The following is a 53180-nucleotide window of genomic DNA, read 5'->3' as shown; positions in this document are numbered from 1 at the left end:
TGGGAATAGACCCGAAACCGGGCGATCTATCCATGGGCAGGTTGAAGGTTGGGTAACACTAACTGGAGGACCGAACCGACTACCGTTGAAAAGTTAGCGGATGACCTGTGGATCGGAGTGAAAGGCTAATCAAGCTCGGAGATAGCTGGTTCTCCTCGAAAGCTATTTAGGTAGCGCCTCATGTATCACTGTAGGGGGTAGAGCACTGTTTCGGCTAGGGGGTCATCCCGACTTACCAAACCGATGCAAACTCCGAATACCTACAAGTGCCGAGCATGGGAGACACACGGCGGGTGCTAACGTCCGTCGTGAAAAGGGAAACAACCCAGACCGTCAGCTAAGGTCCCAAAGTTATGGTTAAGTGGGAAACGATGTGGGAAGGCTTAGACAGCTAGGAGGTTGGCTTAGAAGCAGCCACCCTTTAAAGAAAGCGTAATAGCTCACTAGTCGAGTCGGCCTGCGCGGAAGATGTAACGGGGCTCAAACCATACACCGAAGCTACGGGTATCATCTTCGGATGATGCGGTAGAGGAGCGTTCTGTAAGCCTGTGAAGGTGAGTTGAGAAGCTTGCTGGAGGTATCAGAAGTGCGAATGCTGACATGAGTAACGACAATGGGTGTGAAAAACACCCACGCCGAAAGACCAAGGTTTCCTGCGCAACGTTAATCGACGCAGGGTTAGTCGGTCCCTAAGGCGAGGCTGAAAAGCGTAGTCGATGGAAAACAGGTTAATATTCCTGTACTTCTGGTTATTGCGATGGAGGGACGGAGAAGGCTAGGCCAGCTTGGCGTTGGTTGTCCAAGTTTAAGGTGGTAGGCTGAGATCTTAGGTAAATCCGGGATCTTAAGGCCGAGAGCTGATGACGAGTGTTCTTTTAGAACACGAAGTGGTTGATGCCATGCTTCCAAGAAAAGCTTCTAAGCTTCAGGTAACCAGGAACCGTACCCCAAACCGACACAGGTGGTTGGGTAGAGAATACCAAGGCGCTTGAGAGAACTCGGGTGAAGGAACTAGGCAAAATGGCACCGTAACTTCGGGAGAAGGTGCGCCGGTGAGGGTGAAGGACTTGCTCCGTAAGCTCATGCCGGTCGAAGATACCAGGCCGCTGCGACTGTTTATTAAAAACACAGCACTCTGCAAACACGAAAGTGGACGTATAGGGTGTGACGCCTGCCCGGTGCCGGAAGGTTAATTGATGGGGTTAGCTAACGCGAAGCTCTTGATCGAAGCCCCGGTAAACGGCGGCCGTAACTATAACGGTCCTAAGGTAGCGAAATTCCTTGTCGGGTAAGTTCCGACCTGCACGAATGGCGTAACGATGGCGGCGCTGTCTCCACCCGAGACTCAGTGAAATTGAAATCGCTGTGAAGATGCAGTGTATCCGCGGCTAGACGGAAAGACCCCGTGAACCTTTACTATAGCTTTGCACTGGACTTTGAATTTGCTTGTGTAGGATAGGTGGGAGGCTTTGAAGCGTGGACGCCAGTTCGCGTGGAGCCATCCTTGAAATACCACCCTGGCAACTTTGAGGTTCTAACTCAGGTCCGTTATCCGGATCGAGGACAGTGTATGGTGGGTAGTTTGACTGGGGCGGTCTCCTCCTAAAGAGTAACGGAGGAGTACGAAGGTGCGCTCAGACCGGTCGGAAATCGGTCGTAGAGTATAAAGGCAAAAGCGCGCTTGACTGCGAGACAGACACGTCGAGCAGGTACGAAAGTAGGTCTTAGTGATCCGGTGGTTCTGTATGGAAGGGCCATCGCTCAACGGATAAAAGGTACTCCGGGGATAACAGGCTGATACCGCCCAAGAGTTCATATCGACGGCGGTGTTTGGCACCTCGATGTCGGCTCATCACATCCTGGGGCTGAAGCCGGTCCCAAGGGTATGGCTGTTCGCCATTTAAAGTGGTACGCGAGCTGGGTTTAGAACGTCGTGAGACAGTTCGGTCCCTATCTGCCGTGGACGTTTGAGATTTGAGAGGGGCTGCTCCTAGTACGAGAGGACCGGAGTGGACGAACCTCTGGTGTTCCGGTTGTCACGCCAGTGGCATTGCCGGGTAGCTATGTTCGGGAAAGATAACCGCTGAAAGCATCTAAGCGGGAAACTTGCCTCAAGATGAGATCTCACTGGAACCTTGAGTTCCCTGAAGGGCCGTCGAAGACTACGACGTTGATAGGTTGGGTGTGTAAGCGCTGTGAGGCGTTGAGCTAACCAATACTAATTGCCCGTGAGGCTTGACCATATAACACCCAAGCAATTTGCATGCTTCAAGCTGAAAAGCGAGAGAGCACCAGATTGCGGTGTGTGAAGACGAAATGAACCGAAAGTTCGAAAGACTCACAAAACACCAGCTATCACATACCCAATTTGCTGAAGCGAGGCCATCTGGCCACGACTCGGTACCCGAATTTCTTGACGACCATAGAGCGTTGGAACCACCTGATCCCATCCCGAACTCAGCAGTGAAACGATGCATCGCCGATGGTAGTGTGGGGTTTCCCCATGTGAGAGTAGGTCATCGTCAAGATTAAATTCCGAAACCCCAATTGCGAAAGCAATTGGGGTTTTGTTTTGCCCGCAGGAAAAGCATCTGCTTGATTTCTATGCAACGGCCCGGAGCATGGCTATTATTCGGGCCTCATTGTGAGGCGAAACCTGCATGTTGACGTTGTTGAACCTTCTGAAAGATGGTCGATTCCATTCTGGTCAGGATCTCGGTGCCGCCCTGGGAATTAGTCGAAGTGCGGTGTGGAAGCAACTTCAGCATCTTGAGGCTGAACTTGGCTTGCGCATCCATAAAGTTCGGGGGCGGGGTTATCAATTGGCTGCGCCATTGACGCTGCTCGACTCTCGGGCAATATCGGAAATGGTGCCGGGTTGGCCTGTGACCGTTCTAGATTCAGTCGACTCGACGAACGCTGAGGCCTTGCGCGCGATTGGTCGCGGTAGTTTGGCGCCCTTCTTGGTGCTCGCGGAACGGCAAGCTTCTGGGCGAGGACGAAGAGGTCGCAAATGGGTGAGTCCGTTTGCTGAAAATCTCTATTACAGCCTTGTTCTACGTATCGACGGCGGAATGCGCCAGCTCGAGGGCTTGAGTCTTGTTGTGGGGTTGGCTGTCTTGCAAGCTCTGCGAAATTTCGGGGTGCTGGGCGCAGGGTTGAAATGGCCGAATGATGTCTTGGTAGGTCATAAGAAAATCGCTGGAATTCTCCTTGAGCTCGTCGGAGATCCGGCAGATGTTTGTCACGTAGTGTTGGGTATAGGTGTCAACGTGAACATGCAGGTGGCTGATGAGGTCGGTCAACAATGGACTTCGATTCGGCTTGAGACAGGTAAAAGCAGTGATCGTAATGTCTTTGTGGTTGAACTGAGTAAGCAATTAAACGCCTACATCCAGCGCCATCAGGTCGATGGTTTTTCAGTTCTCCAGGCGGAATGGGAAGCGAATCATTTGTGGCAAGATCGTTCGGTTTCATTGATTGCCGGTTCCAGCCAGATAGATGGTGTGGTGCTAGGAATAGACAGTCAGGGTGCACTGCGCCTGAAGGTAGATGGCGTGGAAAAAGTCTTTAGCGGTGGTGAGCTCAGTCTGAGGTTGCGTGATGATTCTTGAGCTCGACTGTGGGAACAGCTTTATTAAGTGGCGAGTGCTGAAGGCTGCGTCCGGAGGTCTTTTTTCTGAAGGGGTTGTGGACTCTGATCTTGCTTTGCTTGACGGTTTGAGATCCCTTGATGGACTTGTTCTGTGCAAGTGTCGCTTGGTCAGTGTCAGGACCGCAGAGGAAACTGATGCATTAACCGACGCTATCAAGCGGGAATTTGGTGTTTCGGTGGCGTGTGCGAAGTCCTCTCGTGAAATGTCTGGTGTCAAAAATGGTTATGAAGACTACGAGCGCCTAGGGCTTGATCGATGGTTGGCCATGCTCGGCGGGTTTCATCTCGCAGCAGGTGGTGCTTGCCTGGTGCTCGATTTTGGTACGGCGGTGACTGCTGATTTTATTGCTGCCGATGGTGTGCATCTGGGCGGTTTTATTTGCCCCGGGATGCCATTGATGCGGAATCAGTTACGCACTCATACCCGCAAGATTCGCTATGGGGATCAGGCGGCTGAGCGTGCGCTGTCCAGCATTGCGCCTGGGCGGACTACCGTTGAGGCGGTAGAACGCGGGTGTGCATTGATGTTGCGAGGTTTCGTCTTGTCGCAGTTGGAGTTGGCGCGTTCTTACTGGAGAGAAGACTTCACAGTCTTTATAACTGGCGGTGATGCTGAGTTGGTTGCGGATGTCGCGCCTGAGGCCCGAGTTGTTCCCGACCTGGTCTTTGTGGGGTTGGCTATGGCGTGTCCTTTTTCCTGAGGTTTGTATGCGTTGGTTGTTCCTCCTGCTTCTTGTTCTTAATGTTTTCTACTATGTCTGGCATCAGCAGGAGGCGCCCTTGCGGGCGAAAGATGTAACGCCCCTTAGTTTGTATCGGGGTTCCCAGCAGGACATACGCTTGCTCAGCGAAACGACGGGTGATGCTCGGGAAGGGCGGGGTGGGCGGCGGCAAGAGTGTCTGTTGCTTGGTGGCTTTTCCCGGCAGGAGTCGCTTTCAGCTCTTCAGCGGCGCCTGGTTGAAATGGGGGTCGATGTGCAATCTTCTTCGAAGGATGCTTCCGGGGCTGGTTATTGGTTGTCTGTCGCGCCTCAGAGTCAGCGTTTGTTGGGTGATTCCCAGCTTCAAAACCTTTCCAACGAATTCAATGAGTTAAAACATAAAATAATGCTGTGCGAGGGGGTTGCACCTGCTGAATAGTTTGCATAGAATGGCGCCCGCTCCACAGCGAAGACCTAAAAAGGAAATCAAAGTTGAGCGATGTCAACGCAGCTAACCTCAGGTTTTTAAATGAGAAAATGCTTGACAGAGGTTTGGCATAGTATAGAATGCCGGCCTGATTAGGAGGGGTTCCCGAGCGGCCAAAGGGATCAGACTGTAAATCTGACGTCTACGACTTCGAAGGTTCGAATCCTTCTCCCTCCACCAGATTTAAGCGTGAGCTGCAGGCTCCGCGGGTATAGTTTAGTGGTAGAACCTCAGCCTTCCAAGCTGATGATGCGGGTTCGATTCCCGCTACCCGCTCCAGGTTTGCAGGTTGTGCAAAGTGTTTCGCTCTTGTAGCTCAGTTGGTAGAGCACACCCTTGGTAAGGGTGAGGTCAGCGGTTCAAATCCGCTCAAGAGCTCCATATAACAAGGCAGATATGAAAATATCTGCCTTTGTTTTAATGGTTGATATTGTTTGTCTAATTTCTTCTGTTGAGGGTGATATCGATGGCTAAGGAAAAATTTGATCGTTCCCTGCCCCACGTCAACGTTGGGACCATTGGTCACGTTGACCACGGTAAAACCACTCTGACTGCTGCTCTGACTCGCGTTTGCTCCGAAGTTTTCGGTTCTGCAATCGTTGACTTCGACAAGATCGACAGTGCGCCAGAAGAAAAGGCTCGCGGCATCACCATCAACACCGCACACGTTGAGTACAACTCGAAGATCCGTCACTACGCTCACGTTGACTGCCCAGGTCACGCTGACTATGTGAAGAACATGATCACCGGTGCTGCTCAAATGGACGGCGCTATTCTGGTTTGCTCGGCCGCTGATGGTCCGATGCCGCAAACCCGCGAGCACATCCTGCTGTCCCGTCAGGTTGGCGTTCCGTACATCGTGGTTTTCCTGAACAAGGCTGACCTGGTAGACGACGCTGAGCTGCTGGAACTGGTTGAGATGGAAGTTCGCGACCTGCTGTCCACCTATGACTTCCCAGGTGACGACACTCCGATCATCATCGGTTCGGCTCGTATGGCGCTGGAAGGCAAGGACGACAACGAAATGGGCACTACCGCTGTCAAGAAGCTGGTAGAGACTCTGGATGCCTACATCCCAGAACCAGTTCGTATGATCGACAAGCCGTTCCTGATGCCAATCGAAGACGTATTTTCGATCTCGGGTCGCGGTACTGTTGTGACTGGTCGTATCGAGCGCGGTATCGTTCGCGTTCAGGATCCGCTGGAAATCGTTGGTCTGCGTGACACTACCGTTTCCACCTGCACTGGTGTTGAAATGTTCCGCAAACTGCTCGACGAAGGTCGTGCTGGCGAGAACTGCGGCGTTCTGCTGCGTGGCACCAAGCGTGACGACGTTGAGCGTGGTCAGGTACTGGTTAAGCCGGGTTCGGTTAAGCCGCACACCAAGTTCACTGCAGAGGTTTACGTTCTGAGCAAGGAAGAAGGCGGTCGTCACACTCCGTTCTTCAAAGGCTACCGTCCACAGTTCTACTTCCGTACTACTGACGTGACTGGTAACTGCGAGCTGCCAGAAGGCGTTGAAATGGTAATGCCGGGTGACAACATTCAGATGACTGTTACCCTGATCAAAACCATCGCGATGGAAGACGGTCTGCGTTTCGCTATCCGTGAAGGCGGTCGTACCGTCGGCGCTGGCGTCGTAGCCAAAATCATCGAGTAAGTAGTTGTAATGTATTTTTCGGGCCGGCATAATGGTCGGCCTGATTTTGTTTTAGGTCAGTAGCTCAATTGGCAGAGCGACGGTCTCCAAAACCGTAGGTTGGGGGTTCGATTCCCTCCTGACCTGCCAGATTCACTCGGTGTGTCTGGCTTTCTTTTCACAGGATCTTCATAGATGACTCCTAAAGCTGAAGCTCAAGGCTCTCGCTTCGATCTGCTCAAGTGGCTTGTAGTTGTCGCTTTGGTGGTTGTTGGCGTTGTTGGCAATCAGTATTACTCTGCTTCGCCGATCCTGTACCGTGTACTCGCATTGCTTGCCATTGCTGCTGTAGCTGCCTTTGTAGGCCTGCAGACTGCGAAGGGCAAGTCTTTCTTTGTACTGGTTAAGGAAGCTCGCACCGAGATTCGTAAAGTCGTGTGGCCAACTCGCCAAGAAACCACGCAGACCACCCTGATTGTGGTGGCTGTTGTTCTGGTTATGGCGTTGCTGTTGTGGGGTCTTGATTCCCTGCTCGGTTGGCTTGTTTCCTTGATTGTCGGCTAAGGGTGTCCCGTGGCTAAGCGTTGGTATGTTGTGCATGCTTACTCGGGTTACGAGAAGCATGTGATGCGCTCGCTGGTCGAGCGCGTAAAGCTGGCTGGCATGGAAGATGGCTTCGGCGAGATTCTGGTTCCCACTGAAGAAGTGGTTGAAATGCGTAATGGCCAGAAGCGCAAAAGCGAGCGCAAGTTCTTTCCAGGCTATGTGCTGGTTCAGATGGATATGAATGAGGGTACTTGGCACTTGGTCAAGGATACTCCTCGGGTGATGGGTTTTATCGGCGGTACTGCCGATAAGCCAGCGCCAATCACCGATAAAGAGGCAGAGGCAATTCTGCGTCGTGTTGCTGATGGTAGCGACAAGCCTAAGCCGAAGACTCTCTTCGAGCCAGGTGAAACGGTGCGAGTCAACGACGGCCCATTCGCAGATTTCAATGGTGTTGTTGAAGAAGTTAACTACGAAAAGAGCCGGATCCAAGTGGCAGTGCTCATTTTCGGTCGCTCTACCCCGGTAGAGTTGGAGTTCAGTCAGGTCGAAAAGGTCTAATTGAACAAGCATCCCAACCCCGCAGCCATAGGCTGTGGGGTTTTGTCGTCACTGGGATATACGCGCAAGTAACCGGGGAGCCTTTCGAGGCGTTCGAACCCGTAATTGGAGTGCCTCATGGCCAAGAAGATTACCGCTTACATCAAGCTGCAAGTGAAGGCCGCTCAGGCTAACCCAAGTCCACCGGTTGGTCCTGCTCTGGGTCAGCACGGCGTGAACATCATGGAATTCTGCAAGGCTTTCAACGCCCGTACTCAGGGTCTTGAAGCTGGTCTGCCGACTCCAGTGATCATCACTGTCTACAGCGACCGTAGCTTCACTTTCGAAACCAAATCCACCCCTGCTTCGGTTCTGCTGAAGAAGGCGGCCGGTCTGACCAGCGGTTCCGCTCGTCCGAACACCGTTAAGGTTGGCACTGTTACTCGTGCTCAGCTGGAAGAAATCGCGAAAACCAAAAACGCGGATCTGACTGCAGCTGATATGGATGCAGCCGTGCGTACTATCGCCGGTTCTGCTCGTAGCATGGGCCTTAACGTGGAGGGTGTGTAATGGCTAAGCTGACCAAGCGTCAAAAGGCTATCGCCGGCAAAATCGAAGCAGGCAAGGCCTACAACATTGTAGACGCTGCTGCTCTGCTGGCTGAGCTGTCGACTGTCAAGTTCAGCGAGTCTTTCGACGTTGCTGTAAACCTGGGTGTAGACCCGCGTAAATCTGACCAGGTTGTTCGTAGCGCTACTGTGCTGCCGCACGGCACTGGCAAGACTGTTCGCGTTGCTGTGTTCACCCAGGGTCCAGCTGCTGAGGCCGCTCTGGCTGCCGGCGCTGACCGTGTAGGTATGGACGACCTGGCTGCCGAAATGAAAGGCGGCGACCTGAACTATGACGTAGTGATCGCATCCCCGGATGCCATGCGCGTTGTAGGTCAGTTGGGTCAGATCCTCGGTCCACGTGGTCTGATGCCTAACCCTAAGGTTGGTACCGTAACTCCAGACGTAGCTACCGCGGTTAAGAACGCTAAAGCTGGTCAGGTTCGTTATCGCACCGACAAAAACGGCATCATTCACACTTCCGTTGGCAAGATGGGCTTCGACGCCGTCAAGCTGAAGGAAAACGTTGAAGCCCTGATCGCTGATCTGAAGCGTATCAAGCCAGCTTCTTCGAAAGGTATCTACGTCAAGCGCGTTACCCTGAGCACCACTATGGGCCCAGGTCTGGTTATCGACCAGAGCTCGCTGGACGCGTAAGACAAAGGTTGGCGCGATGGTTCGCGCCAATTGAAAGATTGGGGTCCCTGCCTGGCGGGGGCTATCCAAGACCGTAGGCGACGCAAGTCTTAAACCATAAGCCTACGCAGATGGTGCTCCCGGTTCCTTACCGAATCAGACACCAAAACGACATTCGGTTCCGATCGAATGAAACGGTAACAAGCAGGAGTTAAACCCGTGGCAATTAATCTCGAAGACAAGAAGGCCATCGTCGCTGAAGTCAACGAGGCTGCCAAAGTCGCTCTGTCCGCTGTCGTGGTTGATGCACGTGGCGTAACAGTAGGCGCAATGACCGGACTCCGTAAAGAGGCTCGTGAAGCTGGCGTTTACGTACGTGTTGTACGTAACACCCTGCTCAAGCGCGCTGTTGCTGACACTCAATACAGTGTCCTCAACGACGTGTTCACCGGCCCGACCCTGATTGCATTCTCGAACGAACATCCGGGCGCTGCTGCTCGTATTTTCAAAGAGTTTGCCAAGGGTCAGGACAAGTTCGAGATCAAGGCAGCTGCGTTCGAGGGCAAGTTCCTCGCAGCTAATCAGATCGACGTACTGGCAACTCTGCCGACCCGTGACGAAGCAATTTCTCAGCTGATGAGCGTGATTCAAGGCGCTACCAGCAAATTGGCTCGTACTCTGGCGGCAATTCGCGACCAGAAAGAAGCTGCTGCAGCCTAAGGCTCGTCAACTTCTCGCGTTTTTTGTTTATTTCGATGGTCGCGTAGGCCGTCCCCCAATTCAGGAATTGAGTCATGTCTCTGACTAACGAACAAATCATCGAAGCAATCGGCCAGAAATCCGTAGTGGAAATCGTTGAGCTGATCAAAGCGATGGAAGAAACCTTCGGTGTTACCGCTGCTGCTGCTTCGGCTGGTCCAGCTGCTGCTGCCGCTGTTGTTGAAGAGCAAACCGAGTTCAACGTTGTTCTGCTGGAAGCTGGCGAGAAGAAGGTTAACGTGATCAAGGCAGTTCGTGAACTGACCGGTCTGGGCCTGAAAGAAGCCAAAGAGAAAGTAGACGGCGCTCCTCAGGTTGTAGCTGAAGGCGTTTCGAAAGAAGCTGCTGAAGACGCCAAGAAGAAGCTGGAAGAAGCAGGCGCTAAAGTCGAGCTGAAATAAGCATCGACTTTGCTCCTCCAGCCCGAGCGTCAAGCGACAGGCTGATGGCTGGTGGCTCTTGCCACCGGCCTTTTTCCGTTATTGGCAGCCGACTGGGTCGGTGCTGATAAAGGCGCTGTAACCACCCGATGCGGTGGAGCAAACCATGGGGTTTGCACGATTTTCTGGCTGCTCCCGTCGGGAGGGGCCAAACAAGCAGGTGACCAAGCTGGGGAACGCTGATGGCTTACTCATATACTGAGAAAAAACGTATCCGCAAGGACTTTAGCAAGTTGCCGGACGTCATGGATGTGCCTTACCTCCTGGCCATCCAGCTGGATTCGTATCGTGAATTCTTGCAAGCGGGAGCGACTAAAGATCAGTTCCGCGACGTGGGCCTGCATGCGGCCTTCAAATCCGTTTTCCCGATCATCAGCTACTCCGGCAATGCTGCGCTGGAGTACGTCGGTTATCGCCTGGGCGAACCGGCATTTGATGTCAAAGAATGCGTATTGCGCGGTGTAACTTTCGCCGTACCTTTGCGGGTAAAAGTGCGCCTGATCATTTTCGACAAAGAATCGTCGAACAAAGCGATCAAGGACATCAAAGAGCAAGAAGTCTACATGGGTGAAATCCCCCTGATGACTGAGAACGGTACCTTCGTAATCAACGGTACCGAGCGTGTAATCGTTTCCCAGCTGCACCGTTCCCCGGGCGTGTTCTTCGACCACGACCGCGGCAAGACGCATAGCTCCGGCAAACTGCTGTACTCCGCGCGCATCATTCCTTACCGCGGTTCGTGGCTGGACTTCGAGTTCGACCCGAAAGACTGCGTGTTCGTGCGTATCGACCGTCGTCGCAAGCTGCCGGCATCGGTACTGCTGCGCGCGCTCGGCTATACCACTGAAGAAGTGCTGGACGCGTTCTACACCACCAACGTCTTCCACCTGAGCGGCGAAACCCTCAGCCTGGAACTGATTGCTTCGCGTCTGCGTGGTGAAATTGCGGTTCTGGACATTCAGGACGAGAAGGGCAAGGTCATTGTTGAAGCGGGCCGCCGTATTACCGCGCGCCACATCAACCAGATCGAAAAAGCCGGCATCAAGACTCTGGAAGTACCTCTGGACTACGTCCTGGGCCGTACTACTGCCAAGGTCATCGTGCATCCGGCTACCGGCGAAATCCTGGCAGAGTGCAACACCGAGCTGAACACCGAAGTTTTGGCCAAAATTGCCAAGGCCGGCGTTGTTCGCATCGAAACTCTGTACACCAACGATATCGACTGCGGCCCGTTCGTCTCCGACACGCTGAAGATCGACTCCACCAGCAACCAATTGGAAGCGCTGGTCGAGATCTATCGCATGATGCGTCCAGGCGAGCCACCAACCAAAGACGCTGCCGAAACCCTGTTCAACAACCTGTTCTTCAGTCCTGAGCGCTATGACCTGTCTGCGGTCGGCCGGATGAAGTTCAACCGTCGTATCGGTCGTACCGAGATCGAAGGTTCGGGTGTGCTGTGCAAGGAAGACATCGTTGCGGTACTGAAGACTCTGGTCGACATCCGTAACGGTAAAGGCATCGTCGATGACATCGACCACCTGGGTAACCGTCGTGTTCGCTGTGTAGGCGAAATGGCCGAGAACCAGTTCCGCGTTGGCCTGGTACGTGTTGAGCGTGCGGTCAAAGAGCGTCTGTCGATGGCTGAAAGCGAAGGCCTGATGCCGCAAGACCTGATCAACGCCAAGCCAGTGGCTGCAGCGGTGAAAGAGTTCTTCGGTTCCAGCCAGCTCTCGCAGTTCATGGACCAGAACAACCCGCTGTCCGAGATCACCCACAAGCGTCGTGTCTCTGCACTCGGCCCTGGCGGTCTGACTCGTGAGCGCGCAGGCTTTGAAGTCCGTGACGTACATCCGACTCACTACGGTCGTGTATGCCCGATTGAAACGCCGGAAGGTCCGAACATCGGTCTGATCAACTCCCTGGCTGCTTACGCTCGCACTAACCAGTACGGCTTCCTGGAAAGCCCGTACCGCGTGGTAAAAGAGGGTGTGGTCACCGACGAGATCGTGTTCCTGTCCGCTATTGAAGAAGCCGATCACGTGATCGCGCAGGCTTCGGCGACCATGAACGACCAGAAAGTCCTGATCGACGAACTGGTAGCCGTACGTCACCTGAACGAATTCACCGTTAAGGCGCCTGAAGAAGTCACCTTGATGGACGTTTCGCCGAAGCAGGTAGTTTCGGTTGCAGCGTCGCTGATTCCGTTCCTTGAGCACGACGACGCCAACCGTGCGTTGATGGGTTCGAACATGCAGCGTCAAGCTGTACCAACCCTGCGCGCTGACAAGCCGCTGGTAGGTACCGGCATGGAGCGTAACGTAGCCCGTGACTCCGGCGTTTGCGTCGTGGCTCGTCGTGGCGGCGTGATCGACTCCGTCGACGCCAGCCGTATCGTGGTTCGTGTTGCTGATGACGAAGTTGAAACCGGCGAAGCTGGTGTCGACATCTACAACCTGACCAAATACACCCGCTCGAACCAGAACACCTGCATCAACCAGCGCCCGCTGGTGAGCAAGGGTGATCGCGTTCAGCGTAGCGACATCATGGCCGACGGCCCGTCCACCGACATGGGTGAACTGGCACTGGGTCAGAACATGCGCATCGCGTTCATGGCATGGAACGGCTTCAACTTCGAAGACTCCATCTGCCTGTCCGAGCGTGTGGTTCAGGAAGACCGTTTCACCACGATCCACATTCAGGAACTGACCTGTGTGGCCCGTGACACCAAGCTTGGCCCAGAGGAAATCACTGCGGACATCCCGAACGTGGGTGAAGCTGCACTGAACAAGCTGGACGAAGCCGGTATCGTTTACGTAGGTGCTGAAGTTGGCGCAGGCGACATCCTGGTAGGTAAGGTCACTCCGAAAGGCGAGACCCAACTGACTCCGGAAGAGAAGCTGCTGCGTGCAATCTTCGGTGAAAAAGCCAGCGACGTTAAAGACACCTCCCTGCGCGTGCCTACTGGTACCAAAGGTACTGTCATCGACGTTCAGGTCTTCACCCGCGACGGCGTTGAGCGTGATGCTCGTGCACTGTCGATCGAGAAGTCCCAGCTGGACGAGATCCGCAAGGATCTGAACGAAGAGTTCCGTATCGTTGAAGGCGCTACTTTCGAACGTCTGCGTTCCGCTCTGGTAGGCCACAAGGCTGAAGGCGGCGCAGGTCTGAAGAAAGGTCAGGACATCACCGACGAAGTTCTCGACGGTCTTGAGCATGGTCAGTGGTTCAAACTGCGCATGGCTGAAGATGCTCTGAACGAGCAGCTCGAGAAGGCTCAGGCCTACATCGTTGATCGCCGCCGCCTGCTGGACGACAAGTTCGAAGACAAGAAGCGCAAACTGCAGCAGGGCGATGACCTGGCTCCAGGCGTGCTGAAAATCGTCAAGGTTTACCTGGCAATCCGTCGTCGCATCCAGCCGGGCGACAAGATGGCCGGTCGTCACGGTAACAAAGGTGTGGTCTCTGTGATCATGCCGGTTGAAGACATGCCGCACGATGCCAATGGCACCCCGGTCGACGTCGTCCTCAACCCACTGGGCGTACCTTCGCGTATGAACGTTGGTCAGATCCTCGAAACCCACCTGGGCCTCGCGGCCAAAGGTCTGGGCGAGAAGATCAACCGGATGGTCGAAGAGCAGCGTAAAGTCGCTGAACTGCGTACCTTCCTGGACGAGATCTACAACCAGATCGGCGGTCGTAACGAAGATCTGGACAGCTTCTCCGATCAGGAAATCCTGGATCTGGCGAAGAACCTGCGTGGCGGTGTTCCAATGGCCACTCCAGTGTTCGACGGCGCCAAGGAAAGCGAAATCAAGGCCATGCTGAAACTGGCAGACCTGCCGGAAAGCGGCCAGATGCAGCTGACTGACGGCCGTACCGGCAACAAGTTCGAGCGTCCAGTTACCGTTGGCTACATGTACATGCTGAAGCTGAACCACTTGGTAGACGACAAGATGCACGCGCGTTCTACCGGTTCGTACAGCCTGGTTACCCAGCAGCCGCTGGGTGGTAAGGCGCAGTTCGGTGGTCAGCGTTTCGGGGAGATGGAGGTCTGGGCACTGGAAGCATACGGTGCTGCTTACACTCTGCAAGAAATGCTCACAGTGAAGTCGGACGATGTGAACGGCCGTACCAAGATGTACAAAAACATCGTGGATGGCGATCACCGTATGGAGCCGGGCATGCCCGAGTCCTTCAACGTGTTGATCAAGGAAATTCGTTCCCTCGGCATCGATATCGATCTGGAAACCGAATAACACGTGACGCGAATCGAGAGCGGGGCAGGATTGCCCGCTCTCTGCTCCGCCAGGAGGAAAGGCCTTGAAAGACCTACTGAATTTGCTGAAAAACCAGGGTCAAGTCGAAGAGTTCGACGCCATCCGTATCGGATTGGCCTCGCCTGAGATGATCCGCTCATGGTCGTTCGGTGAAGTTAAAAAGCCGGAAACCATCAACTACCGTACGTTCAAACCTGAGCGTGACGGTCTGTTCTGCGCCAAGATCTTTGGCCCGGTAAAGGATTACGAGTGCCTGTGCGGTAAGTACAAGCGCTTGAAGCACCGTGGTGTGATTTGCGAGAAGTGCGGCGTTGAAGTTGCACTGGCCAAGGTTCGTCGTGAGCGCATGGCGCACATCGAACTGGCTTCGCCGGTTGCCCACATCTGGTTCCTGAAATCACTGCCGTCCCGTATCGGCCTGCTGATGGACATGACCCTGCGTGATATCGAACGCGTTCTCTATTTCGAGAGCTATGTTGTTATCGATCCAGGCATGACCACCCTTGAAAAAGGTCAGTTGCTGAACGACGAGCAGTACTTCGAAGCGCTGGAAGAGTTCGGTGACGACTTCGACGCCCGCATGGGTGCTGAAGCGGTCCGTGAACTGCTGCACGCTATCGACCTGGAACACGAGATTGGCCGTCTGCGCGAAGAAATTCCGCAAACCAACTCCGAAACCAAGATCAAGAAGCTGTCCAAGCGTCTGAAGTTGATGGAAGCCTTCCAGGGTTCCGGCAACCTGCCAGAGTGGATGGTGCTGACCGTTCTGCCGGTTCTGCCGCCAGATCTGCGTCCACTGGTCCCACTGGACGGCGGTCGTTTCGCGACTTCCGACCTCAACGATCTGTATCGTCGAGTGATCAACCGTAACAACCGTTTGAAGCGCCTGCTGGATCTGTCCGCTCCGGACATCATCGTGCGCAACGAAAAGCGTATGTTGCAGGAAGCTGTCGATGCTCTGCTCGACAACGGTCGTCGTGGCCGCGCTATCACCGGTTCGAACAAGCGTCCTCTGAAATCCCTGGCTGACATGATCAAGGGTAAGCAGGGTCGTTTCCGTCAGAACTTGCTCGGTAAGCGTGTTGACTACTCCGGTCGTTCGGTAATTACCGTAGGCCCGACCCTGCGTCTGCATCAGTGCGGTCTGCCGAAGAAGATGGCTCTCGAGCTGTTCAAACCGTTCATTTTCGGCAAGCTGGAAATGCGTGGTCTCGCGACCACCATCAAAGCGGCCAAGAAAATGGTCGAACGCGAACTGCCAGAGGTTTGGGACGTTCTCGCTGAAGTGATTCGCGAACACCCGGTTCTTCTCAACCGCGCACCGACCCTTCACCGTCTGGGTATCCAGGCGTTTGAACCGGTACTGATCGAAGGTAAGGCTATTCAGCTGCACCCTCTGGTCTGCGCCGCGTACAACGCCGACTTCGACGGCGACCAAATGGCTGTGCACGTACCGCTGACACTGGAAGCCCAGTTGGAAGCGCGTGCGTTGATGATGTCGACCAACAACATTCTGTCGCCAGCCAACGGTGAGCCAATCATCGTTCCGTCGCAGGACGTTGTATTGGGTCTGTACTACATGACTCGTGAGGCGATCAACGCCAAAGGCGAAGGTCGTGTGTTCGCGGATCTGCAGGAAGTTGACCGTGTGTTCCGTGCCGGCGAAGCCGCACTGCACGCCAAGGTTAAAGTACGTATCAACGAAACCGTCAACGACCGTGACGGCAACAGCGTGAGCGGTACCCGTATCGTCGACACCACTGTCGGCCGTGCGCTGCTGTTCCAGGTTGTGCCAAAAGGTCTGTCGTACGACGTCGTCAACCTGCCGATGAAGAAGAAGGCGATCTCCAAGCTGATCAACCAGTGCTACCGCGTGGTTGGTCTGAAAGAGACCGTGATCTTCGCTGACCAGTTGATGTACACCGGTTTCGCTTACTCGACCATCTCCGGCGTTTCCATCGGTGTTAACGACTTCGTTATCCCTGACGAGAAAGCCCGCATCATCGGTGCTGCCACCGACGAAGTGAAAGAGATCGAGAGCCAGTACGCCTCCGGCCTGGTAACCCAGGGCGAGAAGTACAACAAAGTGATCGACCTTTGGTCGAAAGCGAACGACGAAGTTTCCAAGGCGATGATGGCCAACCTCTCGAAAGAGAAGGTTATCGACCGTCACGGCGTTGAAGTCGATCAAGAGTCTTTCAACTCGATGTACATGATGGCCGACTCGGGTGCGCGGGGTTCCGCAGCACAGATTCGTCAGCTGGCCGGTATGCGTGGTCTGATGGCCAAGCCGGACGGTTCCATCATTGAAACGCCGATTACTGCGAACTTCCGTGAAGGTTTGAGCGTACTTCAGTACTTCATCTCGACTCACGGTGCTCGTAAAGGTCTGGCGGATACCGCGTTGAAAACTGCGAACTCCGGTTACCTTACTCGTCGTCTGGTAGACGTGGCGCAGGATCTGGTTGTAACCGAGATCGATTGCGGCACCGAACACGGTCTGCTGATGACTCCGCACATTGAAGGCGGTGACGTTGTAGAGCCGTTGGGTGAGCGCGTATTGGGTCGTGTTATTGCCCGTGACGTATTCAAGCCAGGCACCGAGGACGTTATCGTTCCGGCCGGTACTCTGGTAGACGAGAAGTGGGTTGAATTCATCGAGCTGAACAGCATCGACGAAGTGATCGTGCGTTCGCCGATCAGCTGCGAAACCCGCTATGGCATTTGCGCCAAGTGCTACGGCCGTGATCTGGCTCGTGGTCACCAGGTGAACATCGGTGAAGCGGTCGGCGTTATCGCTGCCCAGTCCATCGGTGAGCCGGGTACCCAGCTGACGATGCGTACGTTCCACATCGGTGGTGCGGCAAGCCGTACTTCCGCAGCCGACAGCGTTCAGGTGAAGAATGGCGGTACCGTCCGTCTGCACAACCTGAAGCACGTTGAGCGAGTGGATGGTCACCTGGTTGCTGTGTCCCGTTCCGGTGAGCTGGCCATCGCTGATGACTTCGGTCGTGAGCGTGAGCGTTACAAGCTGCCGTACGGTGCTGTGATTTCGGTTAAGGAAGGTGACAAGGTCGACGCTGGCGCAATCGTGGCCAAGTGGGATCCGCACACTCACCCAATCGTTACCGAAATGAAAGGTACCGTGACCTACGTGGGCATGGAAGAAGGCATCACGATCAAGCGTCAGACTGACGAATTGACCGGTATGACCAACATTGAAGTACTTGACGCGAAAGATCGTCCAGCTGCTGGCAAGGAAATCCGTCCAGCAGTGAAGATGGTCGACGACAACGGCAAGGATCTGTTGCTGCCAGGCACTGACGTTATCGCTCAGTACTTCCTGCCAGCCAACGCCCTGGTCGGTGTGGCGGACGGTGCGAAGATCGCGATCGGTGATGTTATCGCGCGTATCCCGCAAGAAACTTCGAAGACCCGTGACATCACCGGTGGTCTGCCGCGTGTTGCCGACTTGTTCGAAGCTCGTCGTCCGAAAGAAGCGTCGATTCTGGCTGAAGTCAGCGGCACCATCGCGTTCGGTAAAGAGACCAAAGGCAAACGCCGTCTGGTTATTACCCCGAACGACGGTAGCGATCCGTATGAAGAGCTGATTCCGAAGTGGCGTCACCTGAACGTGTTCGAAGGCGAACAGGTAAACCGCGGCGAAGTTATCTCCGACGGCCCAAGCGATCCGCACGACATCCTGCGTCTGCTGGGTGTGAGCGCGCTGGCCAAGTACATCGTTAACGAGATTCAGGACGTTTACCGTCTGCAAGGCGTGAAGATCAACGATAAGCACATCGAGACCATCCTGCGTCAGATGCTGCGTAAAGTTGAAATCGCTGAATCCGGCGATTCGAGTTTCATCAAGGGCGACCAGATGGAGCTGACTCACGTACTGGTAGAAAACGAGCGTTTGGGCGGCGAAGACAAGTTCGTCTCCAAGTACACTCGCGTTCTGTTGGGTATCACCAAGGCGTCGTTGTCCACCGAATCGTTCATCTCGGCGGCTTCCTTCCAGGAAACCACCCGCGTACTGACCGAAGCGGCAGTCACCGGCAAGCGCGATTACCTGCGCGGCCTGAAAGAAAACGTAGTCGTGGGTCGTCTGATCCCGGCCGGTACCGGTCTGGCATATCACAGCGAGCGCAAGCGTCGCCGTGATGCTGACAAGCCGTTGCGCGTAAGCGCCAGTGAAGTGGAAGCTGCACTGACCGAAGCGCTGAACTCGAGCGGTAACTGAGTTCTGCGGTAAATGAGCGTAAGGCCCTGATCGCTCCGTTCATCGAATCGAGACATTTTGTCGAGGTTCGAAGGGCGGGGAGGTCGGGGCCTTGCCTTGACTGGGGACAAGATCCTCTTTAGACTCTTGATCCCCTAAATTTGGCGGGAATTCGTTCCTGCCATTTTGCTTTTCTTGCAAGACAATAGCGTCGCAAGACAACAGTGGAGCTAGTAGATGGCAACTATCAACCAGCTGGTACGTCAGCCGCGTAAGCGTATCGTCGAGAAATCCGACGTACCTGCGCTGCAGAACTGCCCGCAACGTCGTGGCGTGTGCACCCGTGTGTACACCACCACGCCGAAAAAACCTAACTCGGCACTGCGTAAAGTATGCCGTGTGCGCCTGACCAACGGTTTCGAGGTTTCCTCGTACATCGGTGGTGAAGGTCACAACCTGCAAGAGCACAGCGTGGTACTGATCCGCGGCGGTCGTGTAAAAGACTTGCCAGGTGTTCGTTACCACACCGTTCGCGGCTCCTTGGATACTTCCGGCGTTAAAGGTCGTAACCAGGGTCGTTCGAAGTACGGTACCAAGCGTCCGAAGTAATCGGCCGTTTTGCAGATTTTCATTTTATTGAGTCGATAAGAGTAAGGTCGGGCACGCATCCATTGGATCTGTCCCGAGCTAACCTGAAGACCGCTTGAGGGCTTATCATGCCAAGACGTCGCGTAGCAGCAAAGCGTGAGATTCTGGACGATCCGAAATACGGAAGCCAGATCCTCGCCAAATTCATGAACCACGTTATGGAAAGCGGCAAGAAAGCCGTTGCCGAGCGTATCGTTTATGGTGCCCTGGAAACCGTTGCGACCCGTAAGGCTGGCACCGATCCCCTGGAACTCTTCGAAAAAGCACTCGACGCCATCGCTCCGCTGGTCGAAGTGAAGTCGCGCCGCGTTGGTGGTGCTACTTACCAGGTTCCGGTCGAGGTTCGTCCTTCCCGTCGTAACGCTCTGGCAATGCGCTGGTTGGTAGACTTCGCCCGTAAGCGTGGCGAGAAGTCTATGGCTCTGCGTTTGGCTGGCGAACTGCTGGATGCTGCTGAAGGTAAAGGTGCTGCTGTTAAGAAGCGTGAAGACGTGCACCGTATGGCTGAAGCCAACAAAGCTTTCTCGCACTACCGCTTCTAATTTTAGCTTCACTAATTTTGCGAGGGCTTTATGGCTCGTACTACTCCGATTAGCCGCTACCGTAACATCGGTATCGTCGCTCACGTGGATGCTGGTAAAACCACCACCACCGAGCGCGTCCTTTTTTACACCGGCAAAAGTCACAAAATGGGCGAGGTGCATGATGGCGCCGCGACCACAGACTGGATGGTGCAGGAGCAGGAGCGTGGTATTACCATTACTTCTGCTGCCATCACCGCTTTCTGGAAAGGTTCCGAGAAGCAGTACAAGGATGAGCACCGCTTCAACGTAATCGATACCCCGGGCCACGTTGACTTCACTATTGAAGTTGAGCGTTCCCTGCGCGTACTCGACGGCGCTGTCGTTGTGTTCTGCGGTACTTCGGGTGTTGAGCCGCAGTCGGAAACCGTATGGCGTCAAGCCAACAAATACGGCGTTCCACGTCTTGTTTACGTAAACAAGATGGACCGTGCTGGTGCCAACTTCCTGCGCGTGATCGGTCAGATCAAGCAGCGTCTGGGTCACACTCCGGTGCCGATCCAGTTGGCCATCGGTTCCGAAGACAACTTCCAGGGTCAGATCGATCTGATCAACATGCAAGCTGTCTACTGGAACGACTCTGACAAAGGTATGGTCCCTGTTCGCAAGGACATTCCTGCTGAGCTCCAAGAGCTGGCTGAAGAGTGGCGCAACAACATGGTTGAAGCTGCTGCTGAAGCCAATGAAGAGCTGATGAACAAGTATCTGGAAGGCGAAGAGCTGTCGATCGAAGAGATCAAAGCTGCTTTGCGTCAGCGTACTATCGCCGGCGAAATCGTTCTGGCTGTTTGCGGTTCTTCGTTCAAGAACAAGGGTGTTCCCCTGGTTCTCGACGCCGTTATCGACTTCCTGCCTGCACCGACCGACATTCCTGCGATCAAGGGTACCGACCCTGATAACGAGGAAATCGAGCTGGAGCGTCATGCAGACGATGCGGAGCCGTTCTCGGCTCTGGCGTTCAAGATCGCTACCGACCCATTCGTGGGTACTTTGACCTTCGTCCGTGTTTACTCGGGCGTGTTGAACTCCGGCGACGGCGTGATCAACTCGGTTAAGGGTAAAAAAGAGCGCGTGGGTCGTATGGTGCAAATGCACGCAAACGCCCGTGAAGAGATCAAGGAAGTGCGCGCTGGTGACATCGCGGCCCTGATCGGCATGAAGGACGTCACCACTGGTGAAACCCTCTGCAACGCTGACAAGCCAATCATTCTGGTTCGCATGGACTTCCCGGAGCCGGTTATTTCGGTTGCCGTAGAGCCTAAGACCAAGGATGACCAGGAAAAAATGGGTATCGCTCTGGGCAAACTTGCTCAGGAAGACCCGTCTTTCCGCGTTAAAACTGATGAAGAGACTGGTCAAACGATCATCTCCGGCATGGGCGAGCTGCACCTGGACATCCTGGTTGACCGGATGCGCCGTGAGTTCAACGTCGAAGCCAACATCGGCAAGCCTCAGGTTTCGTATCGTGAGCGCATCACGAAGAACTGTGAAATCGAAGGCAAGTTCGTTCGTCAGTCCGGCGGTCGTGGTCAGTTCGGTCACTGCTGGATCCGTTTTGCTCCTGCTGACGAAGGTCAGGAAGGTCTGCAATTCGTGAACGAAGTTGTAGGTGGTGTGGTTCCTAAGGAATACATCCCGGCTATCCAGAAGGGTATCGAAGAGCAGATGAAGAACGGCGTTGTTGCCGGCTATCCGCTGATCGGCCTGAAGGCTACCGTGTTCGATGGTTCTTACCACGACGTCGACTCCAACGAGATGGCGTTTAAAGTGGCTGCCTCCATGGCGACCAAGCAGCTGGCCCAGAAGGGCGGTGGTGAGTTGCTTGAGCCGATCATGGCTGTAGAGGTTGTTACGCCTGAAGACTATATGGGTGATGTGATGGGCGACCTTAACCGTCGTCGCGGCATGATCCAGGGTATGGAAGACACAGTGTCCGGCAAGGTTATCCGTGCCGAGGTTCCACTGGGTGAGATGTTCGGTTATGCGACCGACGTTCGTTCCATGTCCCAGGGTCGCGCAAGCTACTCTATGGAATTCAAAAAATACGATACGGCTCCGTCGCACATCGTCGAATCCGTAACCAAAAAACAAGGCTGATTCAGCCCCTTTAGGCTAGGAGTTAATTGTCGTGGCTAAAGAAAAATTTGATCGTTCCCTACCGCACGTCAACGTTGGCACCATCGGTCACGTTGACCACGGTAAAACCACTCTGACTGCTGCTCTGACTCGCGTTTGCTCGGAAGTTTTCGGTTCCGCAATCGTTGACTTCGACAAGATCGACAGCGCACCGGAAGAGAAAGCTCGCGGTATCACCATCAACACCGCACACGTTGAGTACAACTCGAAGATCCGTCACTACGCTCACGTTGACTGCCCAGGTCACGCTGACTATGTGAAGAACATGATCACCGGTGCTGCTCAAATGGACGGCGCTATTCTGGTTTGCTCGGCCGCTGATGGTCCGATGCCACAAACCCGCGAGCACATCCTGCTGTCCCGTCAGGTTGGCGTTCCGTACATCGTGGTTTTCCTGAACAAGGCTGACCTGGTAGACGACGCTGAACTGCTGGAACTGGTTGAGATGGAAGTTCGCGACCTGCTGTCCACCTATGACTTCCCAGGCGACGACACTCCGATCATCATCGGTTCGGCTCGTATGGCGCTGGAAGGCAAAGACGACAACGAAATGGGCACTACCGCTGTCAAGAAGCTGGTAGAGACTCTGGATGCCTACATCCCAGAACCAGTTCGTATGATCGACAAGCCGTTCCTGATGCCAATCGAAGACGTATTCTCGATCTCGGGTCGCGGTACTGTTGTGACTGGTCGTATCGAGCGCGGTATCGTTCGCGTTCAGGATCCGCTGGAAATCGTTGGTCTGCGTGACACTACCGTTTCCACCTGCACTGGTGTTGAAATGTTCCGCAAACTGCTCGACGAAGGTCGTGCTGGCGAGAACTGCGGCGTTCTGCTGCGTGGCACCAAGCGTGACGACGTTGAGCGTGGTCAGGTACTGGTTAAGCCGGGTTCGGTTAAGCCGCACACCAAGTTCACCGCAGAAGTTTACGTTCTGAGCAAGGAAGAAGGCGGTCGTCACACTCCGTTCTTCAAAGGCTACCGTCCACAGTTCTACTTCCGTACTACTGACGTGACTGGTAACTGCGAGCTGCCAGAAGGCGTTGAAATGGTAATGCCAGGTGACAACATTCAGATGACTGTTACCCTGATCAAAACCATCGCGATGGAAGACGGTCTGCGTTTCGCTATCCGTGAAGGCGGTCGTACCGTCGGCGCTGGCGTCGTAGCCAAAATCATCGAGTAATTCTCTTTTTAGAGTTTGCTTGATGCTTTGAAAAAGCCCCCGCTCAGCGGGGGCTTTTTTATTGGGTTGACACCTATCTGGGGCGTCTATAGAATTGCGCCTCCTTTTAACGGGCGTATTGCGCTCGGTGGGAATAGCAGCCGGAGTCTGAAATCCAATGCAAAATCAGCAAATCCGTATCAGGTTGAAGGCTTTCGACCATCGCCTGATCGACCAATCAACCCAGGAAATCGTGGAAACCGCGAAACGTACTGGTGCTCAAGTGCGTGGTCCAATTCCACTGCCTACCCGTAAAGAGCGGTTCACCGTTCTGGTTTCTCCGCACGTCAACAAAGACGCGCGCGACCAGTACGAAATCCGCACTCATAAGCGCGTTCTGGACATCGTCCAGCCAACGGATAAAACCGTTGATGCTCTTATGAAGCTTGATCTTGCGGCCGGTGTGGAAGTGCAGATCAGCCTCGGCTAAGACTCGGTCTTAGTCGTGTAACGCTCTGAAATGGGCGGCCATAGCGGGTGAAAGCCCCGTACACTCATGAGGTTTACAACATGACTATTGGTGTAGTCGGTCGTAAATGCGGTATGACCCGTATTTTCACCGAAGAAGGTGTCTCCATTCCGGTCACGGTCATTGAGATCGAGCCGAATCGCGTCACCCAGTTCAAAACTGAAGAGACCGATGGCTATCGTGCAGTGCAAGTCACTGTCGGCGAGCGTCGTGCTTCGCGTGTAACAGCAGCTCAGGCTGGCCACTTCGCTAAAGCGAACGTTGCCGCTGGTCGCACTACCATGGAATTCCGTCTTGAAGAAGGCGAGTACCAGGCTGGCGATCTGATCAACGCTGAAATCTTCGCCGCTGGTCAACTGGTTGATGTAACCGGTCAGTCCAAGGGTAAAGGCTTCCAGGGTACGATCAAGCGTTGGAATTTCCGCGGGCAAGATAACACCCACGGTAACTCCGTATCCCACCGCGTCCCAGGCTCTATCGGCCAGTGCCAGACTCCTGGTCGTGTATTCAAGGGCAAAAAAATGTCCGGTCATATGGGCGCTGAGCGCGTGACCGTGCAGTCCCTGGAAGTAGTGCGCGTGGACGCTGAACGCAATCTGTTGTTGGTCAAGGGTGCTGTTCCTGGCGCTACTGGCGGCAACCTGGTTGTACGTCCAGCAGCCAAGGCTCGCGGTTAAGGGGAAGCTGACATGCAATTAAATGTAAATGACGCTCAAGCGATCGAAGTTTCCGAACTGACATTTGGCGGCGAATTCAACGAGACGCTGGTTCACCAAGCAGTCGTGGCCTACATGGCTGGCGGCCGTCAAGGTACCAAGCAGCAGAAGACCCGTTCCGACGTTCGTGGTGGTGGTAAGCGCCCATGGCGTCAGAAAGGTACTGGCCGTGCTCGTGCCGGTACTATCCGTAGCCCAATTTGGCGTGGCGGCGGTACCACTTTTGCAGCACGTCCACAGGATCACTCCCAGAAGCTGAACAAGAAGATGTATCGCGCAGCAATGCGTTCCATCCTTGCTGAGCTGGTGCGTACTGATCGTCTGGTCGTGGTTCAGGATTTCGCTGTTGAAACTCCGAAAACCAAAGATCTGCTGGGCAAGCTGAACAACATGAGCCTGACCGACGTTTTGATCGTGTCGGACGCTGTTGATCAGAACCTGTACCTGGCTGCTCGTAACCTGCCGCACGTAGATGTACGTGACGTCCAAGGTTCCGATCCAGTTAGTCTGATCGCATACGACAAGGTGTTGATCACCGTGTCGGCCGTGAAGAAATTCGAGGAGCTGCTGGGATGAACCAGGAACGCGTATTTAAAGTTCTGCTTGGCCCGCACGTTTCCGAGAAGGCTACGGTTCTGGCAGACAAGAAAGGCCAGTTCGTTTTCAAGGTTGCTACTGACGCAACCAAGCTGGAAATCAAGAAGGCCGTCGAAAGCCTGTTCAGCGTGAAAGTAGAGCGCGTCACTACCCTGAATGTTCTGGGTAAGAGCAAGCGCACTGCTCGCGGTCTGGGCAAGCGTAATGACTGGAAGAAGGCAGTTATCTCCCTTCAGCCAGGCCAAGATCTCGATTTCAGCAGCAGTGCTGAGTAAGGAAGGGGTGCATCATGGCAATCGTTAAATGCAAACCGACTTCCCCTGGCCGCCGTTTTGTGGTCAAGGTGGTCAACCAGGAGCTGCATAAAGGCGCTCCTCACGCACCGCTGCTCGAGAAAAAATCGAAGACTGGTGGTCGTAACAACAATGGCCGTATTACCACGCGTCACATCGGTGGTGGTCATAAGCAGCATTATCGTATGGTCGATTTCCGTCGCAACGACAAAGATGGCATCGTCGCCACTGTCGAGCGTATCGAATACGATCCAAACCGTACTGCTCACATCGCACTGCTCTGCTACGCAGACGGCGAGCGCCGCTACATCATCGCCCCTAAAGGCGTGAGTGCTGGCGACCAGCTGATCGCAGGCGCTCTGGCTCCAATCAAGCCAGGTAACGCTCTGCAACTGCGCAACATTCCAGTCGGTTCTACCGTACACGGCATCGAACTGAAGCCAGGTAAAGGCGCACAGATCGCTCGTTCCGCTGGTGCTTCGGCTCAGCTGATCGCTCGTGAAGGCGTTTACGTTACCCTGCGTCTGCGTTCCGGTGAAATGCGTAAAGTCCTGGCTGAATGCCGTGCGACCCTGGGCGAAGTCTCGAACTCCGAGCACAGCCTGCGTTCGCTGGGTAAAGCTGGTGCCAAGCGCTGGCGTGGCGTTCGCCCAACCGTTCGTGGTGTTGCCATGAACCCGGTTGACCACCCACATGGTGGTGGTGAAGGTCGTACCTCTGGTGGTCGTCATCCGGTATCGCCATGGGGCTTCCCGACTAAGGGCGCGAAGACTCGTGGTAATAAGCGTACCGACAAAATGATCGTCCGTCGTCGCAAGTAAATAGAGGGATACGACAGTGCCACGTTCTCTGAAAAAAGGTCCTTTTATTGATCTTCACCTACTGAAGAAGATCGAAGTGGCGGCGGAAAAGAACGATCGCAAACCAATTAAGACTTGGTCGCGTCGTTCGATGATCCTGCCACAAATGGTCGGTCTGACCATCGCAGTACACAACGGTCGTCAGCACGTCCCAGTTCTCGTTAACGAAGACATGGTCGGCCACAAACTGGGCGAGTTCGCCGGTACCCGCAACTATCGCGGGCACGTGGCTGACAAGAAAGCCAAGCGTTAAGGGGTTAGGAAATGGAAGTAGCCGCTAAGTTGTCGGGCGCTCGAATCTCCGCCCAGAAAGCCCGCTTGGTCGCCGACCAGATCCGCGGGAAGAAGGTGGGCGAAGCGCTCAACTTGTTGGCTTTCAGCAGTAAGAAAGCCGCCGAGATCATGAAGAAAGTGCTGGAGTCGGCCGTAGCCAACGCCGAGCATAACGAAGGCGCAGACGTTGATGACCTGAAGGTCAGCACCGTTTTCGTCAACGAAGGGCGTTCGCTGAAGCGCATCATGCCACGTGCCAAAGGCCGTGCTGATCGCATCGTCAAGCGGTCTTGCCATATCACTGTCAAGGTTGCTGACAAGTAACGGAGTCGAAGAGATGGGTCAGAAAGTACATCCCATTGGCATTCGCCTGGGAATCGTCAAGGAGCACACCTCCGTCTGGTACGCAGACGGTCGGACTTATGCGGACTACTTGTTCGCAGATCTGAAAGTGCGTGAGTATCTCCAAGACAAACTAAAAAGCGCGTCCGTAAGCCGTATCGATATCCATCGTCCGGCCCAAACTGCACGTATCACCATCCACACCGCTCGTCCAGGTATCGTTATCGGGAAGAAAGGTGAAGATGTTGAGAAACTGCGTCAGGACCTGACCAAGCAAATGGGTGTGCCTGTGCACATCAATATCGAAGAGATCCGCAAGCCGGAGCTCGACGGTATGCTGGTTGCGCAGAGCGTAGCTCAGCAGCTGGAGCGTCGTGTAATGTTCCGTCGCGCTATGAAGCGCGCAGTACAGAACGCCATGCGCATTGGTGCCAAGGGCATCAAAATCCAAGTGAGCGGTCGTCTCGGCGGTGCTGAAATCGCACGTACTGAATGGTATCGCGAAGGTCGTGTGCCATTGCACACCCTGCGTGCCGACATCGACTATGCCAACTACGAAGCTCACACCACTTACGGTGTGATCGGTGTAAAGGTTTGGATCTTCAAAGGCGAAGTAATTGGTGGTCGCCAAGAAGAGCTGAAACCACAAGCACCAGCGCCTCGTAAAAAAGCTGCTAAGTAAGGGGTACGCCAAATGTTGCAACCTAAGCGTACGAAGTTCCGCAAGCAGATGACAGGCCACAACCGTGGTCTGGCTCAGCGCGGTAGCAAAGTCAGCTTCGGCGAGTTCGCGCTGAAGTCTGTAGCTCGTGGTCGTCTCACCGCTCGTCAGATCGAGTCAGCACGTCGTGCTCTGACCCGTCACGTTAAACGTGGCGGCAAGATCTGGATCCGTGTATTCCCGGACAAGCCTATTTCCAAAAAGCCCCTCGAAGTTCGTATGGGTAAAGGTAAGGGTAGTGTGGAGTACTGGGTTGCCCAGATTCAGCCAGGCAAAGTCCTGTATGAAATCGAGGGTGTTTCTGAAGAGCTGGCGCGTGAGGCTTTTGCCCTGGCTGCTGCAAAGCTGCCGCTCGCCACCGCCTTTGTTAAACGGACGGTGATGTGATGAAAGCGAATGAACTTCGTGAAAAATCCGCACAGCAGCTGAACGAGCAACTGCTCGGCTTGCTGCGCGACCAGTTCAATCTGCGTATGCAGAAAGCAACTGGCCAGTTGGGGCAGTCTCATCTGCTCTCGCAAGTTAAGCGTGACATCGCTCGCGTGAAGACTGTGCTCAACCAGCAGGCAGGTAAGTGATCATGGCTGAAGCCGAAAAAACTGTCCGTACGCTGACTGGCCGTGTTGTCAGCGACAAGATGGACAAAACCATCACCGTACTGATCGAGCGTCGCGTAAAGCACCCGATCTACGGTAAATACGTTAAGCGTTCGACTAAGCTGCACGCGCACGACGAAACCAACCAGTGCCACATCGGCGACAAAGTCACTATTCGTGAAACTCGTCCTATGGCCAAGACCAAGTCTTGGGCGCTGGTTGATGTTCTCGAACGCGCTGTGGAAGTCTAAGGACTAGGGGTCGGAGAAATTATATGATTCAGACTCAATCCATGCTCGATGTGGCCGATAACAGCGGCGCTCGCCGTGTTATGTGCATCAAGGTGCTGGGTGGCTCCCATCGTCGTTACGCTGGTATCGGTGACATCATCAAAGTTACCGTTAAGGAAGCAATTCCTCGCGGTAAAGTGAAAAAAGGCCAAGTGATGACTGCTGTTGTAGTCCGCACTCGTCACGGCGTACGTCGTGCTGATGGCTCCATTATCCGCTTTGATGGCAACGCTGCTGTTCTTCTGAACAACAAGCAAGAGCCGATCGGCACCCGTATCTTTGGGCCAGTGACCCGTGAACTTCGTACTGAGAAGTTCATGAAGATCGTCTCGCTCGCCCCAGAAGTGCTGTAAGGAGATCCGACATGCAAAAGATTCGTCGTGACGACGAGATCATCGTGATCGCCGGCAAAGACAAAGGTAAGCGCGGTAAGGTGCTTAAGGTTCTTGCTAATAACCGTCTGGTTATCAGTGGTCTGAACCTGGTAAAGCGTCATACCAAGCCTAACCCGATGTCGGGCGTGCAAGGCGGTATCGTCGAAAAAGAAGCTCCACTGGACGCTTCTAACGTCGCCATTTTCAACGGCGAAACCAACAAGGCTGACCGCGTTGGTTTCAAAGTAGAAGACGGCAAGAAAATTCGTGTCTTCAAGTCGACCCAAAAAGCGGTTGATGCTTGAACACTGCTAGGTAGAAGACCATGGCACGACTAAAAGAGATTTACTGGAAGGAAATCGCACCGAAGCTTAAGGAAGAACTTAAGCTTTCGAACGTGATGGAAGTTCCACGCGTTACAAAAATCACCCTGAACATGGGTCTGGGCGAAGCTGTTGGTGACAAAAAAGTCATCGAGCATGCTGTTGCTGACCTGGAAAAGATCACCGGCCAAAAAGTCGTTGTGACCTACGCTCGTAAATCCATCGCTGGCTTTAAAGTCCGCGAAGGATGGCCGATCGGCGTCAAAGTGACCCTGCGCCGTGAGCGTATGTACGAGTTCCTGGATCGTCTGCTGTCGATCTCCCTGCCTCGGGTTCGCGACTTCCGCGGCCTGAATGCCAAGTCCTTCGATGGTCGTGGCAACTACAGCATGGGCGTGAAAGAGCAGATCATTTTCCCGGAAATCGACTACGACAAGATCGATGCTCTCCGCGGTCTGGACATTACCCTGACCACCACTGCCAAGAACGATGATGAAGGCCGCGCTCTGCTGCGTGCTTTCAAATTCCCGTTCCGCAACTGATTGGAGTAGGAAAATGGCCAAGAAGAGCATGAAAAACCGTGAGCTGAAGCGTCAGCTCACCGTTGCCAAGTACGCCACCAAGCGTGCAGCGCTGAAAGCTATCATCGTTGATCTGAACGCAAGTCCAGAAGCGCGTTGGGAAGCTACCGTAGCTCTGCAGAAGCAACCACGTGACGCAAGCGCTTCGCGCATGCGTAACCGTTGCCGCCTGACTGGTCGTCCGCACGGCGTTTACCGCAAGTTCGGCCTTGGCCGTAACAAGCTGCGTGAAGCTGCAATGCGTGGCGACGTACCAGGTCTGGTTAAAGCCAGCTGGTAATTGCTGTCAAAGTCTCGATGTTCGGGTTCGCAAGAACCTGACCATCGGTGGCCTTGAATCTGAATCAAGCCCCTTTTGGGGCTTGATTCATTTCTGGGGTATGTCTAGAATGACCGGCTCGCCTGAGCCCGTGTTTTTCATGCCCGGAAGTTCTCGGCGACAAGTAGTAGCCGCAAGGCTAATTTTTCTGTATTAGGAGCGTCTAGCCCATGAGTATGCAGGACCCGTTAGCGGACATGCTAACTCGAATCCGTAATGCCCAGATGGCTGAAAAGTCTGTCGTAAGCATGCCGTCTTCCACGTTGAAGGCGGCTGTAGCAAAAGTCCTCAAGGACGAAGGTTACATCGCGGATTTTCAGATCACCACCGACGCTAAGCCGTCGTTGTCCATCGAGCTGAAGTACTTCGAAGGCCGTCCGGTTATCGAAGAAGTGAAGCGCGTTAGTCGTCCAGGCCTGCGTCAGTACAAGTCCGTTGAAGATCTGCCGAAAGTTCGTGGCGGTCTTGGCGTGTCTATCGTCTCCACCAACAAAGGTGTGATGACGGATCGTGCTGCGCGCGCTGCCGGTGTCGGCGGCGAAGTTCTTTGCACTGTGTTCTAAGGGGGGATAAGCATGTCTCGCGTCGCTAAGAACCCCGTTAAGCTGCCAGCCGGTGTCGAAGTAAAATTCGCAGGCCAACAGCTTTCGGTGAAGGGTGCCAAGGGTACTCTTGAACTGAACATCCATTCGTCCGTTGAGATCGTTGAAGAAGCTGGTGAGCTGCGTTTCGCTGCTCGCAATGGCGATCAACAAACTCGCGCAATGGCCGGTACCACGCGTGCGTTGGTAAACAACATGGTCCAAGGCGTAAGCCAAGGCTTCGAGCGCAAGCTCCAGCTGGTCGGTGTTGGTTACAAGGCGCAAGCAAAAGGCACGGTTCTGAACCTGGCCCTTGGCTTCTCGCACCCAGTGGATTACGAACTGCCGGAAGGCATCACCGCTGAGACTCCTAGCCAGACCGATATCCTGATCAAGGGCATCGACAAGCAGCTGGTAGGTCAAGTGGCCGCTGAGATCCGCGACTTCCGTCCACCAGAGCCGTACAAAGGCAAAGGTGTGCGCTACGCGGACGAAGTCGTCCGTCGTAAAGAAGCCAAGAAGAAGTAGGGCATAGCAAATGACCGACAAAAAAGTTACTCGACTGCGTCGCGCTCGCAAAGCACGCCTGAAAATGCACGAACTCGAAGTCGTGCGTCTCTGCGTGTTCCGCTCGTCGCAGCACATCTACGCCCAGGTCATCTCGGCCGACGGCAACAAGGTCCTGGCAAGCGCCTCGACTTTGGATAAAGAACTGCGTGATGGTGCCACTGGCAACATCGACGCGGCCACAAAGGTTGGCCAGCTGGTCGCTACGCGTGCTAAGGCCGCTGGCGTCTCGCAAGTGGCTTTCGACCGCTCTGGCTTCAAGTACCACGGCCGCGTTAAAGCGCTGGCTGATGCTGCTCGTGAAGCTGGGCTGGAGTTCTAAGTTATGTCAAATAACGACCAAAAGCGCGACGAAGGCTACATTGAGAAGCTGGTTCAAGTTAACCGCGTAGCCAAAACCGTTAAAGGCGGCCGTATCTTCACTTTCACCGCGTTGACCGTGGTTGGTGATGGTAAAGGGCGTGTTGGCTTCGGCCGTGGCAAGTCGCGTGAAGTGCCTGCTGCGATCCAGAAGGCAATGGAAGCTGCTCGCCGCAACATGATCCAGGTTGATCTGAACGGCACCACTCTGCAGTACGCAATGAAGTCCGCTCACGGCGCTTCGAAGGTGTACATGCAGCCTGCTTCTGAAGGTACCGGTATCATCGCTGGCGGCGCTATGCGTGCTGTCCTCGAAGTTGCTGGCGTTCAGAACGTTCTGGCCAAGTGCTACGGCTCGACTAACCCGGTAAACGTGGTTCACGCCACTTTCAAGGGTTTGAAAGCTATGCAATCTCCTGAATCCATTGCCGCCAAGCGTGGCAAAAGCGTCAAGGAGATCTTCTGATCATGGCTACCGTTAAAGTAACGCTGATCAAAAGCATGACCGGCCGCATCCCTAACCACAAACTGTGCGTTAAGGGTCTGGGTCTGCGTCGCATCGGTCACACTGTAGAAGTCCAGGATACTCCCGAGAATCGCGGGATGATCAACAAGGCTTACTACATGCTGCGTGTCGAGGGTTAATCGATGAAACTCAATGATCTGAGTCCAGCGCCGGGTTCCCGTCGCGAAAAGCATCGTCCGGGCCGTGGTATCGGTAGCGGTTTGGGTAAGACTGGTGGCCGTGGTCACAAAGGTCAGACCTCCCGCTCCGGTGGCACCATTGCTCCAGGCTTTGAAGGCGGTCAACAGCCGCTGCATCGTCGCCTGCCGAAGTTCGGTTTCGTTTCCCTGAAAGCCATGGATCGCGCAGAAGTGCGTCTGTCCGAGCTGGCTAAAGTGGAAGGCGACATCGTCACCGTGCAGTCCCTGAAAGATGCCAACGTGATCAACGTCAACGTACAGCGTGTGAAAATCATGCTGTCCGGTGAAGTGACTCGCGCTGTCACTATCGGCAAGGGAATCGGCGCCACCAAAGGTGCGCGTGCGGCTATCGAAGCAGCTGGCGGCAAGTTCGAGGAATAAATGGCTAAGCAAGGTGCTCTCTCTGCGCTCGGCAAAGGCGGTATGTCTGAACTCTGGGCTCGTCTGCGTTTTCTGTTCCTGGCGATTATCGTCTACCGAATAGGCGCACACATCCCGGTTCCAGGTATCAACCCGGACCGACTCGCAGACCTGTTTCGACAGAATGAGGGGACCATTCTTAGCTTGTTCAACATGTTCTCCGGCGGCGCGCTGGAACGGATGAGCATCTTTGCATTGGGGATCATGCCGTACATTTCGGCATCGATCATCATGCAACTGATGACCGCCGTCAGCCCGCAGCTGGAGCAGTTGAAGAAGGAAGGTGAAGCTGGCCGTCGCAAGATCAGCCAGTACACCCGCTACGGCACCGTCGTCCTCGCTCTCGTTCAGGCTATTGGCATGTCCATTGGTCTGGCGGGGCAGGGCGTTGCGTTCACTGGTGACTTTGGCTTCCATTTCGTCGCGGTATCCACGTTTGTGGCTGGTGCGATGTTCATGATGTGGCTGGGTGAGCAGATTACTGAGCGTGGTGTAGGTAACGGTATCTCGATGTTGATTTTTTCGGGTATCGTCGCCGGTCTTCCGAGAGCAATCGGGCAGTCTTTCGAGTCTGCGCGTCAGGGTGATATCAACATCTTCGCCTTGGTTGCCATCGGTTTGCTGGCAGTAGCGATTATCGGTTTCGTGGTGTTCATTGAGCGTGGTCAGCGTCGTATTGCTGTTCACTACGCCAAGCGTCAGCAGGGCCGCAAGGTTTTTGCTGCGCAGACAAGCCACTTGCCGCTTAAGGTGAACATGGCCGGTGTTATTCCGGCTATTTTCGCGAGCAGCATTTTGCTGTTCCCGGCTTCGCTGGGTGCCTGGTTCGGTCAGTCTGAAGGTATGGGCTGGTTGCAGGACATCTCGCAGTCGATCGCTCCTGGTCAGCCGTTGAATATTCTGCTGTTTAGTGCAGGGATTATTTTCTTCTGCTTCTTCTATACGGCGTTGATGTTCAATCCGAAAGACGTAGCGGAAAACCTGAAGAAGTCCGGTGCCTTTATTCCGGGCATCCGTCCAGGTGAGCAGTCTGCGCGCTACATTGATGGCGTTCTGACTCGCTTGACCATGTTCGGTGCTCTTTACATGACGGCCGTGTGCCTGTTGCCCCAGTTCCTGGTGGTTGCAGCAAACGTTCCGTTCTACCTTGGCGGGACCTCGTTGCTGATCGTGGTCGTGGTTGTGATGGACTTCATGTCCCAAGTACAATCGCACCTCGTTTCGCACCAGTACGAATCCCTGATGAAGAAAGCCAACCTGAAGGGTTACGGCAGCGGCATGTTGCGCTGAGTACCCATAAGGTTCGAGGAGTTGGTGATGAAAGTTCGTGCATCGGTGAAAAAGCTGTGCCGTAACTGCAAGATTATTCGCCGCGAAGGTGTTGTTCGAGTAATTTGCAGCGCGGAACCGCGTCACAAACAGCGCCAAGGCTGAGTGTGATTGTGCTTCAAGCCCGGTAGCTAGTGCGCTACCGGGTTGATTATTTGTTATTACAGCGATATTATCTCGCGCCCTATTTCTTGGCTTCCGGGGCGTAGGTAGCTGTCAATTGGAGTCCCACTGAATGGCCCGTATTGCAGGCGTTAACATTCCAGATAACAAGCATACTGTTATCTCGCTGACCTACATCTATGGTGTTGGTCGCACTACTGCGCAGAAGATCTGTGCAGTGACTGGGGTAAACCCAGCAGCAAAGATCAAAGATCTGAGCGACGAGCAAATTGAACAGCTGCGTGGCGAAGTGGCGAAGTTCACCACTGAAGGTGACCTGCGTCGCGAAATCAACATGAAAATCAAGCGCTTGATGGACCTCGGTTGCTATCGCGGTCTGCGTCATCGTCGTGGTCTGCCAGTACGCGGTCAGCGTACCAAGACCAACGCGCGTACCCGTAAAGGTCCGCGTAAGCCGATCCGCAAGTAATCGCCCCAGCGAATCGACAGGAATTTAATCATGGCAAAACCTGCTGCTCGTCCTCGTAAAAAAGTTAAAAAGACAGTGGTTGATGGCATCGCCCACATCCATGCATCTTTTAACAACACCATCGTGACCATTACCGACCGTCAAGGTAACGCTCTTTCCTGGGCTACCTCTGGTGGTTCGGGTTTCCGCGGTTCCCGCAAGTCCACCCCGTTTGCTGCTCAAGTAGCTGCTGAACGTGCTGGTCAAGCTGCGCTGGAATACGGCCTGAAAAACCTCGACGTTAACGTCAAGGGTCCAGGTCCAGGTCGTGAATCCGCAGTCCGCGCTTTGAACGGCTGTGGCTACAAGATCGCCAGCATCACCGACGTGACGCCAATCCCGCACAACGGGTGCCGTCCGCCGAAGAAGCGCCGCGTGTAATCCAGGAGATTGTAAAGAATGGCTCGTTACATTGGTCCAAAATGCAAACTCGCTCGTCGCGAAGGCACCGATCTCTTCCTGAAGAGCGGCGTGCGCGCGATCGAATCGAAGTGCAACATTGAAGCAGCACCTGGTATCCACGGCCAACGCCGCGGTCGCCAGTCCGACTACGGCACCCAACTGCGTGAAAAGCAGAAGGTCCGTCGTATCTACGGCGTTCTCGAGCGTCAATTCAGCGGCTACTACAAAGAAGCTGCTGGCAAGAAAGGTGCAACCGGTGAAAACCTGCTGCAACTGCTCGAATGCCGTCTGGACAACGTTGTATACCGTATGGGCTTTGGTTCGACTCGTGCCGAATCCCGTCAGCTGGTATCGCACAAGTCGATCAGCGTTAACGGTCAGACCGTAAACGTTCCGTCGTATCAGGTTCGTGCTGGTGACGTGGTTGCAGTTCGCGAGAAAGCAAAAAACCAGCTTCGCATTGTCCAAGCTCTCGATCTGTGTGCCCAACGTGGCCGCGTAGAATGGGTAGAAGTAGACACTGAGAAGAAGTCGGGCGTTTTCAAGAACGTTCCTGCTCGCAGTGATCTGTCCGCCGACATCAACGAAAGCCTGATTGTCGAGCTCTACTCCAAGTAAGGGCTAGAAAATAGGTGCATCCATGCAGATTTCGGTAAATGAGTTCCTGACACCCCGCCACATTGATGTGCAGGTTGTCAGTCCAACCCGCGCCAAGATCACTCTCGAGCCTCTCGAGCGTGGTTTTGGCCACACCCTGGGCAACGCGCTGCGACGCATCCTGTTGTCCTCAATGCCCGGCTGCGCAGTAGTCGAGGCCGAGATTGACGGTGTGCTCCACGAGTACAGCGCCATCGAAGGTGTACAGGAAGACGTAATTGAAATCCTGTTGAACCTTAAAGGTCTGGCCATCAAGCTGCACGGTCGTGACGAAGTTACGCTGACCTTGTCGAAGAAGGGTTCGGGGGTGGTTACCGCTGCCGATATTCAGCTGGATCATGATGTCGAGATCGTTAATCCCGATCACGTAATCGCTAACCTGGCGTCTAACGGCGCCCTGAACATGAAGCTCACCGTAGCTCGTGGTCGTGGTTATGAACCAGCCGACTCGCGTCAGAGCGATGAAGACGAAAGCCGCAGCATCGGTCGCTTGCAGCTTGACTCTTCGTTCAGCCCGGTTCGCCGTATCGCATACGTGGTGGAAAACGCCCGTGTCGAGCAGCGTACCAACCTGGACAAGCTGGTTATTGATCTGGAAACCAACGGTACTCTGGATCCTGAAGAGGCTATCCGCCGCGCTGCAACCATCCTGCAACAGCAGTTGGCTGCGTTCGTCGACCTCAAAGGTGACAGTGAGCCAGTGGTTGTCGAGCAGGAAGACGAGATCGATCCGATCCTGCTTCGCCCGGTTGACGATCTGGAACTGACTGTACGTTCGGCTAACTGCCTTAAGGCGGAAAACATCTACTACATCGGTGACCTGATTCAGCGTACCGAAGTAGAGCTGTTGAAGACTCCGAACCTGGGCAAGAAATCCTTGACTGAAATCAAGGACGTTCTGGCCTCCCGCGGTCTGTCCCTCGGCATGCGCCTCGACAACTGGCCGCCTGCAAGTCTTAAGAAGGACGACAAGGCGACTGCCTGATCGTCGTAATCACCGAACGTAGTGTTTGGTAAGGAATGAACCATGCGTCATCGTAAAAGTGGTCGTCACCTGAGCCGCACCAGCTCGCACCGCAAGGCCATGTTCCAAAACATGGCGGTGTCGCTGTTCGAGCACGAGCTGATCAAAACTACTCTGCCAAAAGCCAAAGAACTGCGTCGCGTTGCTGAGCCGCTGATCACTCTGGCCAAGACAGACAGCCTGGCTAACCGCCGTCTGGCTTTCGACCGTACTCGTTCGAAAGCTATCGTTGGTAAGCTCTTCAACGACCTGGGCAAGCGTTACGCTACCCGTGAGGGTGGCTACTTGCGCATCCTCAAGTGCGGCTTCCGCGCTGGCGACAACGCGCCAATGGCGTACGTCGAGTTGGTTGATCGTGCTACTGCCGGCGAAGCTGTATCCGCCGAGTAAGACGTCAGTCTGAAACAAAGAACCGGGCCTAGTGCCCGGTTTTTTGTGTCTGTAAGAAAATGCGCTGTTCGTACAAGCTTCTGACACCTTTCTGTTGGCACTATGTGCTGGGAAACATAATTAGTAATTATCTATCGATGTCTGCAAGTTAATGAATTTGTAGGTGTCCCATGGATGATCGATACTTCCCAGCAAGCCGATTAGCCGGTAGTTTCAAGACTGACAGAGGAAGAAGACCGTATGAGCCAGATCAAAACGCTTACGACCGCCAGTGGCGCACCTGTCGCTGATAACCAGAATTCTCGCTCCGCCGGCCCTCGTGGCCCGTTGCTGCTCGACGATTTCCATCTGCTCGAGAAGCTTGCGCACTTCAACCGTGAAAATATCCCTGAGCGCCGCGTGCATGCGAAAGGCTCGGGTGCTTACGGTACGTTCACCGTGACCCGTGACATCACCGAATACACCAGCGCCAAGCTATTCGAATCTGTCGGCAAACAAACTCCGACCTTTCTGCGCTTCTCCACTGTTGGTGGTGAGCGCGGTTCAGCCGACACCGAACGCGATCCGCGCGGTTTTGCGCTGAAGTTCTACACCGAAGAAGGCAACTGGGACATCGTTGGCAACAACACGCCGGTGTTCTTCATTCGCGATCCGCTGAAATTCCCCGATTTCATTCACACCCAAAAACGCCTTCCGCAGAGCAATCTGAAAAGCGCGCAGATGATGTGGGACTTCTGGTCGCATTCGCCTGAAGCGCTGCACCAGGTCACCATTCTGTTCTCCGACCGTGGCATTCCTGATGGCTACCGGCACATGCATGGCTTCGGCAGCCACACTTACAGCCTGATCAGCGCCCAAGGCGAACGTCACTGGGTGAAATGGCACTACAAAACCAAACAGGGCATCAAGAATCTCGCCCCCGCAGATGCAGCACGTCTGGCCGGCACTGATCCGGATTACGCTCAACGTGACTTGTTTGAAGCCATTGAGCGCGGTGACTTCCCGAAATGGCGCGTATGCATCCAGATAATGACTGAGGCCCAAGCCGCAGCGCATTACGAGAACCCGTTCGACGTGACCAAGACCTGGTCGCAGAAGGAGTTCCCGCTGATTGAGGTCGGTGAGCTGGAGCTGAACCGCAACCCGCTGAACTACTTCGCTGAAGTCGAGCAGGCCGCATTTGGCCCGAGCAACATGGTGCCGGGCGTTGGTCTCTCGCCAGACCGCATGCTGCAAGGTCGCGTATTCGCCTATGCCGACGCACACCGCTACCGTGTGGGCACCAATCACCAGCAGTTGCCGGTGAACGCGCCACGTAGCCCGGTGAACACTTACCAGCGCGACGGCTCGATGGCGTTCGGCAGCAACGGTGGTGCTGCGCCTAACTACGAACCGAACAGCTACACCGAAGCGCCGAAACAAGCTCCGCGTTACGCTGAACCAGCGCTGGCCTTGAGCGGTGCTGCAGATCGCTACGATCACCGCGAGGATACCGATTACTACAGCCACGCCGGTGCGCTGTTCCGACTGATGAGTGACGAGCAAAAAGCATTGCTGGTCAGCAACATCGCCGGTGCCATGTCAGGTGTTTCGAGTGATGTTGTCGATCGCCAGCTGCAGCATTTCTACAAAGCCGACCCGGCGTATGGAGAAGCAATCGCAAAGCTGCTCAACGTACAGCTTAACGAAGTCTAAACGAGAAGCAGAACCGCCCTCATTTGGGCGGTTTTTGCGTTATTTAGCCTGATTTTCTCAGATTATCTTCGCTTTTATTGCGTGAAACGGGTGACCTTGCAGTCAGGTTGGTTCAAACTACAGACTTTCAAGTAGGGAGATGTAGGGCGATGCAAGGCCACCCAGACGTAATCGATTACCTCAACACGTTGCTGACCGGCGAACTGGCCGCGCGTGATCAATATTTCGTTCATTCGCGGATGTATGAGGACTGGGGGTTCACCAAGCTCTACGAGCGAATCAACCACGAGATGGAAGAAGAAGCTGGCCACGCTGATGCGTTGATGCGCCGGATTCTGATGCTCGAAGGCACGCCGCGCATGCGTCCGGATGATCTGGATGTCGGCACCACCGTGCCGGAGATGCTCGAAGCGGATCTGCGCCTTGAGTACAAAGTCCGCGCAGCTCTGTGCAAAGGCATCGAACTCTGCGAGCAGCACAAAGATTATGTCAGCCGCGAGATCCTGCGGGTTCAGCTAAACGATACCGAAGAAGATCACACCTACTGGCTGGAAAAGCAGTTGGGCCTGATCAAGCTGATCGGTCTCGAAAACTACCTGCAGTCCCACGCGTCCTGATTGCAGAAGATATGAAAAAGCCCCTGTTACTGATGAAGTAACAGGGGCTTTTTCATGCCTGGCGTTTAAGCCCGATCACGGATCAGCAACGGCTTGAGGTAATGGCCGGTGTGAGATTGCTTCATCTCGGCCACGTCTTCAGGTGTGCCGGTGGCAATGATCTGGCCACCTTTTGACCCACCCTCCGGCCCGAGATCGACCAGCCAGTCGGCAGTCTTGATCACGTCGAGGTTGTGCTCGATCACCACCACAGTGTTGCCGTGGTCGCGCAGGCGATGCAGGACGTCGAGCAATTGCTGGATATCCGCGAAGTGCAAACCGGTGGTCGGCTCATCGAGGATGTACAGGGTCTTGCCGGTGTCACGCTTGGACAGCTCTCGCGACAGCTTGACCCGCTGCGCCTCACCACCGGACAACGTGGTCGCCGATTGACCGAGCTTGATGTACGACAGGCCGACATCCATCAGCGTTTGCAGCTTGCGCGCCAGTGCCGGCACCGCGTCGAAGAACACCCGGGCTTCCTCGATGGTCATTTCCAGGGTTTCGTGGATGCTCTTGCCCTTGTATTTGATTTCAAGGGTTTCGCGGTTGTAGCGCTTGCTCTTGCACACATCGCACGGCACGTAGATGTCCGGGAGAAAGTGCATTTCGACCTTGATCAGGCCATCGCCCTGGCATGCTTCGCAGCGACCGCCCTTGACGTTGAACGAGAAACGCCCCGGGCCGTAGCCGCGGGAGCGAGACTCGGGCACGCCGGCGAACAGTTCGCGGATCGGTGTGAACAAGCCGGTATACGTCGCCGGGTTGGAGCGCGGAGTACGGCCAATCGGGCTTTGGTCGATATCGACGACTTTGTCGAGATGCTCCAGGCCTTTGATGCTGTCGTGCGCTGCCGCTTCCAGGGTGGTTGCGCCGTTGAGGGCCGTGGCGCTCAGCGGGAACAGCGTGTTGTTGATCAGTGTCGATTTGCCCGAGCCGGACACGCCGGTGACGCACGTCAGCAGGCCAATCGGGATATCCAGGTCGACATTGCGCAGGTTGTTGCCGCGCGCGCCTTTGAGCGAGAGATTGAGCTTCTTGTTACGCGGCGTACGTTTGGCCGGCACTTCAATCTTCACCCGGCCCGACAGGTATTTGCCGGTCAGGGAATCCGGATGCGCCATGACTTCAGCCGGCGTGCCTTCGGCGACGACCTGACCACCGTGCACGCCGGCGCCCGGTCCGATGTCCACCACATAGTCGGCCAGGCGGATCGCGTCTTCGTCGTGCTCGACAACGATCACCGTGTTGCCGATATCGCGCAAATGCTTGAGCGTGCCAAGCAATCGATCGTTGTCACGCTGGTGCAAGCCAATGGACGGTTCGTCGAGGATGTACAAAACCCCCACCAGGCCCGCGCCGATCTGGCTGGCCAGACGAATCCGCTGCGCCTCGCCACCGGACAAAGTGTCAGCGCTACGATCCAGCGACAAGTAATCAAGCCCGACGTTGACGAGGAACTGCAGACGCTCGCGAATCTCCTTGAGGATCTTGTCCGCGATCTCGCCGCGGCGGCCGGTCATCTTCAGCTCGCCGAAGTACTCGCAAGCATCGCCGATCGGCAGATTGGTCACCGCTGGCAAAGTTTTCTCGCCGACCCACACATGTCGCGCTTCACGACGCAAACGGGTACCTCGGCAATCCGGGCACGACTGAGTGCTGAGGAACTTGGCCAGCTCTTCGCGCACGCTTGCCGACTCGGTCTCGCGGTAGCGGCGCTCAAGATTCGGCACGATGCCTTCGAACGGGTGCGAACGTTTGACGATATCGCCACGGTCGTTCAGGTATTTGAAGTCGACGTTCTGCGAGCCGCTGCCGTGCAGGATGGATTTCTGCTGATCGGCCGGCAGTTCGTTGAATGGCACTTCCAGGCTGAAACCGTAATGCGAGGCCAATGAGCCGAGCATCTGGAAGTAATAGACGTTGCGCCGGTCCCAGCCGCGAATCGCGCCTTCGGCCAGCGTCAGGTCGCCGTTGACTAGTCGCTTGATGTCGAAGAACTGCTTCACCCCCAGGCCATCGCAAGTCGGGCAGGCGCCGGCCGGGTTGTTGAAGGAAAACAGCTTGGGCTCCAGCTCGCTGATCGCATGGCCACAGATCGGGCAGGCGAAGCGCGCGGAGAAGATCATCTCTTCGCCCGGCTCGTCATCCATAGGCGCGACCAGGGCAATGCCGTCCGCCAGTTTCAGCGCAGTCTCGAAGGACTCGGCCAGACGTTGCTGCAAATCGGCGCGGACCTTGAAGCGGTCGACGATCACGTCGATCGAATGCTTCTTCTGTTTATCCAGTTTCGGCAGTTCATCGAGTTCGCAGATGCGGCCGTTGACCCGGGCGCGAACGAAACCTTGGGCGCGCAGCTCTTCGAACACCGAGAGGTGTTCACCTTTACGCTCGCGGATCACCGGGGCCAGCAACATCAGTTTGCTGCCTTCCGGTTGCGCCAGCACCAGATCGACCATCTGGCTGACGGTCTGCGCTTCCAGCGGAATATCGTGATCCGGGCAGCGTGGCGTACCGACGCGAGCATAGAGCAGACGCAGGTAGTCGTAGATTTCGGTGATGGTGCCGACCGTGGAGCGCGGGTTGTGCGAGGTCGACTTCTGTTCGATGGAGATCGCCGGCGACAGGCCTTCGATGGTGTCGACGTCGGGTTTTTCCATCATCGACAGGAACTGACGGGCGTAGGCCGAAAGCGATTCGACATAGCGGCGCTGACCTTCGGCGTACAGCGTATCGAAGGCCAGGGACGACTTGCCGGATCCGGACAGGCCGGTGATGACGATCAGTTTGTCCCGTGGCAGGGTCAGGTCGATGTTCTTCAGGTTGTGGGTACGGGCCCCACGTATCAGGATCTTGTCCAAAGTGGCCTCGCTCGGCGGGCGTCGAAAACGTAGGAGTATACGGGCAAATACTGGATGGATGCACACTATCAAGCAAAGGGCTTTTTGCCTTACATGAAGAGAGTTTCATCTATACGCGTCATAGCGTCGCGATATACCCCGTCTTTCGATGGGACTGGTAGAATCGCCGCCGGTTCACACGAGGTTTTTCCATGCACGATCCCCACAGCGAACGCATGAGTGGCAGCGAGACCCGCGCGGCGAGCGGTCTGGCCCTGGTGTTCGCCTTCCGTATGCTTGGCATGTTCATGGTGTTGCCGGTACTGGCGACCTATGGCATGGATCTGGCGGGCGCGACCCCGGCCCTGATCGGGTTGGCTATCGGCGCGTACGGCCTGACCCAGGCAATTTTCCAGATTCCGTTCGGGATCATTTCCGACCGCATTGGCCGTCGTCCGGTGATATACCTCGGGCTGATCGTCTTTGCCCTCGGCAGTGTGCTGGCGTCTCAGGCCGACTCGATCTGGGGCGTGATCGCCGGGCGGATCCTGCAAGGTGCCGGAGCGATCTCCGCTGCGGTCATGGCGCTGCTTTCCGACCTGACCCGCGAACAACATCGCACCAAAGCGATGGCCATGATCGGTATGACCATCGGTTTGTCGTTTGCCGTGGCCATGGTCGTCGGGCCTTTGCTGACCCGCGCTTTCGGTCTGTCCGGACTGTTCCTCGCCACCGGTGCCATGGCACTGGTCGGGATTCTGATCATCATGTTCATGGTGCCGCGTTCCACCGGGCCGTTGCAGCATCGTGAATCCGGTGTAGCGCGTCAGGCGCTGATGCCGACGCTGAAGCATCCAGACTTGCTGCGCCTCGATTTAGGTATCTTTGTGTTGCATGCGATGCTGATGTCGAGCTTCGTCGCCTTGCCCCTGGCGCTGGTGGAAAAAGCCGGTTTGCCCAAGGAACAGCACTGGTGGGTCTATCTCACCGCGCTGCTGATCTCGTTCTTCGCCATGATCCCGTTCATCATCTATGGCGAGAAAAAACGCAAAATGAAACGAGTTTTGCTCGGCGCCGTCCTGACGCTGATGCTGACTGAGCTATTCTTCTGGCAGTTCGGCGACAGCCTGCGGGCTCTGGTGATCGGTACGGTGGTGTTCTTCACCGCGTTCAATCTGCTGGAGGCTTCATTGCCGTCGCTGATCAGCAAGGTTTCACCGGCGGGCGGGAAGGGCACGGCCATGGGCGTGTATTCCACCAGCCAGTTTCTCGGTTCGGCACTCGGCGGGATACTCGGCGGCTGGCTGTTTCAGCATGGCGGTCTGTCGGTTGTGTTCCTTGGATGTGCCGGGCTGGCTGCACTTTGGTTGGCCTTTGCTGTTACCATGCGTGAACCTCCCTACGTGACGAGCCTGCGCTTGCCGTTGTCGCCCGAAGCGATCCGCGAAGCGGGTCTGGTCGAGCGCCTCAAGGCCCTCGTAGGGGTAACCGATGCAGTGATAGTTGCTGACGAAGCGGCTGTTTACATCAAACTGGACAAAGAATTAGTGGATCGCGACACCCTCGAACGCCTGGTGAACAACCCGGCCGGGGCTGCTTGCGAAGCCTAGGAGAACGTTATGGCCCGTGGGGTTAACAAAGTCATATTGGTCGGCACTTGCGGCCAGGATCCCGAAGTTCGCTACCTGCCTAACGGTAACGCCGTGACCAACCTGAGTCTGGCCACCAGCGAACAATGGACCGACAAGCAAACCGGTCAGAAGGTCGAGAAGACCGAATGGCATCGCGTTTCGATGTTCGGCAAGGTTGCCGAAATCGCTGGCGAATACCTGCGCAAGGGTTCGCAGGTGTACATCGAAGGCAAGCTGCAGACCCGCGAGTGGGAAAAAGACGGTATCAAGCGTTACACCACTGAAATCGTGGTCGACATGCAAGGCACCATGCAACTGCTCGGCGGCCGTCCACAACAGGGCGACCAACAAGGCGGTGGCAACAACTACCAGCAGTCGGCTCCGGCTCCTCGCCAGCAGGCTCCGCGCCCGCAGCAGTCGGCTCCGCAACAGCGTTCGGCCCCGGCGCCACAGCAGGCCGCACCGCAACCGGCTCCGGATTTCGACAGCTTTGATGACGATATTCCGTTCTGATTCGCTGTTGTAACCGCTGCAAATAAAAAGGCCCGTCGCTTAAACGACGGGCCTTTTTTGTATGCAAAAAATCTGTTGTTACCTCAAATGCCTGTGGGAGCAGTGGTTCAGTCGAGAATCAGATGCGGCAGAAACCGGCTGGAGTCTTTGGTGATCAGGCTGTTGTCTTCCCGTACACCAATCCCCGCTGCCTCATCGCCAATCACCCAGGAACCGATCAGCGTGTAGCTGTCGCCAAACTTCGGCAACGGCGCAAACTCCTGCAGGATAAATGGCGCATCCGTGTAGGGCCCGTCCTCTTTGACGATCAGACCGTCAGCCGTTTGCAATTCAATGTTCGCGCCTTCGCGGGAAAAGTACGGCTTGCGTACCCAGCCCTTGGGCACGGCGCTGGCCGGGTTCGGGTCGAGATGCGCCGCCAGCAGATTCGGATGGCCCTTGTGCTGCTCCCACAACAACGGCAACGCGCCCTTGTTCGACAGAATCGCCTTCCACGCCGGTTCGAAAAACTGTGTGTCAGACTCGGCAATCGCTACGCCGAACGGCTCGTGGAAGATGAATTCCCAGGCATGCAGCTTGAACAGATGCGGGATCCAGCGATCTTCCAGGTCGACGAAACGCCCTTCAGCCGTCAAACCGATGTCTTCGATATCGATGTGCCGCGATTCGATGCCGACCTTCTCGGCGATCAGCCGCAGATAATCCGTGGTGCCCTTGTCTTCGACCGAGTCTTTCATCGAGGCGAAGTAGAACGGCCGCTTCAGTTGTAATTCGGCGAAGGCCTTATGCAACTGGGTGTCGATGCTGTTGAACTGGTCAGCATGACGCGGCAGTGTGCCGCGCTCGATGCATTGTTCCAGCCATCCCCACTGGAACGCCGCCGCTTCATAAAGACTGGTCGGCGTGTCGTAGTTGAGTTCCAGCAGTTTTGCCGGGCCGTTGCCGCTGTAGGAAAAGTCCATGCGCCCGTACAGATGCGGATGACCTTCCAGCCAGGAAGTACGGATCATGTCGTAGTACGGCGCCGGAATGCTCAGGCGATCCAGCAGTTCTTCGCTGTGCACCACACGGTCGACCAGGTCCATGCACATCTCATGCAGTTCGGTGGTCGGGTCCTCAAGATCGTTTTCGATTTGCGCGAGTGTGAACTGGTAGTACGCGCTTTCGTCCCAGTACGGCTCGTCATCGATGGTGTGGAACATGAAGCCGAGGCTTTCGGCAGTCTGCTTCCAGTCGGGCCGCTCGGCGCAGAGGATCTTCTTCATCGTCAGCTGCTCGAACGACCGGAACTGCTGCCCCAACCACCCCAGCCGCTACGGGCACTGGACTGGCTGCCGAAGCCGCCGCGTGATGTCGAAGAAGCCACGTTGACCGGTTTGCTTTTGCTGCTTTCGTAATCCGTTTGGCTGCGCGTCGTGGTTTCGGCTCTGCGGTACTGCGTCGAGGTGTTGTACGGCTGGCGCGTTTCGCGATCGCGGTAAACCGTGCGCTCGGCGTTGTTGCTCATCGCGTTGCCGATCAGCCAACCGGTCAGCCAGCCGTTGCCGCCACCGCCACCGCTGGAGACGTGCGAAGTGCTTTGCACATTCTGCGCCGTTGCATTACCGGCGGGCATTTGGGCATTGGCGATGGCGTCGAGGTTCTGCGCCGGCTCGCCTTCCTGCGGCACTTTGAAGCCGCCGAGTTTCGGCACGAAGCGGCCGTCGGAGTTCTTCTGGCACCAGTCAGCGGCGAAATCTGCGTCGCACTTGGCCTTGGCGTCGTACGCTGGGGCGATGCGCCGGTGTTCGGTCAGGGCGGCGACGTAAGCGTTGGAGCAGACATCGGCGGCCACTTCGGCGTCGACACACTGTTCCACATTCTGGAAATTGCGTGGTTGATCCGCGGCTGTTGCCTGGCCGGAAATGGCCATCGCCACCGAGGCGGCGAGGGACAACTGAACGTATTTGCTGCGTTTCATCTAAGGCTTCCTGCCGATCAGTTGGACGGTGTCATGCACGCGGCATTGAGCATGCCGACGCTGATCGCGACTGCAGCAACATAGATGCCCGAAGCCACTTCGCCGTTGGCGATGCGTTGCGATGTGCCTTTGAGCACCAGGCCCGTGGCGAGGAATGACAGCAGTTGCACCACCGCGGCAATCACTGCCCAGAGCACGAAGTCGAGGACATTGACCGAAAACGCAATCACGTTACTGGCCGGAATCGCGAAGCCGATGATCGCGCCGGCCAAGGCGATGGCGGCGGCAACGTTGCCGGAGCGAATCAGCTCGAACTCCTTGTGCGGCGTGATGCGCGTGTAGACGAATTGAAACAGCATGAACAGCAGTACGGCGCCGATGAGGTAGACGACGAAACCGACCAGTGCGGTTTTGTTCAGGGAAACGGCCAGCACTTCCAGCATGAAAAACTTCCTTTTTTAAATGGTGCTCAGATCTGTCGTGTACAGCGAAATGCCCAGCGAGGTGCTCAGGCTGACGGTGCCTTCTTCATCCTGTTCGACGGAGAACAGCAGCAGTTCGCGGCGATCGGTCAGGCCGGTCTCGCGCGCATAAAGCATGGAGTGGTGTTCGATGGTGTAGCTTTCGTCCGGATTGACCACTTGTTCGGTCATCGGTACCAATTCGGTCTGGCCTTGTTCGGTGCCCCACTCGCGGGTGTATTCGACACCGTCGTGGGTGTAGGTCGGCAGGCCGATAGCGCTATCAGGGCCGGCCAGGCGCTGCAGTTCGGCGTCACTATTGACCGTCACGTAACTGAGGTAATTGAACAGCGTGACCGATTCGATCTGATCTTCACCGGTGACGTGGATCTGTAGCCAGAAATCCTCGTCGTTCATGTAATAGCGGTGCAGTTTGTTCGACTGGCCGAGGTCGACCCAGCCGTGGCTCCAGATCGCTTGATCGAAGGGCACGCGTACCGTGGTCGAGCCGTCGAGCAACAGCGCCAGGGTCGTATCGAACCTGACAGCCTTGCCTTGGGCCATACCGAGTGGGCCACTGGCAACGGTCGGTGTTGGCGCAGCGGTCTGCCAGTTGCTGGTGCCCAGCAAGTCTTTAAACCATCCCATGGGTACGTTCCTTGAAGCGGGTGGAGGTGTTCGTCGGCGAAAAAACGTCGCTAGTGTACCGGGCTGAGCGTTCAACAACACGCCACAAACCATGTGGGAGCGAGCCTGCTCGCGAAAGCGTCATGTCAGCTGACTCATATGCCGACTGATATTCCGTCTTCGCGAGCAGGCTCGCTCCCACAGGTTTTGTGCAAACGCTTACTGAGCGGACTTTTGCTTCAGGCGCTCAAGGATCGCATTGGCGCTGCCTTCGTTCGGCGTGATGCCGGCGTCGCGCAGTTTGCGTTCCAGGTCGTTGCCGGTCGAGGCGTCAGCCAGCTCGTCCGCAGCGCTGAGTTCAGCCGCGCGCTGCTGCTGCTTGGCTTGCAGACGGTTCAACGTACCGACGGCGGTTTCCAGTTTGCCATTGGCGCCACCGCTGGCAATGGAGGCGCTGACCTGGGCTTTCTGCACGCTTTCACGGGCCTTGGCCATGTCCACTTGCTGGCGCAGGCTCTTGATCCGCGACTCGGCTTTGCTGATGTCCTTGCGCATGTTTTCGGCGTAAATGCCGAACTCGTCGCTCTGTTTTTTCTCAACATCCAGCTCGTTGGTCAGAGTCGAAATCGCTTCGGCTACTTCCAGTGCCAGATCTTCACGGCCGGCGTTCAGCGCCGAGACGGCTTTGGCTTCCAGATCCTTGATCTTGGCGTCGTACTCGCTTACGCGGTCGGCGGCCAGTTTGTGCTTGGCCATGATGGTGACCAGCTCGCGACGGGCGTTCGACAGCGCGCTATCGGCATCGCGGATTTCCTGGTCGAGGATGCGCAGAGCCTGTTGGTCCGCGATCGCTTCGCCGACTTCATTGGCGCCGCCGCGCAGTGCGGTGAACAACTTGCTCCAGATGGACTGAGTCATTGGATATTCCCTGTTGATTACTTGAAGAAGTGTTCGAAGGCTTCACTCGCGCGCTGCACGTTGTCGACCAGGGTTTTCACCTCGGTGACGACGTTGGTCAGGCTCGAGTCGGCGCTGAGGGCGCCAAACATGTTGTAAACGGTCTGCCCGTTCGGCATCGACTCGATCCCGATCGACGACAGCGGGAACATTTCCCGGCTGCGCAACACGGCATCGTTGAAGGCTGCTACGTCCGAGATCGAGTCGATGTCCACCAACACGGTGTCGACGATGATCTGCTGGCCGGCCAGGGCGATGTGAATCGGCAGACCGCCGAATTCGTTCATTTCCAGCTTGATGCTGGGTTCGGAGCTCTGGATCAGCGACAGCGTGATCTCTTGCGAAGCCACCTCGTCCAGGGCCTTGAGGGCGTTGAAGAGGCTATCGATGGTCCAGTTGTTGCCTGCGCTCATGTAATTCTCCGACATGAAAGAGCCAGCCAGAATCGGTTGGCGTAGCTGTTGCTCCATTTGCTTGAGCAAGCTTCGGTTTTCGGGAAGCACCCAAGTTTCGTGTTTTACATAACCGGCAGCGGCCAGGCCCGCGCGCATCTGCTTCATATAGAAGCTCGACGGTTTTTTCGTGGACGCTTTCGCACGCTCTCCCTTGTGGCTCTCTGATTTCGCGGTGGGGGAACGGCTTTTCATGGCAATGGCTCGGTTATGGGCATCTCACGCGTGAGCCACACTACAACCAATTCAAAGTGCCATCAATGGCTCACGCGTGAGATTTTTATGACAGACAAAAAAAGACCCGCAGAAAGGCGGGCCTGGTTTTTTGCAGAATATGACTCAGCGTTTGGCGGCGATAAATTCGTCAGTGGACACCACGCTGGCGTAGGCGAACCCCAGTGCCGACATGAAGGCAGCATGGACGTGGGCGGCCGGTACCGTCAGGCCGTTGAACTCCAGGTCACGGCTGGCGCAGGCGTCGTGAATCACCGTGACGGCATAACCCAGATCCGCTGCAGCACGGGTAATGCCGTCAACGCACATGTGGCTCATGCTGCCGACCACCACCAGTTCCTTGATGCCTTGTGCGTCGAGGATCGCTTGCAGTTCGGTTTCGCGGAACGAGTTGACGAAGTGTTTGAGTACCACTGGCTCGTCAGCGCGGTTGAGCACTTTCGGATGCAGCTTGGCGCCGTCCGAACCCGGGGTGAAAAACGGCGCGTCCGCTGAGGTGAATTCGTGGCGAATGTGTACCACCGAATCGCCGGCCTCGCGGAACGCGGCGATCAGCCGGGCGGCGTTGTCGGCAGCGGCGTCGGCACCGGCCAGCGGCCACTTGCCTTGGGGGAAGTAGTCGTTCTGGATATCGACTACGATGAGCGCTTGCTTGGCCATGGGTGTGTCCTCGATGTGTTGACTGGAAGTGGCTTCAGTATTGGCGCTGGCCAGCGATTCGAGGATTGGCCGCACCGACAATAGACAGGGGAAAACTGACAATGGGCGCAGAAAGGGCCGCCGTCGCTGAATTGGGCGTGCTGATCTATCCGGGCGCGCAAATGGCGGCGGTGCACGGTTTGACCGATCTGTTTGCGGTGGCCAACCGGATTGCCGCCGAGCATCAGGCGGCGCAACTGCCATTGTTGCGGGTGAGTCATTGGCAGGTCGAGGGCGATCAGCCGCCAACGCGCACTTACGACAGTCATGCGGGTAACGACAGCGCTTTGCTGGCGGTGCTGATTCCGCCATCGATCGGCGGGTTCTCGGCGGCGCAAGCACCGGCCAGCCTGATGCAATGGTTACGCGCTCAGCATGCCAACGGGGCAACGCTGGGCGGGGTTTGCGTAGGCTCGCTGATGTTGGCTGAAAGCGGTCTGCTCGACGGCCGCAGCGCCACCACCCACTGGACCTCGGCCAAGGCCTTTGCCGAGCGTTACCCGAAAATCAAGCTCAAGGCTGATACGCCGATTGTCGATGACGGCGACCTGATCACCACGGCCGGATTGATGGCTTGGTCGGAACTGGGATTACGTCTGGTCGACAGGTTGCTCGGGCCGAGCATTGCCACCGGCACCGCGCGATTTCTGGTGATAGAGCACAGTGACAGCGCCAGTGAGTGCGGGAGTAATTTCGCGCCGATTCTCGGGCATGGCGATGCGGCGATTCTCAAGGTTCAGCACTGGCTGCAAAGCACCGGCGCAACAGATGTTTCGTTGATGGCGATGGCTGAGCGGGCAGGCCTGGAGGAGCGCACGTTTCTGCGCCGGTTCCGCGCGGCGACCGGGCTGAAACCCACCGAATACTGCCAGCACCTGCGGGTCGGCAAGGCGCGGGAAATGCTTGAGTTCAGCAATGGCACGATTGATCACATTGCGTGGACGGTGGGCTATCAGGATCCGGGGGCGTTTCGTGCAATTTTCAGGAAGATCACCGGGCTGGCGCCGAGTGATTATCGGGCGCGGTTTGGAGTGTCCCCAAACCTGAAAGCATCCATTACCTAATGTGGGAGCGAGCTTGCTCGCGAAAGCGGTGGGGCAGTAAGTTAGATGTCGACTGACACGACGCCTTCGCGAGCAAGCTCGCTCCCACATTGAACTCCATAGGATGATAGATCGTGCAATTTGCCGGGGTTTTGCACGCCGTCGTGCAGATTGAAACAGGCGTGATGCCAGCACGATTCTGGCAAGTTTCTGATTGGACTGGAATTTTTGTGGAGCGGCCGTTGGCCTGATCTCTGCACCTCTCACCGCTACAGTCATCGAACCGATGGAAGGGGAGCGCATGACCCCGACACCTCGCAGGAAAATCGTCGTCGCCCACTCGGTGCGTCCCGACGCGCCACAACATGAAGTACAGACCAACAAAGCGCTGGCCCGCTGGCTGGCGCAGATTCTCGGGTGCAAGTTCGGCGGCAGCTATGACGCTGAAAAACACCAGGGTCGTGATCTGTATTTACTACCGACGCAAACCATTGTCGGCCCGGCCAGCGCTCACGCACTCGGCATCAAGGGACCGGAGGATCTGTGGGGCGGGTTCGTCGAGCACGACTTCATCTGCACCAAAGCCATTAGCCACGGCCTACGCAGTCATCTGGCTCATGCACCGCAAGGCTGGTCGCCATTATTTTCCGAGCGCGTGCGTAACGTGGTGCTCGATGGCCTCAGCGTGTTTGCGCTGGACGATGCGCGGCCTGCTGCCGAGCACTTGCTGTACAGCGGCCCGATCCGCTTGAAGCCGGTTCACGCCTGCGCCGGCCGTGGCCAAGAAGTGATCAAAAGCCTGGATGCCTTCGACGAAATCCTTACCCGCCCCGGCATTGAAAAACAGTTCAGCGAGGGTGTGGTGCTGGAACAGGACTTGAGTGACGTTGTCACCCACAGCGTCGGCCAGTCATTCATCGGCGATAAGGTGCTGAGCTACTGCGGTGATCAATACTTGACCAACGATGCCCACGGCGAAGACGTGTACGGCGGCTCGAATCTGCTGGTGGTGCAGGGTGACTATGACGAACTGCTGAAGTTGGACCTGCCCGACGATGTGCGTCTGGCCATTGAGCAGGCGCAGGTTTTCGACGCTGCCGCCGATGAGGCTTATCCGCGCTTTTATGCTTCGCGGCGCAATTACGACATTGCCCAGGGCCTGGACAGCAATGGCAAATCCCGCAGCGGCGTGCTCGAACAATCCTGGCGCATGGGCGGTGCCAGCAGTGCTGAAGTCGCGGCGCTGCAAAGCTTCGTCAACGATCCGGGAATGCGCGCGATTCGTGTGTCTTCGGTGGAAACCTACGTTGATCAGCCGCTGCCTGCGAACGCCATCGAGGTCTATCGCGGCCCGGCTGAGAACAGCGACTTTCTCCTCAAATACGTAACGGTCCAATCCTATGACGGCTAGAAGCGAAAGCATTCAAATCGACATTGATGATGAACAGATGAGCGGGACCTTTCTCAGTCCCAAATCGAAAGTACCGGGGGTGTTGTTTGTGCACGGTTGGGGCGGTAGTCAGGAGCGCGATCTCGAGCGTGCCAAAGGCATTGCCGGTTTGGGCTGTGTGTGTCTGACCTTCGACTTGCGCGGGCACACCGGCGGTACCGGAATTCCGCTGACGCGCGTGACTCGCGAAGACAATCTGCGTGATTTGCTCGCGGCGTATGACCGCTTGCTGGCACATCCGGCGTTGGACACCTCGGCGATTGCCGTGGTCGGCACCAGTTATGGTGGTTACCTGGCCGCCATCCTCACTTCGCTGCGCCCGGTGCGCTGGCTGGCGCTGCGGGTGCCGGCGCTGTATCGCGACGAGCAATGGCACACGCCCAAGCGTGAGCTGGACAAGGCCGATTTGCGCGATTACCGCAGCACGCTGGTGCGCGCGGACACCAATCGGGCATTGCATGCCTGTTCGCAATTCACCGGCGATGTGTTGCTGGTGGAATCGGAAACCGACGATTACGTGCCTCATGCGGCGATCATGAGTTATCGCGCAGCGTGCCAGCAGACCCATTCACTGACGCATCGGATTATCGACGGCGCCGATCATGCGTTGAGCGAACCGGTGTCGCAGCAGGCGTACACCTCGATTCTGGTGGACTGGATTACCGAGATGGTCGTGGGCGAACGGTTGAGCATTATTCAATCCGCATAATCTGTGTTGTTCTCCCGGGCGCTTTCGCGAGCAGGCTCGCTCCCACATTTGGAAGGCATTCAACCTGTGGGAGCGAGCCTGCTCGCGAAGAGGGCATCCGCCTCAACAAACCTTCAGGACGGTTTCTTCTCTATTCGAAGCGCCTTGGCCTTGGCTTCAACCACCAGATACATCACCACCGTGATCAACAACGGCAACAGAAAGTAAATCGCCCGATACGCCAGCAATCCCGCCACCAGACTGCCGCGCGAAGCCTCGTGTTGCAGCAGTGCCACGAACACCGCCTCCAGCACCCCAAGGCCCGCCGGAATGTGCGTGATGACCCCGGCAATC

60 protein-coding genes, 4 tRNA genes and 2 rRNA genes (2 of these 66 cut by a window edge) are annotated in these 53180 nt (G+C 55.9%); 57 read left to right on the top strand and 9 right to left on the bottom strand.

From position 1 onward, the window contains the following. The 52 genes from ACRRSD_RS12320 to bfr all read left to right on the top strand — a co-directional run. Positions 1–2243 (top strand): 23S ribosomal RNA (locus ACRRSD_RS12320); it begins 651 nt to the left of the window's first position. 169 nt (positions 2244–2412) lie between these two features. Next, positions 2413–2528 (top strand): 5S ribosomal RNA (gene rrf, locus ACRRSD_RS12315). A 132-nt stretch (positions 2529–2660) separates the two neighbouring features. Continuing rightward, positions 2661–3614 (top strand): bifunctional biotin--[acetyl-CoA-carboxylase] ligase/biotin operon repressor BirA, encoded by a 954-nt coding sequence (birA, locus tag ACRRSD_RS12310; RefSeq protein WP_435038203.1) that lies wholly within the window; start codon positions 2661–2663, stop codon positions 3612–3614. Next, positions 3604–4356, top strand: coding sequence for a pantothenate kinase (locus tag ACRRSD_RS12305; RefSeq protein WP_435038202.1), 753 nt, complete (start codon positions 3604–3606; stop codon positions 4354–4356). The genes birA and ACRRSD_RS12305 overlap by 11 nt, the downstream gene beginning before the upstream one ends. 7 nt (positions 4357–4363) lie before the next feature. Then, on the top strand, positions 4364–4795 hold the full coding sequence (locus ACRRSD_RS12300) for a hypothetical protein (protein WP_038362151.1): 432 nt from the start codon (positions 4364–4366) through the stop codon (positions 4793–4795). A gap of 143 nt (positions 4796–4938) precedes the next feature. After that, positions 4939–5023 (top strand) — tRNA-Tyr (locus ACRRSD_RS12295). Positions 5024–5048: 25 nt separating this feature from the next. Then, a tRNA-Gly gene (locus ACRRSD_RS12290) sits at positions 5049–5122 on the top strand. A gap of 26 nt (positions 5123–5148) precedes the next feature. After that, positions 5149–5224: transfer RNA gene (locus ACRRSD_RS12285), tRNA-Thr, on the top strand. Between the two features lie 85 nt (positions 5225–5309). Then, complete coding sequence (gene tuf / locus ACRRSD_RS12280; RefSeq protein ID WP_126366853.1) at positions 5310–6503, top strand: elongation factor Tu; 1194 nt, start codon at positions 5310–5312, stop codon at positions 6501–6503. Between the two features lie 53 nt (positions 6504–6556). Further along, positions 6557–6632: transfer RNA gene (locus ACRRSD_RS12275), tRNA-Trp, on the top strand. Between the two features lie 45 nt (positions 6633–6677). After that, a complete protein-coding gene (secE, locus tag ACRRSD_RS12270; protein WP_009045851.1) occupies positions 6678–7046 on the top strand; it encodes a preprotein translocase subunit SecE in 369 nt (122 codons plus the stop codon). 9 nt (positions 7047–7055) lie between these two features. Further along, entirely contained in the window at positions 7056–7589 is a 534-nt protein-coding gene (nusG, locus tag ACRRSD_RS12265) for a transcription termination/antitermination protein NusG (protein WP_007916492.1), read from the top strand. Between the two features lie 117 nt (positions 7590–7706). Continuing rightward, positions 7707–8138 carry a 50S ribosomal protein L11 gene (rplK, locus tag ACRRSD_RS12260; protein ID WP_003228756.1) on the top strand — a complete coding sequence of 144 codons (432 nt, stop codon included), beginning with the start codon at positions 7707–7709 and terminating at the stop codon, positions 8136–8138. Continuing rightward, positions 8138–8833 carry a 50S ribosomal protein L1 gene (gene rplA, locus ACRRSD_RS12255; RefSeq protein ID WP_007916481.1) on the top strand — a complete coding sequence of 232 codons (696 nt, stop codon included), beginning with the start codon at positions 8138–8140 and terminating at the stop codon, positions 8831–8833. The genes rplK and rplA overlap by 1 nt, the downstream gene beginning before the upstream one ends. Before the next feature lie 198 nt (positions 8834–9031). Continuing rightward, positions 9032–9532 (top strand): 50S ribosomal protein L10, encoded by a 501-nt coding sequence (rplJ, locus tag ACRRSD_RS12250; protein ID WP_008081912.1) that lies wholly within the window; start codon positions 9032–9034, stop codon positions 9530–9532. Between the two features lie 74 nt (positions 9533–9606). Further along, positions 9607–9972, top strand: a complete 366-nt coding sequence (gene rplL / locus ACRRSD_RS12245; RefSeq protein ID WP_003228750.1) for a 50S ribosomal protein L7/L12 — start codon at positions 9607–9609, stop codon at positions 9970–9972. A 221-nt stretch (positions 9973–10193) separates the two neighbouring features. Continuing rightward, a complete protein-coding gene (gene rpoB, locus ACRRSD_RS12240) occupies positions 10194–14267 on the top strand; it encodes a DNA-directed RNA polymerase subunit beta (RefSeq protein ID WP_093442653.1) in 4074 nt (1357 codons plus the stop codon). A gap of 64 nt (positions 14268–14331) precedes the next feature. Further along, complete coding sequence (gene rpoC / locus ACRRSD_RS12235) at positions 14332–18531, top strand: DNA-directed RNA polymerase subunit beta' (protein WP_034156498.1); 4200 nt, start codon at positions 14332–14334, stop codon at positions 18529–18531. A gap of 216 nt (positions 18532–18747) precedes the next feature. Further along, entirely contained in the window at positions 18748–19119 is a 372-nt protein-coding gene (gene rpsL / locus ACRRSD_RS12230; protein WP_003186084.1) for a 30S ribosomal protein S12, read from the top strand. A 107-nt stretch (positions 19120–19226) separates the two neighbouring features. Further along, positions 19227–19700 (top strand): 30S ribosomal protein S7, encoded by a 474-nt coding sequence (gene rpsG, locus ACRRSD_RS12225; protein ID WP_007916467.1) that lies wholly within the window; start codon positions 19227–19229, stop codon positions 19698–19700. Between the two features lie 30 nt (positions 19701–19730). Then, the gene (gene fusA, locus ACRRSD_RS12220; protein ID WP_016984188.1) at positions 19731–21836 is read left to right on the top strand and encodes an elongation factor G; all 2106 of its coding nucleotides are present in this window, start codon (positions 19731–19733) and stop codon (positions 21834–21836) included. Positions 21837–21867: 31 nt separating this feature from the next. Beyond that, a complete protein-coding gene (tuf, locus tag ACRRSD_RS12215; protein ID WP_126366853.1) occupies positions 21868–23061 on the top strand; it encodes an elongation factor Tu in 1194 nt (397 codons plus the stop codon). Positions 23062–23218: 157 nt separating this feature from the next. Beyond that, complete coding sequence (rpsJ, locus tag ACRRSD_RS12210) at positions 23219–23530, top strand: 30S ribosomal protein S10 (RefSeq protein ID WP_003186070.1); 312 nt, start codon at positions 23219–23221, stop codon at positions 23528–23530. A gap of 80 nt (positions 23531–23610) precedes the next feature. Further along, the gene (gene rplC / locus ACRRSD_RS12205; protein WP_003228738.1) at positions 23611–24246 is read left to right on the top strand and encodes a 50S ribosomal protein L3; all 636 of its coding nucleotides are present in this window, start codon (positions 23611–23613) and stop codon (positions 24244–24246) included. A gap of 12 nt (positions 24247–24258) precedes the next feature. Then, entirely contained in the window at positions 24259–24861 is a 603-nt protein-coding gene (gene rplD / locus ACRRSD_RS12200) for a 50S ribosomal protein L4 (protein WP_007918468.1), read from the top strand. Then, positions 24858–25157 carry a 50S ribosomal protein L23 gene (gene rplW / locus ACRRSD_RS12195; protein WP_002555488.1) on the top strand — a complete coding sequence of 100 codons (300 nt, stop codon included), beginning with the start codon at positions 24858–24860 and terminating at the stop codon, positions 25155–25157. Before rplD ends, rplW begins: the two co-directional genes overlap by 4 nt. A 14-nt stretch (positions 25158–25171) precedes the next feature. Continuing rightward, entirely contained in the window at positions 25172–25996 is an 825-nt protein-coding gene (rplB, locus tag ACRRSD_RS12190) for a 50S ribosomal protein L2 (protein WP_003228734.1), read from the top strand. Between the two features lie 16 nt (positions 25997–26012). Beyond that, complete coding sequence (rpsS, locus tag ACRRSD_RS12185) at positions 26013–26288, top strand: 30S ribosomal protein S19 (RefSeq protein WP_011336172.1); 276 nt, start codon at positions 26013–26015, stop codon at positions 26286–26288. Between the two features lie 11 nt (positions 26289–26299). Continuing rightward, complete coding sequence (gene rplV, locus ACRRSD_RS12180) at positions 26300–26632, top strand: 50S ribosomal protein L22 (RefSeq protein ID WP_003103908.1); 333 nt, start codon at positions 26300–26302, stop codon at positions 26630–26632. 13 nt (positions 26633–26645) lie between these two features. Beyond that, positions 26646–27332 (top strand): 30S ribosomal protein S3, encoded by a 687-nt coding sequence (gene rpsC / locus ACRRSD_RS12175; protein WP_003176422.1) that lies wholly within the window; start codon positions 26646–26648, stop codon positions 27330–27332. Between the two features lie 12 nt (positions 27333–27344). After that, positions 27345–27758, top strand: coding sequence for a 50S ribosomal protein L16 (gene rplP, locus ACRRSD_RS12170; protein WP_007896757.1), 414 nt, complete (start codon positions 27345–27347; stop codon positions 27756–27758). Continuing rightward, positions 27758–27949 (top strand): 50S ribosomal protein L29, encoded by a 192-nt coding sequence (gene rpmC, locus ACRRSD_RS12165; RefSeq protein ID WP_002555481.1) that lies wholly within the window; start codon positions 27758–27760, stop codon positions 27947–27949. Before rplP ends, rpmC begins: the two co-directional genes overlap by 1 nt. 2 nt (positions 27950–27951) lie before the next feature. Further along, positions 27952–28218 (top strand): 30S ribosomal protein S17, encoded by a 267-nt coding sequence (gene rpsQ / locus ACRRSD_RS12160; protein ID WP_003194644.1) that lies wholly within the window; start codon positions 27952–27954, stop codon positions 28216–28218. 23 nt (positions 28219–28241) lie between these two features. Further along, positions 28242–28610 carry a 50S ribosomal protein L14 gene (gene rplN, locus ACRRSD_RS12155; RefSeq protein WP_002555479.1) on the top strand — a complete coding sequence of 123 codons (369 nt, stop codon included), beginning with the start codon at positions 28242–28244 and terminating at the stop codon, positions 28608–28610. 11 nt (positions 28611–28621) lie between these two features. Continuing rightward, complete coding sequence (gene rplX / locus ACRRSD_RS12150; protein ID WP_008081905.1) at positions 28622–28936, top strand: 50S ribosomal protein L24; 315 nt, start codon at positions 28622–28624, stop codon at positions 28934–28936. Positions 28937–28956: 20 nt separating this feature from the next. Further along, a complete protein-coding gene (gene rplE, locus ACRRSD_RS12145; RefSeq protein WP_003176415.1) occupies positions 28957–29496 on the top strand; it encodes a 50S ribosomal protein L5 in 540 nt (179 codons plus the stop codon). A gap of 13 nt (positions 29497–29509) precedes the next feature. Next, positions 29510–29815, top strand: coding sequence for a 30S ribosomal protein S14 (rpsN, locus tag ACRRSD_RS12140; RefSeq protein WP_003228726.1), 306 nt, complete (start codon positions 29510–29512; stop codon positions 29813–29815). Between the two features lie 209 nt (positions 29816–30024). After that, positions 30025–30417: a 30S ribosomal protein S8 gene (gene rpsH, locus ACRRSD_RS12135; protein ID WP_077574736.1), complete on the top strand. Its 393-nt coding sequence runs from the start codon at positions 30025–30027 to the stop codon at positions 30415–30417. A 12-nt stretch (positions 30418–30429) separates the two neighbouring features. Next, positions 30430–30963, top strand: coding sequence for a 50S ribosomal protein L6 (gene rplF / locus ACRRSD_RS12130; protein WP_003176412.1), 534 nt, complete (start codon positions 30430–30432; stop codon positions 30961–30963). Between the two features lie 10 nt (positions 30964–30973). Beyond that, the gene (gene rplR / locus ACRRSD_RS12125) at positions 30974–31324 is read left to right on the top strand and encodes a 50S ribosomal protein L18 (RefSeq protein WP_003186037.1); all 351 of its coding nucleotides are present in this window, start codon (positions 30974–30976) and stop codon (positions 31322–31324) included. Positions 31325–31327: 3 nt separating this feature from the next. Next, positions 31328–31828, top strand: coding sequence for a 30S ribosomal protein S5 (gene rpsE / locus ACRRSD_RS12120; RefSeq protein WP_003186035.1), 501 nt, complete (start codon positions 31328–31330; stop codon positions 31826–31828). Between the two features lie 2 nt (positions 31829–31830). Then, the gene (gene rpmD, locus ACRRSD_RS12115; RefSeq protein ID WP_003176408.1) at positions 31831–32007 is read left to right on the top strand and encodes a 50S ribosomal protein L30; all 177 of its coding nucleotides are present in this window, start codon (positions 31831–31833) and stop codon (positions 32005–32007) included. A gap of 3 nt (positions 32008–32010) precedes the next feature. Continuing rightward, complete coding sequence (gene rplO / locus ACRRSD_RS12110; protein WP_003228720.1) at positions 32011–32448, top strand: 50S ribosomal protein L15; 438 nt, start codon at positions 32011–32013, stop codon at positions 32446–32448. Continuing rightward, the gene (secY, locus tag ACRRSD_RS12105; protein WP_003228718.1) at positions 32449–33777 is read left to right on the top strand and encodes a preprotein translocase subunit SecY; all 1329 of its coding nucleotides are present in this window, start codon (positions 32449–32451) and stop codon (positions 33775–33777) included. 27 nt (positions 33778–33804) lie between these two features. Further along, complete coding sequence (gene rpmJ / locus ACRRSD_RS12100) at positions 33805–33921, top strand: 50S ribosomal protein L36 (RefSeq protein WP_002555468.1); 117 nt, start codon at positions 33805–33807, stop codon at positions 33919–33921. A 130-nt stretch (positions 33922–34051) separates the two neighbouring features. After that, the gene (gene rpsM / locus ACRRSD_RS12095; protein ID WP_003186020.1) at positions 34052–34408 is read left to right on the top strand and encodes a 30S ribosomal protein S13; all 357 of its coding nucleotides are present in this window, start codon (positions 34052–34054) and stop codon (positions 34406–34408) included. A 30-nt stretch (positions 34409–34438) separates the two neighbouring features. After that, a complete protein-coding gene (gene rpsK, locus ACRRSD_RS12090) occupies positions 34439–34828 on the top strand; it encodes a 30S ribosomal protein S11 (protein ID WP_002555466.1) in 390 nt (129 codons plus the stop codon). 18 nt (positions 34829–34846) lie between these two features. Further along, the gene (gene rpsD / locus ACRRSD_RS12085) at positions 34847–35467 is read left to right on the top strand and encodes a 30S ribosomal protein S4 (RefSeq protein WP_003176404.1); all 621 of its coding nucleotides are present in this window, start codon (positions 34847–34849) and stop codon (positions 35465–35467) included. A 22-nt stretch (positions 35468–35489) separates the two neighbouring features. After that, positions 35490–36491, top strand: coding sequence for a DNA-directed RNA polymerase subunit alpha (locus tag ACRRSD_RS12080; RefSeq protein WP_003186012.1), 1002 nt, complete (start codon positions 35490–35492; stop codon positions 36489–36491). Positions 36492–36533: 42 nt separating this feature from the next. Continuing rightward, a complete protein-coding gene (rplQ, locus tag ACRRSD_RS12075) occupies positions 36534–36920 on the top strand; it encodes a 50S ribosomal protein L17 (protein ID WP_003176402.1) in 387 nt (128 codons plus the stop codon). Positions 36921–37160: 240 nt separating this feature from the next. Then, the gene (locus ACRRSD_RS12070; RefSeq protein WP_435038201.1) at positions 37161–38615 is read left to right on the top strand and encodes a catalase; all 1455 of its coding nucleotides are present in this window, start codon (positions 37161–37163) and stop codon (positions 38613–38615) included. 149 nt (positions 38616–38764) lie between these two features. Beyond that, on the top strand, positions 38765–39232 hold the full coding sequence (gene bfr, locus ACRRSD_RS12065) for a bacterioferritin (protein WP_016983567.1): 468 nt from the start codon (positions 38765–38767) through the stop codon (positions 39230–39232). 65 nt (positions 39233–39297) lie between these two features. On the opposite strand, the gene uvrA is transcribed toward bfr, so the two are convergent. Next, positions 39298–42132: an excinuclease ABC subunit UvrA gene (uvrA, locus tag ACRRSD_RS12060; RefSeq protein WP_435038200.1), complete on the bottom strand. Its 2835-nt coding sequence runs from the start codon at positions 42130–42132 to the stop codon at positions 39298–39300. A 191-nt stretch (positions 42133–42323) separates the two neighbouring features. On the opposite strand from uvrA, the gene ACRRSD_RS12055 reads away from it, so the two are divergent. Both ACRRSD_RS12055 and ACRRSD_RS12050 read left to right on the top strand, forming a co-directional pair. After that, positions 42324–43721 (top strand): MFS transporter, encoded by a 1398-nt coding sequence (locus ACRRSD_RS12055; protein ID WP_435038199.1) that lies wholly within the window; start codon positions 42324–42326, stop codon positions 43719–43721. A gap of 9 nt (positions 43722–43730) precedes the next feature. Continuing rightward, positions 43731–44255 (top strand): single-stranded DNA-binding protein, encoded by a 525-nt coding sequence (locus ACRRSD_RS12050; protein WP_008081898.1) that lies wholly within the window; start codon positions 43731–43733, stop codon positions 44253–44255. Between the two features lie 107 nt (positions 44256–44362). On the opposite strand, the gene ACRRSD_RS12045 is transcribed toward ACRRSD_RS12050, so the two are convergent. The 7 genes from ACRRSD_RS12045 to ACRRSD_RS12015 all read right to left on the bottom strand — a co-directional run bounded on the left by ACRRSD_RS12045 (position 44363) and on the right by ACRRSD_RS12015 (position 49606). Next, positions 44363–45520 carry a glutathionylspermidine synthase family protein gene (locus ACRRSD_RS12045; RefSeq protein ID WP_435038198.1) on the bottom strand — a complete coding sequence of 386 codons (1158 nt, stop codon included), beginning with the start codon at positions 45518–45520 and terminating at the stop codon, positions 44363–44365. Between the two features lie 2 nt (positions 45521–45522). Continuing rightward, positions 45523–46215 (bottom strand): DUF1190 domain-containing protein, encoded by a 693-nt coding sequence (locus ACRRSD_RS12040; RefSeq protein WP_435038197.1) that lies wholly within the window; start codon positions 46213–46215, stop codon positions 45523–45525. Positions 46216–46232: 17 nt separating this feature from the next. Next, entirely contained in the window at positions 46233–46658 is a 426-nt protein-coding gene (locus ACRRSD_RS12035) for a DUF350 domain-containing protein (RefSeq protein ID WP_134177756.1), read from the bottom strand. Positions 46659–46673: 15 nt separating this feature from the next. Further along, positions 46674–47324 carry a DUF2491 family protein gene (locus ACRRSD_RS12030; RefSeq protein ID WP_435038196.1) on the bottom strand — a complete coding sequence of 217 codons (651 nt, stop codon included), beginning with the start codon at positions 47322–47324 and terminating at the stop codon, positions 46674–46676. Between the two features lie 198 nt (positions 47325–47522). Continuing rightward, the gene (locus tag ACRRSD_RS12025) at positions 47523–48221 is read right to left on the bottom strand and encodes a PspA/IM30 family protein (protein WP_435038195.1); all 699 of its coding nucleotides are present in this window, start codon (positions 48219–48221) and stop codon (positions 47523–47525) included. A gap of 17 nt (positions 48222–48238) precedes the next feature. Then, positions 48239–48907 (bottom strand): YjfI family protein, encoded by a 669-nt coding sequence (locus ACRRSD_RS12020; RefSeq protein ID WP_435038194.1) that lies wholly within the window; start codon positions 48905–48907, stop codon positions 48239–48241. Positions 48908–49051: 144 nt separating this feature from the next. Further along, the gene (locus ACRRSD_RS12015) at positions 49052–49606 is read right to left on the bottom strand and encodes a cysteine hydrolase family protein (RefSeq protein WP_435038193.1); all 555 of its coding nucleotides are present in this window, start codon (positions 49604–49606) and stop codon (positions 49052–49054) included. Positions 49607–49707: 101 nt separating this feature from the next. Here ACRRSD_RS12015 and ACRRSD_RS12010 point away from each other — a divergent pair, with 101 nt between their 5' ends. From ACRRSD_RS12010 to ACRRSD_RS12000, 3 genes are all read left to right on the top strand, one after another. Further along, positions 49708–50709 carry a GlxA family transcriptional regulator gene (locus tag ACRRSD_RS12010; protein ID WP_435038192.1) on the top strand — a complete coding sequence of 334 codons (1002 nt, stop codon included), beginning with the start codon at positions 49708–49710 and terminating at the stop codon, positions 50707–50709. 280 nt (positions 50710–50989) lie between these two features. Next, positions 50990–52099 carry a DUF3182 family protein gene (locus ACRRSD_RS12005; RefSeq protein WP_435038191.1) on the top strand — a complete coding sequence of 370 codons (1110 nt, stop codon included), beginning with the start codon at positions 50990–50992 and terminating at the stop codon, positions 52097–52099. Beyond that, the gene (locus ACRRSD_RS12000; RefSeq protein ID WP_007917206.1) at positions 52089–52847 is read left to right on the top strand and encodes an alpha/beta hydrolase family protein; all 759 of its coding nucleotides are present in this window, start codon (positions 52089–52091) and stop codon (positions 52845–52847) included. Before ACRRSD_RS12005 ends, ACRRSD_RS12000 begins: the two co-directional genes overlap by 11 nt. A gap of 113 nt (positions 52848–52960) precedes the next feature. On the opposite strand, the gene ACRRSD_RS11995 is transcribed toward ACRRSD_RS12000, so the two are convergent. Continuing rightward, on the bottom strand, positions 52961–53180 hold the 3' end of the coding sequence (locus ACRRSD_RS11995) for a lysylphosphatidylglycerol synthase domain-containing protein (protein ID WP_435038190.1). It continues 767 nt past the right edge of the window; 220 of the gene's 987 nt are visible here — the last part of the coding sequence; its start codon lies beyond the right edge, outside the window; its stop codon occupies positions 52961–52963.

The sequence above is a fragment of the Pseudomonas neuropathica genome (genome assembly GCF_051174785.1).
Taxonomy (GTDB): Bacteria; Pseudomonadota; Gammaproteobacteria; order Pseudomonadales; family Pseudomonadaceae; genus Aquipseudomonas; species Aquipseudomonas neuropathica_A.
The sequence above is the reverse complement of the archived record's forward strand: the minus strand, read 5'-3'. Positions and strand labels throughout refer to the sequence as shown.

Bases quoted from the DNA above. Each gene is read 5' to 3' on its own strand.
- birA (WP_435038203.1), top strand. From the start codon at position 2,661: ATGTTGACGTTGTTGAACCTTCTGAAAGATGGTCGATTCCATTCTGGT.
- ACRRSD_RS12305 (WP_435038202.1), top strand. From the start codon at position 3,604: ATGATTCTTGAGCTCGACTGTGGGAACAGCTTTATTAAGTGGCGAGTG.
- ACRRSD_RS12300 (WP_038362151.1), top strand. From the start codon at position 4,364: ATGCGTTGGTTGTTCCTCCTGCTTCTTGTTCTTAATGTTTTCTACTAT.
- tuf (WP_126366853.1), top strand. From the start codon at position 5,310: ATGGCTAAGGAAAAATTTGATCGTTCCCTGCCCCACGTCAACGTTGGG.
- secE (WP_009045851.1), top strand. From the start codon at position 6,678: ATGACTCCTAAAGCTGAAGCTCAAGGCTCTCGCTTCGATCTGCTCAAG.
- rplK (WP_003228756.1), top strand. From the start codon at position 7,707: ATGGCCAAGAAGATTACCGCTTACATCAAGCTGCAAGTGAAGGCCGCT.
- rplA (WP_007916481.1), top strand. From the start codon at position 8,138: ATGGCTAAGCTGACCAAGCGTCAAAAGGCTATCGCCGGCAAAATCGAA.
- rplL (WP_003228750.1), top strand. From the start codon at position 9,607: ATGTCTCTGACTAACGAACAAATCATCGAAGCAATCGGCCAGAAATCC.
- rpoB (WP_093442653.1), top strand. From the start codon at position 10,194: ATGGCTTACTCATATACTGAGAAAAAACGTATCCGCAAGGACTTTAGC.
- rpsL (WP_003186084.1), top strand. From the start codon at position 18,748: ATGGCAACTATCAACCAGCTGGTACGTCAGCCGCGTAAGCGTATCGTC.
- rpsG (WP_007916467.1), top strand. From the start codon at position 19,227: ATGCCAAGACGTCGCGTAGCAGCAAAGCGTGAGATTCTGGACGATCCG.
- fusA (WP_016984188.1), top strand. From the start codon at position 19,731: ATGGCTCGTACTACTCCGATTAGCCGCTACCGTAACATCGGTATCGTC.
- rpsJ (WP_003186070.1), top strand. From the start codon at position 23,219: ATGCAAAATCAGCAAATCCGTATCAGGTTGAAGGCTTTCGACCATCGC.
- rplC (WP_003228738.1), top strand. From the start codon at position 23,611: ATGACTATTGGTGTAGTCGGTCGTAAATGCGGTATGACCCGTATTTTC.
- rplD (WP_007918468.1), top strand. From the start codon at position 24,259: ATGCAATTAAATGTAAATGACGCTCAAGCGATCGAAGTTTCCGAACTG.
- rplW (WP_002555488.1), top strand. From the start codon at position 24,858: ATGAACCAGGAACGCGTATTTAAAGTTCTGCTTGGCCCGCACGTTTCC.
- rplB (WP_003228734.1), top strand. From the start codon at position 25,172: ATGGCAATCGTTAAATGCAAACCGACTTCCCCTGGCCGCCGTTTTGTG.
- rplV (WP_003103908.1), top strand. From the start codon at position 26,300: ATGGAAGTAGCCGCTAAGTTGTCGGGCGCTCGAATCTCCGCCCAGAAA.
- rpsC (WP_003176422.1), top strand. From the start codon at position 26,646: ATGGGTCAGAAAGTACATCCCATTGGCATTCGCCTGGGAATCGTCAAG.
- rplP (WP_007896757.1), top strand. From the start codon at position 27,345: ATGTTGCAACCTAAGCGTACGAAGTTCCGCAAGCAGATGACAGGCCAC.
- rpmC (WP_002555481.1), top strand. From the start codon at position 27,758: ATGAAAGCGAATGAACTTCGTGAAAAATCCGCACAGCAGCTGAACGAG.
- rpsQ (WP_003194644.1), top strand. From the start codon at position 27,952: ATGGCTGAAGCCGAAAAAACTGTCCGTACGCTGACTGGCCGTGTTGTC.
- rplN (WP_002555479.1), top strand. From the start codon at position 28,242: ATGATTCAGACTCAATCCATGCTCGATGTGGCCGATAACAGCGGCGCT.
- rplX (WP_008081905.1), top strand. From the start codon at position 28,622: ATGCAAAAGATTCGTCGTGACGACGAGATCATCGTGATCGCCGGCAAA.
- rplE (WP_003176415.1), top strand. From the start codon at position 28,957: ATGGCACGACTAAAAGAGATTTACTGGAAGGAAATCGCACCGAAGCTT.
- rpsN (WP_003228726.1), top strand. From the start codon at position 29,510: ATGGCCAAGAAGAGCATGAAAAACCGTGAGCTGAAGCGTCAGCTCACC.
- rpsH (WP_077574736.1), top strand. From the start codon at position 30,025: ATGAGTATGCAGGACCCGTTAGCGGACATGCTAACTCGAATCCGTAAT.
- rplF (WP_003176412.1), top strand. From the start codon at position 30,430: ATGTCTCGCGTCGCTAAGAACCCCGTTAAGCTGCCAGCCGGTGTCGAA.
- rplR (WP_003186037.1), top strand. From the start codon at position 30,974: ATGACCGACAAAAAAGTTACTCGACTGCGTCGCGCTCGCAAAGCACGC.
- rpsE (WP_003186035.1), top strand. From the start codon at position 31,328: ATGTCAAATAACGACCAAAAGCGCGACGAAGGCTACATTGAGAAGCTG.
- rpmD (WP_003176408.1), top strand. From the start codon at position 31,831: ATGGCTACCGTTAAAGTAACGCTGATCAAAAGCATGACCGGCCGCATC.
- rplO (WP_003228720.1), top strand. From the start codon at position 32,011: ATGAAACTCAATGATCTGAGTCCAGCGCCGGGTTCCCGTCGCGAAAAG.
- secY (WP_003228718.1), top strand. From the start codon at position 32,449: ATGGCTAAGCAAGGTGCTCTCTCTGCGCTCGGCAAAGGCGGTATGTCT.
- rpmJ (WP_002555468.1), top strand. From the start codon at position 33,805: ATGAAAGTTCGTGCATCGGTGAAAAAGCTGTGCCGTAACTGCAAGATT.
- rpsM (WP_003186020.1), top strand. From the start codon at position 34,052: ATGGCCCGTATTGCAGGCGTTAACATTCCAGATAACAAGCATACTGTT.
- rpsK (WP_002555466.1), top strand. From the start codon at position 34,439: ATGGCAAAACCTGCTGCTCGTCCTCGTAAAAAAGTTAAAAAGACAGTG.
- rpsD (WP_003176404.1), top strand. From the start codon at position 34,847: ATGGCTCGTTACATTGGTCCAAAATGCAAACTCGCTCGTCGCGAAGGC.
- ACRRSD_RS12080 (WP_003186012.1), top strand. From the start codon at position 35,490: ATGCAGATTTCGGTAAATGAGTTCCTGACACCCCGCCACATTGATGTG.
- rplQ (WP_003176402.1), top strand. From the start codon at position 36,534: ATGCGTCATCGTAAAAGTGGTCGTCACCTGAGCCGCACCAGCTCGCAC.
- ACRRSD_RS12070 (WP_435038201.1), top strand. From the start codon at position 37,161: ATGAGCCAGATCAAAACGCTTACGACCGCCAGTGGCGCACCTGTCGCT.
- bfr (WP_016983567.1), top strand. From the start codon at position 38,765: ATGCAAGGCCACCCAGACGTAATCGATTACCTCAACACGTTGCTGACC.
- ACRRSD_RS12055 (WP_435038199.1), top strand. From the start codon at position 42,324: ATGCACGATCCCCACAGCGAACGCATGAGTGGCAGCGAGACCCGCGCG.
- ACRRSD_RS12050 (WP_008081898.1), top strand. From the start codon at position 43,731: ATGGCCCGTGGGGTTAACAAAGTCATATTGGTCGGCACTTGCGGCCAG.
- ACRRSD_RS12045 (WP_435038198.1), bottom strand. From the start codon at position 45,520: ATGAAGAAGATCCTCTGCGCCGAGCGGCCCGACTGGAAGCAGACTGCC.
- ACRRSD_RS12040 (WP_435038197.1), bottom strand. From the start codon at position 46,215: ATGAAACGCAGCAAATACGTTCAGTTGTCCCTCGCCGCCTCGGTGGCG.
- ACRRSD_RS12035 (WP_134177756.1), bottom strand. From the start codon at position 46,658: ATGCTGGAAGTGCTGGCCGTTTCCCTGAACAAAACCGCACTGGTCGGT.
- ACRRSD_RS12030 (WP_435038196.1), bottom strand. From the start codon at position 47,324: ATGGGATGGTTTAAAGACTTGCTGGGCACCAGCAACTGGCAGACCGCT.
- ACRRSD_RS12025 (WP_435038195.1), bottom strand. From the start codon at position 48,221: ATGACTCAGTCCATCTGGAGCAAGTTGTTCACCGCACTGCGCGGCGGC.
- ACRRSD_RS12020 (WP_435038194.1), bottom strand. From the start codon at position 48,907: ATGAAAAGCCGTTCCCCCACCGCGAAATCAGAGAGCCACAAGGGAGAG.
- ACRRSD_RS12015 (WP_435038193.1), bottom strand. From the start codon at position 49,606: ATGGCCAAGCAAGCGCTCATCGTAGTCGATATCCAGAACGACTACTTC.
- ACRRSD_RS12010 (WP_435038192.1), top strand. From the start codon at position 49,708: ATGGGCGCAGAAAGGGCCGCCGTCGCTGAATTGGGCGTGCTGATCTAT.
- ACRRSD_RS12005 (WP_435038191.1), top strand. From the start codon at position 50,990: ATGACCCCGACACCTCGCAGGAAAATCGTCGTCGCCCACTCGGTGCGT.
- ACRRSD_RS12000 (WP_007917206.1), top strand. From the start codon at position 52,089: ATGACGGCTAGAAGCGAAAGCATTCAAATCGACATTGATGATGAACAG.